Source organism: Neorhizobium sp. USDA 3394, from assembly GCF_056280385.1.
Genome location: NZ_JBWCDU010000001.1, coordinates 3,179,267 through 3,235,754, shown reverse-complemented (window position 1 = coordinate 3,235,754; position 56,488 = coordinate 3,179,267). Strand labels below are relative to the sequence as shown.

General features: G+C 60.9%; 51 protein-coding genes, 1 tRNA gene and 1 riboswitch (2 of these 53 cut by a window edge). Of the genes, 26 read left to right on the top strand and 26 right to left on the bottom strand.

Features of this window, described 5'->3' with window-relative positions:
* Positions 1-925 carry the 5' portion of an O-succinylhomoserine sulfhydrylase gene (locus tag ACZ9EJ_RS15925; protein ID WP_046639824.1) on the bottom strand. The gene continues 260 nt to the left of window position 1, outside the view, so the window shows 925 of its 1,185 coding nt (coding positions 1-925); it begins with the start codon at positions 923-925; its stop codon lies off the left edge, out of view.
* Positions 926-969: 44 nt separating this feature from the next.
* Positions 970-1,048: riboswitch (SAM riboswitch) on the bottom strand.
* A gap of 73 nt (positions 1,049-1,121) precedes the next feature.
* Here ACZ9EJ_RS15925 and ACZ9EJ_RS15920 point away from each other — a divergent pair.
* Both ACZ9EJ_RS15920 and ACZ9EJ_RS15915 read left to right on the top strand, forming a co-directional pair.
* A complete protein-coding gene (locus ACZ9EJ_RS15920) occupies positions 1,122-2,216 on the top strand; it encodes a 2'-deoxycytidine 5'-triphosphate deaminase (protein ID WP_046639825.1) in 1,095 nt (364 codons plus the stop codon).
* A gap of 53 nt (positions 2,217-2,269) precedes the next feature.
* Positions 2,270-2,343, top strand: a tRNA-Gly gene (locus ACZ9EJ_RS15915).
* A gap of 106 nt (positions 2,344-2,449) precedes the next feature.
* On the opposite strand, the gene ACZ9EJ_RS15910 is transcribed toward ACZ9EJ_RS15915, so the two are convergent.
* The 10 genes from ACZ9EJ_RS15910 to ACZ9EJ_RS15865 all read right to left on the bottom strand — a co-directional run bounded on the left by ACZ9EJ_RS15910 (position 2,450) and on the right by ACZ9EJ_RS15865 (position 12,680).
* The gene (locus tag ACZ9EJ_RS15910; RefSeq protein WP_046628113.1) at positions 2,450-2,890 is read right to left on the bottom strand and encodes a hypothetical protein; all 441 of its coding nucleotides are present in this window, start codon (positions 2,888-2,890) and stop codon (positions 2,450-2,452) included.
* 397 nt (positions 2,891-3,287) lie between these two features.
* Positions 3,288-5,018, bottom strand: a complete 1,731-nt coding sequence (locus ACZ9EJ_RS15905; RefSeq protein WP_046628115.1) for an ABC transporter substrate-binding protein — start codon at positions 5,016-5,018, stop codon at positions 3,288-3,290.
* 75 nt (positions 5,019-5,093) lie between these two features.
* Entirely contained in the window at positions 5,094-5,375 is a 282-nt protein-coding gene (locus tag ACZ9EJ_RS15900; RefSeq protein ID WP_046603202.1) for a DUF2160 domain-containing protein, read from the bottom strand.
* Between the two features lie 16 nt (positions 5,376-5,391).
* Positions 5,392-6,219: a carbohydrate ABC transporter permease gene (locus tag ACZ9EJ_RS15895; protein WP_046628117.1), complete on the bottom strand. Its 828-nt coding sequence runs from the start codon at positions 6,217-6,219 to the stop codon at positions 5,392-5,394.
* A 16-nt stretch (positions 6,220-6,235) separates the two neighbouring features.
* On the bottom strand, positions 6,236-7,102 hold the full coding sequence (locus ACZ9EJ_RS15890) for a carbohydrate ABC transporter permease (protein WP_046628119.1): 867 nt from the start codon (positions 7,100-7,102) through the stop codon (positions 6,236-6,238).
* A 3-nt stretch (positions 7,103-7,105) separates the two neighbouring features.
* The gene (locus ACZ9EJ_RS15885) at positions 7,106-8,176 is read right to left on the bottom strand and encodes an ABC transporter ATP-binding protein (RefSeq protein WP_046628121.1); all 1,071 of its coding nucleotides are present in this window, start codon (positions 8,174-8,176) and stop codon (positions 7,106-7,108) included.
* An 11-nt stretch (positions 8,177-8,187) separates the two neighbouring features.
* Complete coding sequence (locus ACZ9EJ_RS15880; protein ID WP_046628123.1) at positions 8,188-9,258, bottom strand: ABC transporter ATP-binding protein; 1,071 nt, start codon at positions 9,256-9,258, stop codon at positions 8,188-8,190.
* 40 nt (positions 9,259-9,298) lie between these two features.
* Complete coding sequence (glpD, locus tag ACZ9EJ_RS15875) at positions 9,299-10,813, bottom strand: glycerol-3-phosphate dehydrogenase (RefSeq protein ID WP_046628124.1); 1,515 nt, start codon at positions 10,811-10,813, stop codon at positions 9,299-9,301.
* A gap of 101 nt (positions 10,814-10,914) precedes the next feature.
* The gene (locus ACZ9EJ_RS15870; protein ID WP_046641971.1) at positions 10,915-11,697 is read right to left on the bottom strand and encodes a DeoR/GlpR family DNA-binding transcription regulator; all 783 of its coding nucleotides are present in this window, start codon (positions 11,695-11,697) and stop codon (positions 10,915-10,917) included.
* Between the two features lie 104 nt (positions 11,698-11,801).
* Positions 11,802-12,680, bottom strand: a complete 879-nt coding sequence (locus ACZ9EJ_RS15865; RefSeq protein ID WP_046628126.1) for an aldo/keto reductase family oxidoreductase — start codon at positions 12,678-12,680, stop codon at positions 11,802-11,804.
* A gap of 95 nt (positions 12,681-12,775) precedes the next feature.
* Between ACZ9EJ_RS15865 and ACZ9EJ_RS15860 the strand changes: the two genes are divergently transcribed.
* From ACZ9EJ_RS15860 to ACZ9EJ_RS15850, 3 genes are all read left to right on the top strand, one after another.
* Positions 12,776-13,681 (top strand): LysR family transcriptional regulator, encoded by a 906-nt coding sequence (locus ACZ9EJ_RS15860; protein ID WP_046641972.1) that lies wholly within the window; start codon positions 12,776-12,778, stop codon positions 13,679-13,681.
* A 133-nt stretch (positions 13,682-13,814) separates the two neighbouring features.
* A complete protein-coding gene (locus ACZ9EJ_RS15855) occupies positions 13,815-14,390 on the top strand; it encodes a cysteine hydrolase family protein (protein ID WP_046641974.1) in 576 nt (191 codons plus the stop codon).
* Between the two features lie 255 nt (positions 14,391-14,645).
* Positions 14,646-16,769 carry a bifunctional diguanylate cyclase/phosphodiesterase gene (locus tag ACZ9EJ_RS15850; RefSeq protein WP_046641975.1) on the top strand — a complete coding sequence of 708 codons (2,124 nt, stop codon included), beginning with the start codon at positions 14,646-14,648 and terminating at the stop codon, positions 16,767-16,769.
* 27 nt (positions 16,770-16,796) lie between these two features.
* Here ACZ9EJ_RS15850 and ACZ9EJ_RS15845 read toward each other — a convergent pair whose 3' ends face one another.
* The 6 genes from ACZ9EJ_RS15845 to ACZ9EJ_RS15820 all read right to left on the bottom strand — a co-directional run bounded on the left by ACZ9EJ_RS15845 (position 16,797) and on the right by ACZ9EJ_RS15820 (position 25,233).
* The gene (locus tag ACZ9EJ_RS15845) at positions 16,797-18,419 is read right to left on the bottom strand and encodes a sensor histidine kinase (RefSeq protein ID WP_052764689.1); all 1,623 of its coding nucleotides are present in this window, start codon (positions 18,417-18,419) and stop codon (positions 16,797-16,799) included.
* 228 nt (positions 18,420-18,647) lie between these two features.
* Entirely contained in the window at positions 18,648-19,337 is a 690-nt protein-coding gene (locus ACZ9EJ_RS15840; RefSeq protein ID WP_251089477.1) for a hypothetical protein, read from the bottom strand.
* Between the two features lie 281 nt (positions 19,338-19,618).
* Positions 19,619-20,056: a hypothetical protein gene (locus tag ACZ9EJ_RS15835; protein ID WP_046641977.1), complete on the bottom strand. Its 438-nt coding sequence runs from the start codon at positions 20,054-20,056 to the stop codon at positions 19,619-19,621.
* Positions 20,057-20,260: 204 nt separating this feature from the next.
* Positions 20,261-21,829 (bottom strand): SpoVR family protein, encoded by a 1,569-nt coding sequence (locus tag ACZ9EJ_RS15830; RefSeq protein WP_046628135.1) that lies wholly within the window; start codon positions 21,827-21,829, stop codon positions 20,261-20,263.
* Entirely contained in the window at positions 21,826-23,103 is a 1,278-nt protein-coding gene (locus tag ACZ9EJ_RS15825; protein WP_046641978.1) for a YeaH/YhbH family protein, read from the bottom strand. Before ACZ9EJ_RS15825 ends, ACZ9EJ_RS15830 begins: the two co-directional genes overlap by 4 nt.
* 186 nt (positions 23,104-23,289) lie before the next feature.
* Complete coding sequence (locus ACZ9EJ_RS15820; protein WP_046628145.1) at positions 23,290-25,233, bottom strand: PrkA family serine protein kinase; 1,944 nt, start codon at positions 25,231-25,233, stop codon at positions 23,290-23,292.
* 296 nt (positions 25,234-25,529) lie between these two features.
* On the opposite strand from ACZ9EJ_RS15820, the gene ACZ9EJ_RS15815 reads away from it, so the two are divergent.
* Entirely contained in the window at positions 25,530-26,096 is a 567-nt protein-coding gene (locus ACZ9EJ_RS15815) for a DNA-3-methyladenine glycosylase (RefSeq protein ID WP_080955835.1), read from the top strand.
* Between the two features lie 10 nt (positions 26,097-26,106).
* Here ACZ9EJ_RS15815 and ACZ9EJ_RS15810 read toward each other — a convergent pair whose 3' ends face one another.
* From ACZ9EJ_RS15810 to bcsN, 3 genes are read right to left on the bottom strand one after another with little or no spacing between them, the layout of a single operon-like run.
* A complete protein-coding gene (locus ACZ9EJ_RS15810; protein ID WP_251089476.1) occupies positions 26,107-28,584 on the bottom strand; it encodes a cellulose biosynthesis cyclic di-GMP-binding regulatory protein BcsB in 2,478 nt (825 codons plus the stop codon).
* 9 nt (positions 28,585-28,593) lie between these two features.
* Positions 28,594-30,768 carry a UDP-forming cellulose synthase catalytic subunit gene (bcsA, locus tag ACZ9EJ_RS15805; RefSeq protein ID WP_046641981.1) on the bottom strand — a complete coding sequence of 725 codons (2,175 nt, stop codon included), beginning with the start codon at positions 30,766-30,768 and terminating at the stop codon, positions 28,594-28,596.
* Positions 30,769-30,826: 58 nt separating this feature from the next.
* Positions 30,827-31,855: a cellulose biosynthesis protein BcsN gene (gene bcsN / locus ACZ9EJ_RS15800; RefSeq protein ID WP_052764691.1), complete on the bottom strand. Its 1,029-nt coding sequence runs from the start codon at positions 31,853-31,855 to the stop codon at positions 30,827-30,829.
* Between the two features lie 270 nt (positions 31,856-32,125).
* Between bcsN and ACZ9EJ_RS15795 the strand changes: the two genes are divergently transcribed.
* The 14 genes from ACZ9EJ_RS15795 (at position 32,126) to visR (ending at position 46,869) form a co-directional block, all read left to right on the top strand.
* Complete coding sequence (locus ACZ9EJ_RS15795; protein ID WP_052764692.1) at positions 32,126-34,414, top strand: hypothetical protein; 2,289 nt, start codon at positions 32,126-32,128, stop codon at positions 34,412-34,414.
* A gap of 381 nt (positions 34,415-34,795) precedes the next feature.
* The gene (locus ACZ9EJ_RS15790) at positions 34,796-36,403 is read left to right on the top strand and encodes a globin-coupled sensor protein (RefSeq protein ID WP_251089473.1); all 1,608 of its coding nucleotides are present in this window, start codon (positions 34,796-34,798) and stop codon (positions 36,401-36,403) included.
* Positions 36,403-36,696, top strand: a complete 294-nt coding sequence (locus ACZ9EJ_RS15785) for an STAS domain-containing protein (RefSeq protein WP_037087115.1) — start codon at positions 36,403-36,405, stop codon at positions 36,694-36,696. The genes ACZ9EJ_RS15790 and ACZ9EJ_RS15785 overlap by 1 nt, the downstream gene beginning before the upstream one ends.
* Before the next feature lie 2 nt (positions 36,697-36,698).
* Positions 36,699-37,064, top strand: coding sequence for a chemotaxis response regulator CheY1 (gene cheY1, locus ACZ9EJ_RS15780; RefSeq protein ID WP_037087114.1), 366 nt, complete (start codon positions 36,699-36,701; stop codon positions 37,062-37,064).
* Positions 37,065-37,080: 16 nt separating this feature from the next.
* Complete coding sequence (locus tag ACZ9EJ_RS15775) at positions 37,081-39,360, top strand: chemotaxis protein CheA (protein ID WP_046641983.1); 2,280 nt, start codon at positions 37,081-37,083, stop codon at positions 39,358-39,360.
* Positions 39,361-39,366: 6 nt separating this feature from the next.
* Positions 39,367-39,834 (top strand): chemotaxis protein CheW, encoded by a 468-nt coding sequence (locus ACZ9EJ_RS15770; RefSeq protein WP_046628157.1) that lies wholly within the window; start codon positions 39,367-39,369, stop codon positions 39,832-39,834.
* Positions 39,831-40,739, top strand: a complete 909-nt coding sequence (gene cheR, locus ACZ9EJ_RS15765; RefSeq protein ID WP_046641984.1) for a protein-glutamate O-methyltransferase CheR — start codon at positions 39,831-39,833, stop codon at positions 40,737-40,739. The genes ACZ9EJ_RS15770 and cheR overlap by 4 nt, the downstream gene beginning before the upstream one ends.
* Entirely contained in the window at positions 40,736-41,776 is a 1,041-nt protein-coding gene (cheB, locus tag ACZ9EJ_RS15760) for a protein-glutamate O-methylesterase CheB (RefSeq protein ID WP_046628160.1), read from the top strand. Before cheR ends, cheB begins: the two co-directional genes overlap by 4 nt.
* Positions 41,777-42,166 (top strand): response regulator, encoded by a 390-nt coding sequence (locus ACZ9EJ_RS15755; RefSeq protein WP_037087108.1) that lies wholly within the window; start codon positions 41,777-41,779, stop codon positions 42,164-42,166.
* A complete protein-coding gene (gene cheD / locus ACZ9EJ_RS15750; protein WP_046603224.1) occupies positions 42,163-42,720 on the top strand; it encodes a chemoreceptor glutamine deamidase CheD in 558 nt (185 codons plus the stop codon). The genes ACZ9EJ_RS15755 and cheD overlap by 4 nt, the downstream gene beginning before the upstream one ends.
* Before the next feature lie 29 nt (positions 42,721-42,749).
* Positions 42,750-43,139 (top strand): chemotaxis protein CheT, encoded by a 390-nt coding sequence (cheT, locus tag ACZ9EJ_RS15745; RefSeq protein WP_046628163.1) that lies wholly within the window; start codon positions 42,750-42,752, stop codon positions 43,137-43,139.
* A gap of 172 nt (positions 43,140-43,311) precedes the next feature.
* Positions 43,312-44,982 (top strand): flagellar basal-body MS-ring/collar protein FliF, encoded by a 1,671-nt coding sequence (gene fliF / locus ACZ9EJ_RS15740; protein ID WP_046628165.1) that lies wholly within the window; start codon positions 43,312-43,314, stop codon positions 44,980-44,982.
* Between the two features lie 410 nt (positions 44,983-45,392).
* A complete protein-coding gene (gene visN, locus ACZ9EJ_RS15735; protein WP_251089472.1) occupies positions 45,393-46,109 on the top strand; it encodes a transcriptional regulator VisN in 717 nt (238 codons plus the stop codon).
* A 13-nt stretch (positions 46,110-46,122) separates the two neighbouring features.
* Positions 46,123-46,869, top strand: coding sequence for a transcriptional regulator VisR (gene visR, locus ACZ9EJ_RS15730; RefSeq protein WP_046628169.1), 747 nt, complete (start codon positions 46,123-46,125; stop codon positions 46,867-46,869).
* 45 nt (positions 46,870-46,914) lie between these two features.
* Here visR and ACZ9EJ_RS15725 read toward each other — a convergent pair whose 3' ends face one another.
* The 6 genes from ACZ9EJ_RS15725 to motA all read right to left on the bottom strand — a co-directional run bounded on the left by ACZ9EJ_RS15725 (position 46,915) and on the right by motA (position 52,221).
* Positions 46,915-47,349, bottom strand: coding sequence for a hypothetical protein (locus tag ACZ9EJ_RS15725; protein WP_037087099.1), 435 nt, complete (start codon positions 47,347-47,349; stop codon positions 46,915-46,917).
* Between the two features lie 5 nt (positions 47,350-47,354).
* The gene (flhB, locus tag ACZ9EJ_RS15720; protein ID WP_046628171.1) at positions 47,355-48,434 is read right to left on the bottom strand and encodes a flagellar biosynthesis protein FlhB; all 1,080 of its coding nucleotides are present in this window, start codon (positions 48,432-48,434) and stop codon (positions 47,355-47,357) included.
* Positions 48,435-48,646: 212 nt separating this feature from the next.
* On the bottom strand, positions 48,647-49,699 hold the full coding sequence (fliG, locus tag ACZ9EJ_RS15715) for a flagellar motor switch protein FliG (RefSeq protein WP_046628173.1): 1,053 nt from the start codon (positions 49,697-49,699) through the stop codon (positions 48,647-48,649).
* 28 nt (positions 49,700-49,727) lie between these two features.
* Complete coding sequence (gene fliN / locus ACZ9EJ_RS15710) at positions 49,728-50,324, bottom strand: flagellar motor switch protein FliN (protein WP_046628175.1); 597 nt, start codon at positions 50,322-50,324, stop codon at positions 49,728-49,730.
* Positions 50,325-50,398: 74 nt separating this feature from the next.
* Complete coding sequence (locus ACZ9EJ_RS15705) at positions 50,399-51,352, bottom strand: FliM/FliN family flagellar motor switch protein (RefSeq protein ID WP_046641995.1); 954 nt, start codon at positions 51,350-51,352, stop codon at positions 50,399-50,401.
* Positions 51,352-52,221, bottom strand: a complete 870-nt coding sequence (motA, locus tag ACZ9EJ_RS15700) for a flagellar motor stator protein MotA (protein ID WP_046628177.1) — start codon at positions 52,219-52,221, stop codon at positions 51,352-51,354. Before motA ends, ACZ9EJ_RS15705 begins: the two co-directional genes overlap by 1 nt.
* A 200-nt stretch (positions 52,222-52,421) precedes the next feature.
* On the opposite strand from motA, the gene ACZ9EJ_RS15695 reads away from it, so the two are divergent.
* The 6 genes in view from ACZ9EJ_RS15695 to flgC are tightly spaced (at most 53 nt apart) and all read left to right on the top strand, a layout consistent with a single transcriptional unit that may run on beyond the window.
* The gene (locus tag ACZ9EJ_RS15695) at positions 52,422-53,201 is read left to right on the top strand and encodes a DUF1217 domain-containing protein (RefSeq protein WP_046628178.1); all 780 of its coding nucleotides are present in this window, start codon (positions 52,422-52,424) and stop codon (positions 53,199-53,201) included.
* A 1-nt stretch (position 53,202) separates the two neighbouring features.
* The gene (gene flgF, locus ACZ9EJ_RS15690) at positions 53,203-53,940 is read left to right on the top strand and encodes a flagellar basal-body rod protein FlgF (RefSeq protein WP_046628180.1); all 738 of its coding nucleotides are present in this window, start codon (positions 53,203-53,205) and stop codon (positions 53,938-53,940) included.
* Positions 53,941-53,962: 22 nt separating this feature from the next.
* Positions 53,963-55,360, top strand: a complete 1,398-nt coding sequence (fliI, locus tag ACZ9EJ_RS15685; protein WP_046628183.1) for a flagellar protein export ATPase FliI — start codon at positions 53,963-53,965, stop codon at positions 55,358-55,360.
* 7 nt (positions 55,361-55,367) lie between these two features.
* Positions 55,368-55,934, top strand: a complete 567-nt coding sequence (locus ACZ9EJ_RS15680) for a hypothetical protein (RefSeq protein WP_046628185.1) — start codon at positions 55,368-55,370, stop codon at positions 55,932-55,934.
* Between the two features lie 53 nt (positions 55,935-55,987).
* Entirely contained in the window at positions 55,988-56,374 is a 387-nt protein-coding gene (flgB, locus tag ACZ9EJ_RS15675; RefSeq protein WP_046628187.1) for a flagellar basal body rod protein FlgB, read from the top strand.
* Positions 56,375-56,378: 4 nt separating this feature from the next.
* Positions 56,379-56,488: the 5' end (the start) of a flagellar basal body rod protein FlgC gene (flgC, locus tag ACZ9EJ_RS15670; protein ID WP_046628189.1), read on the top strand. 310 nt of this gene lie beyond the right edge of the window; only the first 110 of its 420 coding nucleotides appear in the window; its start codon is at positions 56,379-56,381; the stop codon falls past the right edge of the window.

Sequence of the window (56,488 nt, the reverse complement as noted above, 5' to 3'; positions counted from 1 at the left end):
CCAGCGTCGAGCCTCCCGTCATCTGCCTGGCGATGATATCGGCCTGCGGATGGTCCTTGCGGCCCGGATAGATCACTTTTGCGACCTGGTTCTGGTCGGCGAGGAAGTCGGCGATCTTCGAGGCGCTCTCCGTCTGCTGCTTGACGCGCAGCGGCAGGGTCTCGATGCCCTTCAGCAGCGTCCAGGCATTGAACGGCGACATGGCCGGGCCGGTATGGCGGAAATAGTCGTGCAGGTTCTCGTCGATCCAGGCCTTGTCGGACAGCACGACGCCGCCGAGGCAGCGGCCCTGGCCGTCGATATGCTTGGTCGCCGAATAGACGACGATATGCGCGCCGAGCTCCAGCGGCTTCTGGAAAAGCGGGGTCGCAAACACGTTGTCGACCACGACCTTGGCGCCGATCTGGTTGGCGAGCCTGGCGACGCCGGCAATGTCGACCACTTCGAGCGTCGGGTTGGTCGGGCTTTCCAGGAAGAAGACCTTGGTCTTCGGCGTGATCGCCTTTTCCCAGTTTTCCAGGAAGCGTCCGTCGACCAGCGTGCATTCGATGCCGTATTTCGGGGCGAGCGTCTCGACCACCCAGCGGCAGGAGCCGAAGAGGGCGCGGGCAGCGACGATATGGTCGCCGGCCTTCAGCTGGCAGAGGATCGCGGCGGTGACGGCAGCCATGCCAGAGGCGGTGGCGCGGGCGTCTTCGGCGCCTTCCAGCATGCACATGCGCTTTTCGAACATGTCGTTGGTCGGGCTGCCGTAACGGGCGTAGATGAAGCCGTCGGTCTCGCCCTTGAAGCGGGCTTCGGCCGCTTCCGACGTGTCATAGACGAAACCCTGCGTCAGGAAGATCGCTTCCGAGGTTTCGCCATATTGCGAGCGCAACGTGCCGCCGTGTACGAGCTGGGTTGCCGGGCGCCATTTGTTAGTCATGCGTGTTCCCCATTCAGAACAAAAAAACCGGTCGCATAAGCAGACCGGTTTCGCACCCGGTCTTTTTAGCCACTTATTTAACGTGGCTGCAAGCCGACCGGCCAAATCACCACGGGATAAAAGTGGCATAGCGCCACGCCCCGCTTGCGTCAATGGCTCGCATTTGGTTTTGTCGCCTCGAAAACTTGAGAGAGACATGATGGCTCGCGAAACAGGAATTTTGGCGGACCGCGCGATCGCGGCGCTTTTCGACAGTGGACGGCTGATCTCCGAGCGCGAGCTCGACCTCGACCAGATCCAGCCGGCAAGCCTCGACCTGCGCCTGGGCGCCAAGGCGTTTCGCGTCCGCGCGAGCTTCATGCCGGGGCCGACGAGCCTGGTTTCCGACAAGCTCGATCGCCTCAAGCTGCACGTCATCGATCTCTCCGAAGCCGCGGTGCTGGAAACCGGCTGCGTCTATATCGTGCCGCTGATGGAACGGCTCGACCTGCCGGCAAACATGTCGGCCTCGGCCAACCCGAAAAGCTCCACCGGCCGGCTCGATATCTTTACCCGCGTCATCACCGACTACGCCCAGGAATTCGACAAGATCCCCGCCGGTTATTCCGGCCCGCTCTATCTCGAAATCTCGCCCCGTACTTTCCCCATCGTCGTGCGCCGCGGTTCGCGCCTGTCGCAGATCCGGTTCCGGGTCGGCAATGCGCTGCTTGGCGAGCCGGACCTTCTGCAACTCCATAACACCGAAACCCTGGTCGCGTCCGCCAAGCCGAATGTATCGGGTGGCGGCATCGCCCTTTCGATCGATCTTTCCGGCGACAGCGTCGGCCTGATCGGCTATCGCGGCAAACACCACACGGCCGTCGTCGATGTCGACAAGAAGGCGCAGCATGACATCTTCGATTTCTGGGAGCCGCTTTACAGTCGCGGCCGCAGCGAACTGATCCTCGATCCGGACGAATTCTATATCCTGGTCTCGCGCGAGGCGGTGCATGTGCCGCCGCTTTATGCGGCCGAGATGACGCCCTTCGATCCGCTGGTCGGCGAATTCCGCGTCCACTATGCCGGTTTCTTCGATCCGGGCTTCGGCCACGAGGCGGCGGGCGGGCGTGGCAGTCGTGCCGTGCTCGAAGTGCGCAGCCACGAAGTGCCGTTCATCCTCGAAGACGGCCAGATCGTCGGCCGTCTGGTCTACGAGCACATGCTGGAAAAACCCGAGGGCATGTACGGCGCCGGCCTCGGCTCCAACTATCAGGCGCAGGGACTGAAACTGTCCAAGCATTTTCGCGCCTGACGCCACCTCCGGCTTGACAGGCGATGCCGTCTGTTGGAAGTCTGCAGACCGACGCGGGTGTAGCTCAATGGTAGAGCAGCAGCTTCCCAAGCTGAATACGAGGGTTCGATTCCCTTCACCCGCTCCAGCTTTTCATCACATGCTGCAGCTACCCTTCAGCCTGAAGGAGGGTAACTATCGTGAGAGCCGCAGGTAGGTTCGGCGCGATCAAGAATGGGCGAGTTGGGGGCATCTCACCGGTTCGCGATCAGCCAATCCCAACTGAACTTCTCGAGTGTCTTCTCGCTGAACATTGGAAATCTGCTCTGCAACAATTGGACAACCATCGACGCTCTCGTAGGAATGGGAACTTGTGTACCTACTTGATGGGTAATCACTTCTGTACAGTCACCATAGGCCCTCTGTAAACGGTCTATGAGTTCGTACCCGTCTATGATTTCACCATCTGTAGCTTCCGGATTTGCGATTTTGATCCAGCAGAATAGCGAACTCTCACGGAAGACGTATGGTTGAGGGTTCGAGATACCCGCCTTCCGCTCGTGATGAGCCAAGGTGTACCTTGACCGGAAAATTTCGTAGACCGAATCACAAAGCGAAAGAGCTGAAGCGCGCCGTAGAATCGCATCTATTTCTGGAATGTCCTGCAATGCGACTAATTCGTCAATTGTAGTCATTACTGATATCCAGATTCCGAGTTCCACCAACGATGGAACGTGAAGGTGGCGGGTTACCCTGCTCGGTTGCAGAGTTATGGACGTTCAGGTCCACGGAGGCAATTGCTCCGCCCCACGGATCCGCGTTTCTGCGGGCGCGAGGATGTCGGCCCACAGCTATGGATCAATGTCGGTGAGCTTGGCAATCATGAGGTAGCGTCGCATGCGGGTTTCCGTAAGCAACTACCGGACTGACGCCAATACGGCGATGCTGTCCGCGGATACGGTGTGGGCTGCGTTCAGGAAGAAACGGCAACTGTGAACTGCGGCAGGCAGTCTATCCAAGCTGAGGCGGCGCCGGCGACAGAGACCTGGCAGTCGGTGGCCGCCGGGCGCGTTGAGCGCCCGGCGAACCGGCTTACTTCTTGGCGTCAGCCCAGCTCTTTACGAGCTCGTCGTAGTTGACGGTGACGGGCTTTTCCTTCTCGTTGGCGACCTTGAGCTGCGGAGCGAGGTTGCCCTTGGCGACCGCGTCCTTGTTCCAGTATGCAAGATCGCGTTCCTCGGCGAGGGCCGGTCCCATGTCGCCCTGGACCTTGGCACGTTCCAGGCGCTGGAGGACCTTTTCCTGCTCTGAGCAAAGCGAGTCCATCGCCGCCTGGGCGGTCTTGGCGCCCGAGGACGCATCGCCGATCGCCTGCCACCAGAGCTGCGCGAGCTTCGGATAGTCAGGAACGTTCGTGCCGGTCGGCGACCACTGGACGCGGGCCGGGGAACGATAGAACTCGATCAGGCCGCCGAGCTTCGGGGCGCGGTCCGTGAAGCTCTTGTGCCGGATGGTGCTCTCGCGGATCAAGGTGAGGCCGACATGGCTCTTCTTCACGTCCACCGTCTTCGAGGTGACGAACTGGGCATAGAGCCAGGCCGCCTTGGCGCGGTTGGTGGGCGTGGACTTCATCAGCGTCCAGGAGCCGACGTCCTGATAGCCGAGCTTCATGCCGTCCTTCCAGTAGACGCCATGCGGAGATGGCGCGAAACGCCATTTGGGCGTACCGTCCTGGTTCATGACGGGCAGGCCGGGCTTTACCATGTCGGCGGTGAAGGCCGTGTACATGAACATCTGCTGGGCGATCTCGCCCTGAGCCGGCACCGGTCCGGACTCCGAGAAGGTCATGCCCTGTGCGGCGGCCGGCGCATAGGCCTTCATCCAGTCGAGATACTTCTGGATCGAATAGACGGCGGCGGGGCCGTTGGTATCGCCGCCGCGTGCGACGCAGGAGCCGACCGGCTGCGACTTTTCGTTGACCTTGATGCCCCATTCGTCGACCGGCAGGCCGTTCGGAAGGCCCTTGTCGCCGTTGCCTGCCATGGAGAGCCAGGCATCGGTGAAGCGCCAGCCGAGCGAAGGATCCTTCTTGCCGTAGTCCATGTGACCATAGACCTTCTTGCCGCCCACGTCGCGACCGGTGAAGAACTCGGCAATATCCTCATAGGCCGACCAGTTGACCGGCACGCCGAGCTCGTAGCCATACTTGGCCTTGAAGTCGGCCTTGTTCTTGGCGTCGTTGAACCAGTCGTAGCGGAACCAGTAGAGGTTGGCGAACTGCTGGTCCGGCAGCTGGTAGAGCTTCTTGTCCGGTGCGGTCGTGAACTTCAGGCCGATGAAGTCCTGGAGGTCGAGGCCGGGGTTGGTCACGTCCTTGCCTTCGCCCGCCATCCAGTCGGTGAGCGAGCGGGCCTGCTGGTAACGCCAATGCGTGCCGATCAGGTCGGAATCGTTGACGTAAGCGTCATAGATGTTCTCGCCCGATTGCATCTGGGTCTGCAGCTTTTCAACCACGTCGCCTTCGCCGATCAGGTCATGGCTGACCTTGATGCCGGTGATAGCGGTGAAGGCCGGAGCCAGCACCTTCGATTCGTATTCATGCGTGGTGATCGTTTCGGAGACGACCTTGATATCCAGGCCGGCAAGCGGTTTTGCCGCATCGATGAACCATTGCATCTCCTTTTCCTGCTCGGCGCGGGCAAGGGTCGAGAGTTCGCCGACTTCCTTGTCGAGGAATTGCTTTGCCTCATCCATACCGGCATAGGCGGAGCCGGTCAGAGCCAGCAGCACCGCTGCCGTCGTTGTCATAAGATGCCGTCGCATTTTATCCTCCCAGAGTGTTGCGATTGCCATTTCGTACCGAGTGGCGGTTCTCCCGCCACCTTTTCAGCTTGCCTTTCAGACGAAGCGGAAGACGCCGATTGCGTAGACCACTGCCAGGGCAAGAGCCCACCACAGGTTGGGGCCGATAAGCCCCAGCCATGCGAGATGAATGAATGCCGCGCCGAGCAGCGAGATGAAGAGCCGATCTCCCCGCGTCGTCTCGAAACGCAGGATGCCGACCCTGGGCGAACCGCCCGGCGCGAAATATTCCCAGATGCTCATGCCGATGAGCAGAGCGAGGATCGTCAGAAAGAACAGGGCCGTCGGCAGTGTCCAGGCCATCCATGAAAAGCTCATGCGTGGTTCCTCCTTGTCAGACCCGGCCGAGGGCAAAGCCCTTGGCGATGTAGTTTCGAACGAAATAGATGACGAGTGCGCCGGGAACGATGGTCAGCACGCCGGCGGCTGCCAGCACACCCCAGTCCATGCCGGACGCCGAGACGGTGCGCGTCATGATGGCTGAAATAGGCTTGGCGGCCGTGGTCGTCAGCGTCCGGGCAAGCAGCAGTTCCACCCAGGAAAACATGAAGCAGAAGAAGGCCGCGACGCCGATGCCCGATGCGATCAGCGGCATGAAGATCTTCACGAAGAACCGCGGGAACGAATAGCCGTCGATATAGGCGGTCTCGTCGATTTCCTTCGGTACGCCCGACATGAAGCCTTCCAGGATCCAGACGGCAAGCGGCACGTTGAACAGGCAGTGGGCAAGGGCGACCGCGATATGCGTGTCGATGAGACCGAAGGCGGAATAGAGTTGGAAGAAGGGCAGGGCGAAGACGGCGGGCGGCGCCATGCGGTTGGTGAGCAGCCAGAAGAACAGATGTTTGTCGCCGAGGAACCGATAGCGCGAAAAGGCATAGGCAGCCGGCAATGCCGCCAGAACCGAGATCGTGGTGTTCAGGGCCACATAGATGATTGAATTGATATAGCCGTTGTACCAGGAAGGGTCCGTGAAGATCACCATGTAGTTCCTGATCGTCGGGTTCTGCGGCCAGAGCGAGAAGGCTCCGGTGATCTCGGAATTCTCCTTGAAGCTCATGTTGACGAGCCAGTAGATCGGCAGCAGCAGGAAGATGATGTAGATCGTCGAAACCAGCCAGGAGAGGTTGCCCGCAGGCTTGTATTTGATTGTTTTTGCCATGGTTCTTCTCCCTCCTTCAATTGTCTGCATCGCTGCTGGTCATCACGGTGTAGAAGATCCATGACAGCAGCAGGATGATCAGGAAGTAGACGATCGACATGGCGGCGGCCGGACCGAGATCGAACTGGCCGACCGCCGTCTTGACGAGATCGATCGACAGGAAGGTCGTGGAATTGCCCGGGCCCCCGCCCGTGACCACGAAAGGCTCCGTGTAGATCATGAAACTATCCATGAAGCGCAGCAGGACGGCGATCAGCAGCACCCGCTTCATCTTCGGCAGCTGGATGTAGCGGAAGACAGACCACCGCGAGGCGCCATCGATCTTGGCGGCCTGATAATAGGCGTCCGGAATGGAGACGAGACCGGCGTAGCACAGCAGCACGACGAGGCTCGTCCAGTGCCACACATCCATGACGACGACGGTGATCCAGGCGTCCAGGGGATCGCGGACGTAGTTGTAATCGATGCCGAGTGCCGCCAGCGTGTGGCCGAGGAGGCCGATGTCGACGCGCCCGAAGACCTGCCAGATCGTGCCGACGACGTTCCACGGGATAAGAAGCGGAAGGGCCATCAGCACCAGGCAGACCGGCACGCCGAGACCCTTCTTCGGCATGTTCAGTGCGATGAAGATGCCGAGCGGGATTTCAAGCGCAAGAATGATGAAGGAGAAAAGCAGATTGCGCTGCAGGGCTTCCCAGAAGCGGGCCGAATGCAGGATATCGTCGAACCAGTCGGTGCCGGCCCAGAAGAAGGCGTTGTTGCCGAACGTATCCTGGACCGAATAGTTCACCACGGTCATCAGCGGAATGGCCGCCGAGAAGGCGACCAGCAGCAGCACGGGAAGCACCAGAAACCAGGCTTTGTTGTTCCACGTCTTTTCCATGGTTCAGGCCTCCCTGCCAACGCGCCATGAATTGGCATAGATGTTCAGCGCAACGGGGTCGAAGGTGACGCGAGGCTCTGCCGGAACCTCCGCATCCTCGGAAACGACGATCGCGATCGGCTGCCCCCCAAGGCTTGCGCGAACGATCCTGCGCCGTCCGATGTCTTCGATGCGCGTCACCGTGACAGGAATGCCCTCCCGGCCGATGCGGATGAATTCCGGCCGGATGCCCAGTTCGATCCTGCCACCTGCAGCAAGCTTCGGCGCATAATCCAGGGCGATCGTCCCGGCTTCGAGCTTGATCGTACTTCCATGGATCTCGGCGGGTATCACGTTCATGCCCGGCGAGCCGATGAAATAACCGACGAATGTATGGCTGGGCCTCTCGAAGAGTTCGGCGGGCGTGCCGATCTGGACGATCTCGCCATCGTACATGACGACCACCTTGTCGGCGAAGGTAAGCGCCTCCGTCTGGTCGTGGGTGACATACACCATGGTGAAGCCGAATTGCTTGTGGAAGCGCTTCAGCTGGGAGCGGAGCACCCATTTCATATGCGGATCTATGACGGTCAGCGGTTCATCGAAGAGGATCGCGTTGACGTCGTTGCGGACGAGACCCCGCCCGAGCGAGATCTTCTGCTTCTGATCGGCCGTGAGCCGCTGGGCCTTGCGGTTCGACCAGTCGGAGAGATCGATGATCTCCAGCATCTCGCGGACGCGGCGATCCACATCCGGTTCCGCGATACCTCTGTTGCGCAAGGGAAATGCCAGATTGTCGTAGACCGTCATCGTGTCGTAGATGACCGGAAACTGGAAAACCTGGGCAATGTTGCGTTCCTGCGTGGAAAGATGGGTGACGTCTTTTCCATCGAAGAGGATACGCCCGTGGGACGGCTGCAGCAGGCCGGAAATGATGTTCAGCAAGGTGGTCTTGCCGCAGCCGGAGGGACCGAGCAGGGCATAGGCGCCGCCATCGGCCCATTCATGGTCCACCTCACGCAGCGCATAGGCAGCGTCGGATTTCGGGTTGGGACCGTAGGCGTGGCGGATGTGATCGAGCGTGATGCGTGCCATGTCCGCCTCCTTCAAGCCGCCGCCGCGATGGCGCGGCCGTCTGTTCCGAAAGCCATCAGATGGCGGGTATCAAGGTAGAGCTCGATTTCCGTATCCGGATCGATGTCGTGGATGCCGGGTGCCAGCATGACCCAGCGCACACCGTTGTAATGCATATGCACGAAGCTTTCGGAGCCCGTGATTTCCGAAATCTGTGTCTGGGCCTTCACCCTCGCTGCATTGCCGGTCTGTGCCGTGAGTCCCAGGTGATGGGGGTGAAAGGCGATGGTCACCGGACCATCCGGCACGCCGGAAAGATGCGGCGGCACCGCGAGACTGTCTGCTTCCTGGTATCGGAATGAACCGCCGGACTTGACCACATCGATGAAGTTGAGTGGGGGATCTGCAAATGTCTTGGCTGTCACCAGGTCAGCCGGGCGACGGTAGACCTCGATCGTCGGCCCGAACTGCGTGATCCGTCCTTCCGAGAGCGTTGCGGTATTGCCGCCGAGCAACAAGGCTTCGGACGGTTCGGTCGTCGCATAAACGAAGATGGCGCCGGATTGCGCGAAGATCTTCGGCAATTCCTCACGCAGTTCCTCGCGAAGCTTGTAGTCGAGATTGGCAAGCGGCTCGTCCATCAGCACCAGGCTCGCATTCTTGACGAGTGCGCGGGCGAGCGCCGTACGCTGCTGCTGCCCGCCGGAAAGGTTGAGCGGCGTCCGATCGAGATAGGGCGTCAACCGGAGCAATTCCGCAGCCTTGCGGACTTCCCGGTCGATGGTGGGGGCGTCCTTGCCGGCGATCCGCATCGGCGAGGCGATGTTTTCGTAGACGGTCAAAGCCGGATAGTTGATGAACTGCTGGTAGACCATTGCGACGTTGCGTTTTTGCACCGCAACGCCGGTGACGTCGGCACCGTCGAAGTATACCGAGCCGCTGGTGGGACGGTCGAGCCCGGCCATCAATCGCATGAGCGAAGTCTTGCCCGAGAGCGTCGGGCCGAGCAACACGTTCAGCGAGCCGCGATCGAAAGCAAGATTGGTCGGATGAATATGGTATTCACCCCCCACCATCTTGGCGACGTTGCGCATTTCCAGCATTCGAGTTCCCGTGCCTCCTCACACTGGGAACACATGCCGCTTATCCGGCCATTTTTGCCGGTATAGCGGCCATGTACTCCTCCAGATATTGTTTTTCCGTCTCAGTCAGCCGCAGGCCGTCTTTGGTTCTCCGCCACAGCACATCCTCCGCGCTCATGGCCCATTCACGGTCGGCAAGATATTTCACTTCAGCCTCGTAGAGGTCGCCACCGAAGTGGTGACCAAGGTCCTGCATCCTGGCCGCGCTGCCGAGAATCATCGCAGCGCGGGTTCCGTACCGGCGCACCAGGCGCCGCGCGTGCCTTTCCTCCAGAAACGGATAGCGGGCTTTCAGCTTTACCACTTCTTCCTCATAACCCTGGGCGGCAAAATCGCCGCCGGGCAGATGGCTTTTCGCGGTCCAGGAATGTCCCTTTGCTCCGATCGCCTCGCCGATCTTCTCCAGCGCATGTTCCGAAAGACGGCGATAGGTAGTCAATTTGCCGCCGAAGACGTTGAGCAGAGGTGCACCCTGAGTGACATCGACCTTTAGCACATAATCGCGGGTTGCTTCCTGCGCCTTTGAAGCGCCGTCGTCGAAAAGCGGGCGAACTGCCGAATAGGTCCAGACGATGTCGGCCGGTCGCACCGGCTCGCGAAAATATTCGCTCGCTGCATTGCAGAGATAGGTTGTCTCCTCTTCGGAGATTTTCACATCCCTCGGATTGCCGGAATAGTCCCGGTCGGTCGTGCCGATAAGGGTGAAGTCGTTCTCGTAAGGGATCGCGAAGATGATGCGATTGTCCCGGTTCTGAAAGAAATAGGCGCGGGATCCCTCGAATTTCTTCTTTACGACGATATGGCTGCCCTGGACAAGGCGCACATGGCGGGCGTCATTATTACCGAACGCCTCGCGGATCACCTGATCCACCCAGGGGCCGGCGGCATTCACAAGCATGCGGGCCTGATAGGTCTCGGTCCTGCCGGTGCTGGCGCCGACGGTCTCGATTGTCCAGAGACCGCCTTCCCGGCGGGCGGCAACCACTCGGGTCCGCGGCAGGATCAAGGCGCCGCGATCGGCGGCATCGCGCGCGTTCAGCACGACCATCCGCGCGTCGTCGACCCAGCCGTCGGAATATTCGAATGCCTTGGTAAAAAGCGGCTTCAGGGGCTTTCCTGCCGGGTCGCTGCGCATGTCGAGCACCGCGGTCGGCGGGAGCAGCTTTCGGCCGCCGAGATGATCATAGAGAAACAGGCCGAGGCGGATCAGCCATGCGGGGCGAACCCCTCCCTTGTGGTAGGGCAGGACGAAACGCATCGGCCAGATGATGTGCGGTGCCATGGCCCAGAGGGTTTCGCGCTCCATCAGCGATTCCCGCACGAGCCTGAATTCGTAATGTTCGAGATAGCGCAGGCCGCCGTGAATGAGTTTGGTGGCGCCGGAGGAAGTGCCCGAGGCAAAATCGTCCATCTCCGCTAGTGCGACCGAATAACCCCGGCCGGCCGCATCGCGTGCGATGCCGCAGCCGTTGATGCCGCCGCCGATCACGAAGATATCGTGGATTTTTTGACCCATCATTTCCCTCGCTGATCCGAAACGGCAGCAAGCCCCTAGGCATTGTGAACTTAAAACGGATTAAATCGAAAATATTCCGAATGTCAAACGAAACTGAAAGGCTAATGAACTTCAGCGTTCGTCTTCGAAGTCTCCACCAGCGCAACGCCGTTCTGCAGACAGATCTCCCGGATCGAAGGAGACGTGCAGTCGTCGGTGATAAAGGTCTGGACCTGGGAAATCTGGCCGATCCGCACGGGGGCGGTGCGCTCGAATTTTGTCGAGTCGGCGACCAGGATCACGTGCCTGGCATTGGCTATGATCGCCTGGGCAACTTTCACTTCGCGGAAGTCATAATCGAGAAGAGCCCCATCCGGGTCGATCGCCGAAACGCCGATGATCGCGTAGTCGACCTTGAACTGGCGGATGAAATCGACCGCGGCTTCACCGACAATCCCACCGTCCGATTGACGAACGACGCCACCGGCGATGACCACCTCAATTTCGTCGAGAATACGTAACCTATTGGCAACGTTTATATTATTGGTAATCACCATGAGTTCTCGGTGATTAACCAGCGCCTCGCTGACAGCTTCGGTGGTGGTGCCGATGTTGATGAGGAGCGAGGCATTGTCCGGAATGAGGTTGGCGGCGGCGACGCCGATCGCCTGTTTTTCCGCGGCGGCGATCTGCCTGCGCGCGTCATACCGGACATTCTCGTTGCTGCGGGGAAGAGTGGCGCCGCCATGGATCCGCGTGAGAATTTGCTTGTCGCACAGATCATTCAGGTCTTTGCGGATCGTTTGCGAGGTTACCGAGAACTTCGCCGCCAGGTCGTCGACGAGCACGCGCCCAGCCGACTTCGCAAGTTCGACGATCTTCGTCTGGCGGTCCGTGATGAACACTTCACCCCTCCGTTCGCTTTTTTTTCACTTTTAGCGAAAGCGCGCGTAAAGGCAAATGCCGGGCGTCGATTTTTCGACGCCCGGTGGGACCGTGCCGGGCCTATTCAGGCGGAGCGGATGCCGGCGACGCCTTCCAACTCGGTCATCACGGCGTCCGACAGCTGCAGTTCCGCTGCGGCGAGGTTTTCACGCAGGTGGGCCACGGACGAGGTTCCCGGAATGAGGAGAATGTTCGGTGCGCGACGCAGCAGCCAGGCAAGTGCAACCTGCATCGGCGTGGCATCCAGGCGCTGGGCAACCTCCGACAGCGTTGACGACTGCAGCGGACTGAAGCCGCCGAGCGGGAAGAACGGCACATAGGCGATGCCATCGCGGGCGAGATCGTCGATCATGGCATCGTCTTGCCGGTGAGCGAGATTGTACTGGTTCTGCACGCAGACGATCTTGGCGATCCGCTTACCCTCGGCAACCTGTGCCGGCGTGACGTTGCTGAGCCCGATGTGGCGGACCAGGCCCTTGCGCTGCAGCTCCGCCAGAGCCGTCAGAGGCTCTTCGATCGAGCCTTCGGCCGGGCCGTGGACATCGAACATGATACGCAGATTGACGACGTCCAGGGTGTCGAGGTCCAGGTTGCGCAGGTTGTCGTGCACAGCCTGCCCCAGTTGTTCGGCCGAAAATGCCGGGTTCCATGAACCGTCAGCGCCGCGCATGGCGCCGATCTTGGTCACGATCACCAGATCGTCGGGGTAGGGATGAAGTGCTTCGCGGATGATCTGGTTGGTCACGTGCGGACCATAAAAGTCGCTGGTGTCGATATGATTGACGCCAGCCTCGACCGCTTCGCGCAGTACCGCCACTGCCGCATCGCGGTCCTTCGGCGGGCCGAAGACGCCCTTGCCCGCAAGCTGCATGGCGCCGTAGCCGAGCCGATTCACGTTGCGGTCGCCGAGGATGAATGTACCTGCCTGGTCTGAATTCGACATGGGATCTCTCCTTTTCAAGATGACGTGGATATAGACCTTGAGCGGCCGCACGAAAATCGGCTACAATCGGTACGGGTCGTGCGGGATTTCGAACAATGAAGATCGATCTGGGTGATCTGAACGCCTTTGTGGCAGTGGCGCGTGCCGGCGGTTTCCGCGAGGGTGCGCGGACCACAGGCGGCAGCGCATCAGGATTGAGCGAGGCGGTGCGGCGTGTCGAGGCGCAACTCGGTGTCAGGCTTCTCAACCGCTCGACACGCAGCGTTGTGCCGACGGAAGCAGGCGCCGGTCTGTTGGCCCGGTTGACCCCAGCGCTCACCGAGGTCGACGCTGCACTCGACGTGGTCAACAGGTTCCGCGACAAGCCTGCGGGTGTTCTCCGTCTCAATGTACCGGTCAGCGCCGCGCGTCTGGTGCTCCCGGCGATCGTCCCGCGCTTCCTCGCAGCCTATCCCGACATACGGCTCGAAATCGTCGCCGATGACAGCTTCGTCGACGTGCTGGCAGCGGGATGCGACGCCGGAATCCGCTATGACGAGCGGCTGGAACAGGACATGATCGCGGTTCCGATCGGTCCGCGCCTGCAGCGCTTCGCGGCAGCGGCATCCCCTGCCTACCTCGATCGCCATGGCCGCCCCAATCATCCGCGCGACCTGCTTGGCCACGCCTGTATTCGGGGGCGTTTCACAAGCGGCGCGATGATGCTCTGGGAATTCGAACGGGACGGCGAGGTGGTGCGGATCGATCCCACGGGGCCGCTGATCGTACAGGTAGGTGCGGCAACCGATCTTGCCGTCGAGGCGGCGATTGCCGGCACCGGCATCATGTTGCTGTTCGAGGACTGGTTGCGGCCCTATCTCGACAATGGCTCTCTCGAACCGGTACTCGAGCCATGGTGGCAGCAATTTTCCGGCCCGTTTCTCTATTATCCCGGCCGGCGGCTGGTACCTGCGCCGCTACGGGCCTTCATCGATTTCATCAAGGCGTCGAACCAATCGTGAGAGCGTGAAGCGGCCCTCGCGTTCGATCGAGGGGCGGCCAATGTCGGACGTCCGATAGTGGCAGCCGGCCTTCCGCGGTCCCGGCCGGAACCACGTTCCGGATGGGGCGTTCAGGAGGAGCGCGGAGCATGACATGGCTGGCAACTGGATCCATCTTTGCATCGACATGCAGCGGATCTTCGCTGAAGACACTCCTTGGCATGTCTCCTGGATGCGCCAGGTATCGCCATCGATCGAGGAGCTTTCCGGCCGCCACCCGGAGAAGACGATCTTTACGAGGTTCGTCACGCCGTCCCGGCCCGAAGCAATGGAGGGGATGTGGCGGGTGTACTATGAAAAGTGGCGGATGATGACAGGCGAGCATCTCGATCCGGGCCTTATCGATCTGATCCCTTCCTTGAAAGCGCTTGTGCCTCCAGCGCGCATATTCGACAAGATGACTTATTCTCCCTGGGTCAGCGGAGGGCTGCACGGAATGCTCTTGAAGGAGGGTATCGAAACCGTCGTCCTGACCGGCGGTGAGACCGACGTTTGTGTCCTGTCCACAGCGCTTGGCGCCATTGATCTTGGATACCATGTGATCGTGCTGCGGGATGCCGTCTGCAGCGGAGCGGATGACACACATGACGCGTCGCTCGAACTTCTGGGAGACCGCTTTTCCGTTCAACTCCATCTCGCAACCACCGAAGAATTCCTGCAAGGCCTCTAGAAAGCCCGCCCGCTCGGCGGAAGTCTCGGCCTGCCCGATTTCCAGGCCAGAGAGCCCGGTTTGACGTTGCGAGAGAACGCGCTCTGCACCGTTTTGCTGCTCCGGATTTCGATGTCCCTGTCGATATATTAACGAGTCGTTGACCACATACTTTAGTGATTTTTAATATTCGCACATGCTAGTGGATGCGTGCAGCGCAATGCGGACATGACGTCTTCTGCGGCCTTGGGCAAATCAATAAAGCTGGGATCTGTCATGCTCGCACGCCGACCGAAGGAGAGCCGTGAAGGCTACTCTGTTTTCATCGCCACCTCGCTGCTCCTTCTTGTCGCCATGATCCTGGGTGGAATAGGTGCTCATGTGGTCGATCGCATGCGCAGTTCTGCCAACGCGCTCGACGACAACAGAGCCATTCTGGCCGCAGAGGCGGCCGTTTCATCGTTCAAGGAGAAGCTTGCCGCGACCGTACGGGACAACGCCGTCTGGGATGAGGCCTACGAGGCGATAACGCGAGGGGATCGCGAAGGTTGGGTTTATGAGAATTGGGGCAAGACCAGTGAGGACTACGCGCTCTATGATGGGATAGTGCTGACGGCGCCAGCAGGCGGCAACAGCATCGCGTACCTCAAAGCCGATATAATCGACCCGACCGAATATCTCGGTGCGAAATTTCCGGGGCAGACGGAAGCCGCGGCTCGGCCCGGCATCGACCCCATCGTCAATTTTTTCAAAAACGGCAATGATATCATCGCGGTGGCGTCGGAAGCGGTTCAGCCGTTTGGGTCACACGTCCAGGATCAAACCTACTACGTCCTCAGCTTCTTCAAGACTCTGACTTCTGATGTCGTGGCCCAGATGGCCAAGGAACATCAGCTGCCGGAGCTCCACATAACCGACCGTCCGGCGGGCGATCTTCTGAATTTTCCGCTCATGGATGCGGATAGAATTGAGATCGCGCGTTTGGCTTGGCCAAGCGCCGCTCCGGGAAACACGATTTTTGACGAGGCGCGCCCCTTTATCGCCGCGGCCATAACAATCCTCGGCATTTACCTGGTTGGTGTCCTGTTTGCAGGCTGGTCAGAAACGCGGCGCCTGAGGAACTTGGCGGATCGCGCCCGACATGAAGCCACGCACGACAGCCTCAGCGGCCTCTTGAACAGGCTCGGCCTGATCGAGGGACTGGCCCGGTTGATGCAGGCTGACAAGAGCCAGGTGCTGGTTTTGCACCTCATCGATCTCGACGGCTTCAAGGCAGTCAACGATGCCTGGGGGCATGCGATTGGGGATCAGCTGATCAGGCTGGTAGCAGAAGCCCTGCGCGACATCCATGGAGACATAGTCGGTGTCGCCCGATTGGGCGGTGATGAATTCGCTCTGGTTCAGCGCGGCTCCGCGAAGGTCGCCGAATTTGACAATCAAGTTCTTGAACGCCTCAAAAGGCCGTTTCTCATCGAAGGCCGCACGATCGAAATTGGCGCAAGCATCGGCGTTGCCTGCCGTGACGACGCAGGGAGTGCTCACGAACTTCTTCGCCGGGCGGATATGGCCCTTTATGAAGCGAAGGAATTGGGCAGGGGATGCACGGTCACCTATCATCCGGATCTTGACCGCCAGCGCGAGAAGATTGCGGCTTTGGAAAGCGAGCTTCGGCACGCCCTGCAGAATGACGAGATCCAGCCGGTCTTTCAGCCTCTGGCTTCGGCGGCCTCGGGCGACATCACCGGCGTGGAGGCGCTGGCTAGGTGGAGACGCGCCGAGGGAGCAATCGGCCCGGACGCGTTCATACCTCTGGCGGAAAAATGTGGATTGATCGACACCCTGGGCCTCCAGATGCTTCGGAAGTCCATCGTGGCGTCCCGGGCATGGTCTCCGCTCTCCCTGTCCGTCAATGTTTCTCCGATCCAGCTATGCAACCCCAATTTTGCCGGGGATGTGCTCGCCGTCTTGAAAGAGGACGGTTTTGATCCTTCGCGGCTGACACTGGAGATCACCGAAGCGGTGCTGATGTCGAATCCTGAACAGGCTCGACGGTCCATCACCGCCCTGAAATCGGCAGGCATCCGCTTTGCTCTTGATGATTTTGGCGCCGGTTATGCCAGTATCGGCACGCTTCGTGAATTCGGCTTCGACCGGATGAAGATCGATCGTTCCCTGGTTCAGGCGATAGATGACGGCAGCACCGGCCGGAGCGTCCTGGCGGCCACGATCGCGTTGGCCCAGGCTTTCGGGATTCCAGTCACGGCCGAAGGCATTGAATCCGTCGATCAAGCGGACGTCCTGCGAATTGCCGGTTGCGATCAGCTGCAGGGCTACCTGGTGGGCAAGCCCATGGCGCGCGACGAGCTTGCATCCTGGCTAGCTTCATCGATCGCCGCGTGAAGGTCCCCCGCTTGTGACAGCGCCGGCCTAAGCCGAATGCTGTTGTCTGACCTCGTCGAAGGGCAGCTCCACCGTGAAGGTCGTGCCCTTGCCCAGAAGGCTCTGGACCGCGATCGAGCCGCCATGCAATTCCACGATTTCCTTGACGATATTGAGACCGATCCCCGTTCCCGCGATACCGGTGGCGCTGCGGGCGCGAAAGTAGGGCTCGAACAGCTTCGGCAGGTCGTCTGCATCCATGCCGATCCCGGAATCGCTGACGCTGACCAGAACCCGCTGGCCGTCCTTCCATCCGCTGACACGGATTTTGGAACCGGTAGGCGAATATTTCACGGCGTTTGACAACAGATTGGAAAACACCCGCTCTATTGCGGCCCCGTCGATCATCTGCAGAGCCGGAAGCGCTTCGAGATCATGGCTGATCGTGTGGCTCTTGCTGATCTCGGCTCGGCTTGCGATGCAGTGGCGGAGAATCGAGCCGAGCGAACCGGCTTGCTTGTTGATCGCAATGGTCCCTGTCTCCAGCCGCCCGGCGGCGAGGATGCTTTCCATCAGCTCGACCATGCGGGCGACCGCGCCCTTGATCTGCAGAGCTTTGCCCTCCAGGAACTGGGGAGTCGCGGCTGCCTTCGTGCGCGTCAGCCGCTGGGCCGCTCCGTCGATCACCGCCAGAGGCGTCCGGAACTCGTGCGAGATCATCCCGACGAAACGGCGCTGCAGCGCATTGATGCCCCGTTCATGCTGCAGAAGGCGGTCCAGCTCGATGTTCTTTTCCTGAACTTCCGCCGTCCTGGCCAGAACCACCTTTTCGAGCTCGTCCCGGTGCTGGCGCAGTCTACGTTCACTGGACTGGAGCGCCTTGAGAGCGATCTGGCGGTCGTGCACGTCCTCGAGGAGACCATACCAGCGTACGACCATCCCGTTGGCATCGAGCCGAGGTGCCGCACGGTTCCGATACCACCGATACCGCCCTTTCGCCGTTCCGATCCTGTAGATCATGTCGAATGGAGCACCGGTCTTGACCGCGGTCTCCCATCTCGCGACTACCTCGGGCAGGTCTTTCGCGTGCAAAGTCTTTTCCCAGCCGCGCCCAAGCGCTTCGCCGATCTCCCGTCCGGAAGCGTTCTGCCAGCCTGGGCCGACTTCGATGACATTCCCTTCTGCGTCGGCCAACCACGGTATTTGCGGATGCAGTTCAACGAGGGAGCGATAGTGTTCCTCACTGGCCCGCAGGACCTGTTCGGCATGACGGAGCTTGGTAATGTCGGAAATGACGACAACGACGACCGGTTTCTTTCCACCGGGCACTGGTACGAACGACCGCCGTTTGTGCGTGAAAAGCGTCCGGGTCGAACCATCCGGCCCGGTAACCTCCTCCTCGAACCGCCGTTCCTCGCCGGTGGCCAGCACCCCCGCATCCACCTTCTGGATTCGATCGGCTTCGTCCGCAGGCAAGAAGTCGTGGTCTGTGTGGCCAAGCACGTCTTCGATGTTCACGCCGAACATCTCGCATGCCTTGCTGTTGAGGAAGAGGAAACGCGACTCTCCGTCCTTGATGATCGTAGGTCCCGGAGCGTCCTCGAACAGGTCTTGCAGAAGTTCGCGGTGAGATGTTTGCAGATCAGGTCCGATGGCGGAGCAATGGTTCATTCGCAGGCGTCCAGTTACGCGCGTAAATTGATCGATGCCTAATGTACACTCACAGCGTTACCGAATGCTGAACCGGACGGTGGTGCTTTAGGCAGCGAGGCGCGTCCGTCAGCGGGCGCCGGCGCGGGCCGCTTCTTCCAGTGAGCCTAATGGGTATTTCGTGGCCGCATCATGCTATGCGGCGCTTTTCAAGGCATGCCCGGCGACCGCTGCGGACGTGCCCGGCAACTATTCCTCGACCCAATAGGAGGTCGTATTCTCAATGACTTTCTTGATCTTGCGATTGTCTCTCCATTCTCGTCCGGTGTCACGGATGACCGGTCTCTGCTGGGGAGAGAAAATGTAGTTCCTGTGAGGCGCCGCCAACCGTTCAAGCTCCGCGTTGACGCCGGAATAAAATTGTTTTTCCGGATCCCGGGCAGGGTCCATCAGGCTTGCAGCCTGCCGGGCGAACGAGCCCCGAAGAATGGAAGGGGAGGTGGTGAATTTCGGAAAAGTCTTGAACAGCGGGACTTTTATGCCCAGGAACCGCGCATATTCGTTCCTCTCGTGAAGATGGCCGTCCTTTGCGATATTCCAGTTCTGATCGGCCGTGTGAAAGGAAACCTGCATCACGCCTGGATCTGAAAACGGGCCGAAAATCTCCTCGCCGAGGTCGGTCAGCGCGACCCAGTCATCCTCGAGGTGGAACACATAGTCGGAACGCGTATTAGCCCAGAGACGCTTGACCGCAGCGCCAAAACCCGGCTCGCTGGGTCTGAAAAAAGAGGCTGACGGCAGATAGTTGCCGACCACGCGCAGGCACTCGGCTTCATCCTCTTCCGTACCGAAGATCGGATCTATGTTCACGAAGACGTTCGAGAACGAAAAATGTGCAAAGCTGCGACTGGAGAAACTTTCCAATGTCTGCTCAAGCAAGCCCGGCCTTCTGCCGGCAACTATACACAAATCCATACTAAAATTCGCCACGCGGCATATCTCCGGAAAACCCGGAACTCCGTATAGAGATCCTTTGGTCCAGATACCATAGTGCCCGAAAGGTCGCCACCCGAGTTCCGGCGAACGACGACCAGGCCGCCTCGACCCTCAGAACACAGCCAGTTTCCCGCCGCCTCCCGCAACGGCAGGCGGCCGAACCAAGACATCGGCAACAGTCCCGGCAGAGGAGACGCCGGTTGCGTTTTACAAACCGATACAGGCTACCTTCTGAAGAAAGAAGCCAGGTATGCAAGTATGCCACTGGATCTACGGGTGGCGATCGCACGCACCTGATGGGCGACTGTACCTGCGCTCACATGCGCTCCGAAGTGGCAGAAGCAGACCAGTTTGTGGAGTTGTCGGTTGGACAATTCAAAAAACCGTCTGGCTTCCCCATAGGTGTCGTCCCGCATCCCCGCTGCGCGGAGGACCGGATCGCTGAAGGCTACGGCAATCGCCGTCCCGTCGCCGCGCATGGCGGCCCTTATTTCATCCGGCTGATATTCGGTTTCCCGAAATGTCGAAAGGGATCGATCGGGGTTGAGCTCAAGAATCTCGGCCCACCGTTCGAGACGTTCGCTGCTGGACATCTGGAAGTCAGGATAGCTGCGGTTTATCCTGGCGATAGTCCTCAGCTGATCGACTGCACGCTGCTCCATTACGGCCTCCTATTTGAACAAATAGATGCCCGTCGCCCGGCCTGTAATTTGATCCAGACCGCTTTTGATGTCCAATCACGATTGGCCATCCGGCATGAGCTCCGGCCTTTCCTTCAATCAAAATTGAAGAACGGTAGGGCGACACCATACGTGTTGGCGCGCCAGGGCCTGCTGAGTCGCCTGAGACTTGTTCATGCGCCGTCGTCAGGCGAAAAGGTCGCCCTTTTGACGGATCTCGCGGGGATGGGCGACATGTTCCTTCACGACCTTCTCGGCTCCGTCGATTTCCTGCAGCATGACGTCGTAACCCCAGAGATCCGCCAGATGCTGCAGGACCTGCCTGGTTTCGCTGTCCTCGAGAACCCAGTCGTTCGGCGCCCGGTGCTGCAGGAGAAGGCGACGGTCCCCGGCGAGGTCGACATCGACGATGTCGATCCTCGGATCGGTCCAGCCGATATCGTATTCGCGCGCCAGCTGACGGCGGACGCGCTTGTAGCCCCGCTCGTCGTGGATCGCCGAAACCAGTATCCCCTCGCTCATCTGCGGATCATCGTAGAGCTGGAAAAGGCGCCATTTGCGGATCAGGTGCGGGCTCAGGAACTGGCTGATGAAGCTCTCATCGCGGTAATCGGCCCAGATGCCGCGCAGAACCTGCATCGGGTCTCCGCGGCCGGCGATATCCGGAAACCATTCGCGGTCCTCATCGGTCGGATCCGTCACGATCCGCTCGATATCCTGCATCATCGCAAAACCGAGCGCGTAGGGGTTGAAGCCAGAGAAGCGCCGGTCGTCGAAGGTCGGCTGGAACACGACATTGGTATGGGATTTCAGGAATTCGAAATAGTTGCCGTCGCTGATCTGCCCGCGGTCGTGCAGCCTTTCCATGATCTGGTAATGGACATAGGTCGCGGTCCCCTCGTTCATCACCTTTGTCTGGCGCTGCGGGTGGAAATATTGCGCCACGTGGCGGACGATGCGCAGGATTTCCCGCTGCCACGGCTGCAGACGGGGGGAGGACTTTTCGAGGAAATAGAGCAGGTTGTCCTGCGGCAGGCCGAGCGCCGCACGCCGCCTCTCGAGATCGACATCGGCGGCGTCGCGCTTGCGGCCGCTCGGCACGGTGCGCCAGAGGTCGTTGAACATCTGCTCTTCGTGGGCGCGCCGTTCCTGCTGGCGCTTTTCTTCCTGACGCAGGTCGAGCCGCGTCTTGCCCGCATAACGGTGCACGCCATGTGACATCAGGGCATGGGCGGCATCCAGGGTCCGTTCGACCGCCGTTTCGCCGTAACGTTCTTCGCAGCGGGCGATATAGCTCTTGGCAAAATCGAGATAGTCGAGAATGCCCTCGGCATCCGTCCACAGCTTGAAGAGATAGTTGTTCTTGAAGAAATGGTTATGGCCGAAGGCCGCATGGGCGATCACCAGGGTCTGCATCGTCGCGGTGTTCTCCTCCATCAGGTAGGAGATACAGGGCGACGAGTTGATGACGATCTCATAGGCGAGATCCCGCATGCCGCGGCGGTAGAAGGCCTCGTGATGGGCGAAATGTTTGCCGAACGACCAATGGCGATAGAACAGCGGCATGCCGGTCGATGAATAGGCGTCCAGCATCTGCTCGGCGGTGATCACCTCAATCTGGTTCGGGTAGACGTCGAGCCCGAGTTCGCCTATCGCGATCTCCTCGCACGCGTCGTGGATGCGCTGAAGGGTCGAAAAATCCCAGTCGGCACCCTCGAAGAGCAGTCGATCCTTCTGCATAGCCGCTTGGGTCATGGAACCGCCTTCGTCTGTTTCGAGCGCTTCTGGAAAAGGTCGTGGAAGACCGGAAAGATCTCGTTCTTGCGGCAGACCTTGCGCATCGCGAGAGTTGCCGCGCTGGGTCGGATGCTTTCGTAAAGGCGCCAGAGGGGCGAATTGGAGGCCAGCGAATCCCCGCCCTCCTCGTCGACTTCGATATAGGCGAAATACTGGCAAAGCGGCAGGATCTCGTGCTTCAGCAGATGGCCGGTCGGCGCCTCGTCCCGGTAGGAATTGTCGCCATCGGAAGCCTGCGCAGCGTAGATGTTCCATTCGGTGGGATCGAAGCGTGCGGCGATGATGGAGCGCATCGCTGCAAGTGCGCTCGATACCAGCGTGCCGCCGGTCGCCTGGCCGTAGAAGAAGGTGTCCTCGTCGACTTCCTCGGCCTTCTCGGTGTGCCGGATGAAGACGATTTCCACCTTCTCGTAACGCTGTGAAAGAAACAGATAGAGCAGCAGGTAGAAGCGCTTGGCCAGATCCTTCATATGTTCCGACATCGATCCTGACACGTCCATCAGGCAGAACATCACCGCCTTCGCCACCGGCTTCGGTTCGTTGTCGAAGCGGCGGTAACGCACATCCAGCGGATCGACATAGGGAATGCGACGGATCCTCTCGGTCAGCGACTTGAGCTCCGCCTCCAGCAACAGGCGCGTCTCTTCGTTCTCGCATTCGTCGATCTGGCGTTGCAGCGCCTCGATCTCTGCGGGTTTGGGACGCTTGAGGGCGATGCGCCGCATCATGGCGAGCCGCGTCGTCCGGTCGATGGAGAGATTGGAAGGAGAGCCGGAAATGGAGTAGCCGGCCCGCACCGGGCTCATCTCCTCGGTTTCGCTGAGCCGCCGCTTGGCGAGTTCCGGCAGTTCGAGGTCGTCCAGAAACACCGAGAGGAATTCCTCGCGCGTCAGCACGAAGCGGAAGCCGTCTTCACCGTCGCCCTGGCCGGCTTCCTTGGGTCTGCCGGCACCCTGGCCGGGAGGGCGGGGAATGATATCGCCTTCGACGAACGCCCGGTTGCCGGGCAGAACATGGTCCGTAATCCCGCCTTCGGCCCGGCGAAAACTCGGCTCGCCCATGCCGCCGATCGGGAGGCTGACTTCGCCGCCATCCAGTACATCACGGATACTGCGGCTTTGCAGGGATCGCCTGACTGCTTGCTGCACGGCGTCCTTTGCGCGCCGCAGAAACCGCTGCCGATTTTCCAAACTTTTACCGCGCGGGTTCAGCCGCCGGTCGATGATGTGCATGTTGGCTCCTGCATGAGCATTAGGGTCTGTACTCAACTAGGTTTCGGACGCCGCACAACCCAGTATGCCACAATCCTACGTCCTGTCGTCACACACAATAAGGGAGATGGAATCCACCTTTGTGTGTTTAAGGAACTGAACGGTTTTCTTGCATGCTGCGTTCCCGATCCTAATTGAGTACAGACGCTAACCTGCCTGTTTGACCCGCATGTACCACTCCACCAGACGGCGAACCTGTCTTTCGGTATAGCCGCGCGCCGTCATGCGCGACACGAACTCGCTGTGTTTCTTCTCGGTTTCGCCGTCCTTCTTGGAACCGAAGGATATCACCGGCAGAAGGTCCTCGACCTGGGAGAACATCCGCTTCTCGATCACTTCGCGGATCTTCTCGTAGCTTCCCCAGGACGGGTTCTTGCCGCCATTGTTGGCGCGCGAGCGCAGGCAGAACTTGACGATCTCGTTGCGGAAATCCTTCGGGTTGGCGATGCCCGCCGGCTTTTCGATCTTGGTCAGTTCCTGGTTCAAAAGTTCGCGATCGAGAAGCTGCCCGGTATCTGGATCCTTGAAATCGACGTCCTCGATCCAGGCATCCGCATAATCGACGTAACGATCGAAGAGGTTCTGTCCGTAGTCCGAATAGGACTCCAGATAGGCTTTCTGGATCTCGTTGCCGATGAACTCCGCGTAACGCGGCGCAAGGTCGGCCTTGATGAACTCCATATACCGCTTTTCGGTTTCCTCCTGGAATTGCTCGCGGCGGATCGCCTGTTCCAGCACGTACATCAGGTGGACCGGATCGGCGCCGATATCCGTCGTGTCGTGGTTGAAGGTCGAGGCGAGAACCTTGAAGGCAAAACGTGTCGAGATTCCGTCCATGCCTTCGTCGACGCCGGCCGCATCCCGATATTCCAGGACGCTGCGGGCGCGCGGATCGGTTTCCTTGAGGCTTTCGCCGTTATAGGCGCGCATCTTGGAGAAGAAGGTCGAGTTCTCGTGCTTGCGCAGCCGCGACAGCACGGAGAAGCGGGCCAGCATTTCAAGCGTCGCCGGCGCGCAGGAGGCATCCGCCAGCTCCGAACCCTCGATCAGCTTCTCATAGATCTTCTGCTCCTCGTCCACCCGCAGGCAATAGGGTACCTTGATGACGCAGATACGGTCGATGAAGGCCTCGTTGTTCTTGTTGGCCTTGAAGCTCTGCCATTCCGCCTCGTTCGAATGGGCAAGGATGACGCCGGAGAAGGGAATGGCGCCGATATTCTCGGTGCCCATGTAATTGCCTTCCTGCGTCGCCGTCAAAAGCGGATGCAGCATCTTGATCGGCGCCTTGAACATTTCGACGAACTCGAGCACGCCCTGGTTGGCGCGGTTGAGGCCGCCGGAATAGCTGTAGGCATCCGAGTCGTTCTGGGAATAGTTTTCGAGCTTGCGGATATCGACCTTGCCGACCAGCGAGGAGACGTCCTGGTTGTTCTCGTCGCCCGGTTCGGTCTTGGCGACCCCGATCTGGCGCAGCCGCGAGGGCTGCAGTCGTACGACCCGGAAGCGGGTGATGTCGCCGCCGAATTCGTCGAGCCGTTTCAGGCACCAGGGGCTCATCAGCCCGCTGAGGCGCCGGGTCGGAACGCCGTATTGCTCAAGCAGCATCGGTCCCATGGTGACCGGATCGAAGAGGTTGAGCGGGCTTTCGAAGACGGGGCTGACTTCGTCGCCGGCCTTCAGCACATAGATCGGATTGGCCTCCATCAGCAGCTTCAGCCGCTCGGCGAGCGAAGACTTGCCGCCGCCGACCGGGCCGAGCAGGTAGAGGATCTGCTTTCGCTCTTCCAGCCCCTGAGCCGCATGCCGGAAGAAGGAAACGATCCGCTCGATCGTCTCTTCCATGCCGTAGAAACCGGCAAAGGCCGGATAGGTCCGGATGGTGCGGTTCATGAAGATCCGGCCGAGCCGGGCATCCCGAGATGTATCGACCATCTGCGGTTCGCCGATCGCCGCCAGCAGCCGCTCGGCCGCGTTGGCATAGGCCATCGGATCTTTCTTACAAAGCGCCAGGTACTCGGCGATGGACATATCTGTCTCGCGCCGGGCTTCGTAGTTCCTGGTGAAGGCATCGAACAAGGATTCACGCGGCATAGGCATCTCCAGTCAGGGTTGCGCTACTGCTCGACTGCCGCAAAGATTGAAATCGCTGCGACAATCCATTGAGAATCAAGATGTTTCTAAAGCTAATACGACACCCGGAGCGTTTTCATGGCAATGCACAAAAATGTGCGTCCACAATTCCGTGTTGGCTTGGCAAACCGCAAGTGGGGACCTGTTGCATCCCCACAACAACGCTTCGGCTCTGCAGGATGTCGGGTTGTCGGCGGAGAAGACAAGCCGTGCTTCGCCGTCTATGGATGCAGCCGGCGACGAGACGGGCGTTTTTTATGAACCAGCAGTTTTTCGATAGAGGCTCCGTGGCGGTGGCGCGTGACCTGATCGGCGTCGAACTCGATGTCTCCGGCGCGGGCGGCGTGATCGTCGAGACCGAAGCCTATGAGCCGGACGACCCGGCATCCCACAGTTTTCGGGGACCCACGCAGAGGAACGCGGTGATGTTCGGCCCGCCGGGGCATGCTTATGTCTATCGTTCCTACGGCATCCACTGGTGCCTGAATTTCGTCTGCCGGCCCGGCAGCGCCGTGCTGATCAGGGCGCTGCAGCCGCTCAGAGGCCTGGAGGAGATGGAGAAGACGCGCCGCCTTGCCGATCCGCTGCTCCTTTGCTCCGGTCCGGGCCGACTCTGCCAGGCGCTCGGCATCACCATCGAGCACAACGGCATGCCGCTGCTCGCGCCCCCGTTCGCGCTCACCCTGCCGAAAACACCGCCGCTGATCGTCACCGGTCGGCGGATCGGCATCTCCCAGGCCGTCGATCTGCCGTGGCGTTTCGGTCTTTCAGGCTCGCTCCATATCAGCCGGAAATTCACCGGCAAGGGCGGCATGGCGCCCTGAACCGAAGGGATTATCTGTTGCGGCCGAGCAGTGACAGCAGCCCGCCCGTCGCAAGCCCGAGCAGCACGCCGCCGGCGGCCAGCAGCAGGGCGTAGGACATGATATTGTCCGACAGCCAGTTGGCGGCGATCAGCCGCGCATTTCCCGGCGAGAAGGGCTGCGTCGGCATGAACCGGAACCAGCTCACCGGCACGTCGCGCAACTCCTTGCCTTCGCCTTCATAAACGATGATGCGGCCCTTCAGCCGGTCCCATTCCTCCCGCGCCGAAAACGCCTGCATGCCTTCCGCAAGCGACGCGGAATCGGGTGAAATGATCGCGGTCCAGGTGCCGAGTTGCGTCGGATCGCTTTCCTGGGCGATGATCAATTTTGCTGTCTGGGGAGGCTTGTAGAGTTCGTCGGTGGCCGGGGCAAAACGCAGCATCGCCATGCTGAGGTCGAAATTGTCCTTGGCCCAGTCGCCGAGTGCCCTGAACTGCTGGGAAAAGAAGTTGTTACCCGCGCGCTGCTGCCAGTCCTGCAGGGTCAGCGAGGTTCTGGTCGACGTGTTCGATGAAACGCCCGCCGGGTTCCAGCTGTTGCGGCTTTCCTGGTCGATCTTCAGCTGCGTGAGGATATTGGCCGGGAATTCCGAGATGGAGCCGATGAAGAGCGCGTTCGCTCCGGCGACGCGCGCCGCCGATATGGTGACGTCGACCGGTATCACGTGGTGCGAGGCGATCGACATCTTTCCGAGGAAGGTCGCCGCAGCAGACAGGGTTTGTTCGTCGACCCGGCCAAGGAACAGTGAAACGGGCTCGGTGCCGATCCGGTAGGGAAAACCGGTTCCGGCCGTGGCGGCGAGATTGGGCACCTGGGCGATGCGGGCAAAATCGGGCATCTGGAACTGGGAGCTCCCGAAGAGCGCAAACCTTGCCTTGCTGTCGGCGGTGCTGCCCGGAGCGCAGGCGATATCCTGGCGCGTCAGGAGCGCTGCTTCCACGGTGATCGTGTTCACGCCTGGCTTGAAATGCTGCAGCGTTAGCTTGATCGGCAGATGGCGCAGGAGAGCGCCACCTGAGGAGGTGATCGGCACAGTCGAGGCTATATCGCCGTTGACGAAGATGTCGATGTGGCTGCCGGGCTGAACGTCGGCGGTATAGGCGGCATCGAGCAGGATGCGCGCCTCGCCGTAGGCGTTGGCATAAAAGTCGGCTGGTACGCCGATCGTGAAGCGGGTGCGGAACAGCCGGCCGGCGAATTCCTGACTTTCGATCCCGAGCTGCGCGAAATCGATCGCCGCATTCGAAAACAGGAACGGCGTATCGAGGCCGTGCCAGGCTTGAGTAGACAGCGTCTCGCGCCGTTGCGTGGCCGAACCGTCGGTGGCGGCGACGAAGCTTTCGATGAGGCCTTCCAACGCCGGCCAGCTTGGACCGGACAGGACGAGGGCCGAGGCGCCGTAGGCGCCGGGATAGTCGAGAAAGCTCGCCACGGCGGCATTGGCGGCGGCGGGCGGCAGAGCCGGCAGCAGTGGCCGCAGTTCGTCGCGGGTACCGACGAAGATCGCAAGCTCCCCGGGCTTCGGCAATGCGCTGGGCGTCTTCTCGAATGCGAAGGACTGGTTGGGCATGCCGCCCATCAGCGCCAACCCTTGGGTCAGCCGCATCAGCATGTCGGTTGCGCCGAGCTGGTCGAGGGCCGGCACGATCAGCCGGAAGCGGGTGCCCCCCTTTTCATCGACGCCGACGGCGCGGATGTCGTCGAGCCGCGAAAGCCGGTTCGTTCCGCTCGTTCCGAACGTCAGGAACGTCCGTTGCGGGTCGATATCCGTCCACAGTTCGAAGGTCGATTCGATCGTGCAGTCGGTGCGGTGCCGCTGGTCGGCGCGAAAGCGTATGAGATTGACGCCGCCTTTCAGGACGCCTGCCGGAATATCGAGGACGCGGTCGGTGATCTGATCGGGCGAGGCAATTGGATTGGCGTAGACCGGCACGTTGTTAATGGTGACCGCTAGTTCGGAGACTTCCGGCGCGACAACGATGGAATTCTGGTAGCCGAGATTGAGCTTTGCCGGTGCTGCCGCCTGTTCGGGTGTCAGATAAATCGACCACGAACGCTGATCGGCCTCGCCGTTCAGCCGCAGGCTTTTCTCCGGCACCAGATAATGCCGCCCGGCAAGTTCTGCTGGAAGGGCTGCGGGCAGCCGCGCCGGCGTTGCCGCCTGTGCGGCAGGCGCGGGGGGCGCCGGAGAGGGTGCCGTTGTCCGTGCGGGGGCAGGGGGCGGCGCTGTCTGGCCCGTAGGGCGTGGCGGTGGCAGCGGAATCTGCGTCTCCACCGGGCCGGGAGCAGGCGATACCGGCCGGGGTGCGGGCGCCTGCTGGCCCGGAGGCGCTGCGGACGGCGTGTTCTGGGGGCGCTCCGGGCCCATGTTGAACGGCGCGGGCGTCTGGGCCGGCGCGATGCCTGCGGAGAAAAGAAGAACTGCGATTGCGAGAGCCTTTTTCATCATGCCCTCCTATTTCTGTCCGCCTGCGGCGTTATCGCGTCCGGTGTTGCGGACGAGATAGGAAAGCCCGCGGGCTGTCTGGTAGATCGCGAGGCCGAGAAAGCATAGTGTACCGGCAACGAGGCCGGGATTGCGCCGGCGCGAGACCTGAAACTGGCTCCATTGAGCGGAATTGGCAAAGATCAGGTCGGCGATCAACCGGTGGTCCGTCGCCCGCTCGGGCAGATAGCGGCAGCCGATCGTGGAGACGTCACCGATCGTCTCCACGTTGCGGATCTCGATCGGCAAATCGCTGATGGGCATGTCGCTATAGGGCTGGAATCGGAGAATGCATCTTTTTCCGACCGTGATATCCTTGAACCCTTCCGTATAGACCTGCACGCCGGCGCCATGCACCGAGACGTCCTCGATCGTGGCGGTGAACCAGCGGTCGCCGACGCCGAACTCGCAGCGGCGGCTGACCTTGACGCGCCGCGAAGCCTGCCGTTCGCCCCGTTCGGACACCACCCCGAGCGCGCAGCCGGCGAGGATGATGTTGAGCAGGTTCCAGCCGCCGACCACGAGGGTCACGTCGGCCTTGTAGGGCTCGGCATAGACCCGGTAGACGCTGATCGCAAATGCGACGAGCAGCACGAAGAAGATCACGAAGAATGGCCGGCTGATTTCCGAAAGTCGGCTGACGGAGACGGATTCGTCCTTGGCGGTGACCTTGAAGGTCGGCTTGCGCGGATTGAGCATTACCGAGACGACGGCAGGCAAAAGGTGAACCGTCTGCACATATTCGTAGAGTTCGGAAATCCAGGGCCAGCGGTACGCCCCGTATAGATAGTTCTGCATCATCAGGTTCACGACCATATAGGTCAGCGAATAGACCATGAACTCGCCGCCGGACGAGGTGAAAATCTCCAGATCGAAGAACAGGTAGAAGAGCGGCGCGAAGAGAAAGATCGTACGCGGGAAGGGAAACAGCCAGAACAGCGTCGATGACATGTAGCAGAACCGCTGCGGCAGGGAGAGGCCGCGCTTGAGCGGTGGAAAGCGGAAGCGCAGGATCTGCATCATGCCCTGGGCCCAGCGGCTGCGCTGGCCGATGAAGCTTGCGAACGTGGCAGGCTGCAGCCCGGCGATCAGCGGCCGGTCGAGATAGAGGCTGTGCCAGCCGCGGCTGTGCAGGTCGAGCGCGGTCTCGCAATCCTCGGTGATGCTGACGCCCGAGAAGCCGTTCGAAACTTCGAGCGCCTTGCGGTTCAGGACAGCCGCCGATCCGCAGAAGAAGGCCGCGTCCCACTTGTCGAGGCCGCGCTGGATGATGCCGTAGAACATCTCGTTCTCGCTCGGCATCTTTTCGAAGGTACGCAGGTTACGCTCGACCGGGTCCGGGTTCAGGAAGAAATGCGGCGTCTGGACGAGAAAGAGTTTCGGGTCCTCGTCGAAATAACCGACCGTCTCCAGCAGAAAATCCCGGGCCGGCGCATGGTCCGCGTCGAAGACCGCGATCAGCGATCCGGTCGAATGCTTGAGCCCGTTGTTGAGGTTGCCGGCCTTGGCATGCTCGTTGCGCTCGCGGGTGAGGTAGCGCACACCGAGATCTTCGCAGAGTTGCTGCAGCAGCTTGTGGCGGGTTTCCGCAGCCCGGGCGTCGGCGACATTGTCGGATTTGCGCTTCTGAAGCGTGCTCCCGTCGTCGAGCAGCCAGACGGTCAGCTTTTCCGGCGGATAATCCATGTTGCGGGCGGCGGCGAGCGTATTGGCAAGCAGCACCTCGTCCTCGTTGTAGCTCGGTACGAAGACATCGACGGTCGGCAGCTCCCGATCGCGTCGTCCATAGGGCGCGCGCGACGGCAGGGGCATGGAGACCACGAACAGGCTGAGCGCCAGCATCAGCACGCTGTACATTTCCGCGAGGTAGACCAGCAGTCCCGGAATGAAGTTCTCGAGCTGGTTGACCGGCGGCAGCGTGCTTGTCGTGCGCCAGTAGACGTAGCGCATCACCATGGCGGTGCCGAAGGCGAGCGCCACGAGACGCCATTTTCCCCCTGCCTTGAGCAGCCGGATGATGCCCATCACGCTGACGACGAGAATGCTGGCGATGAGCTGGGTACGCGTGTTGATCGGCAGCGTCACGAGCGCGATGATCAACGCGCTCGCGAGGGCCCAGATGACCGCAGAAAGGAATGTCCGCATCCTGGGCTATCTCCTGCAGCCGGAAGATCCGGGCATCGATCGATCGGAATTGTTCGGCTTATCGGCACGCATTGGCGGCCCCGCTGGTCACGTCCGTGCAGGAAGGTGAGGGAACGCTTACCCGCCCGGTTTGTTGCGCAAGGCCCGACGGCGAGGGCACGAGCGGTGCGCGCGAGACCGACGGTCCCGCCGTGACCGGTGATGTGCTCGTGGCGGTCTGCGTCATGACCGGCCTCGGCACCGAAACCACGGGCACCGCCGCCGAGGACACGCTTGCTGACGTAGCGGCGGCAGCCGGTGGCGTCGATCGGGCCACAGGTGCCGCCCCGGAACGGGTATGGACCGCACTGGTTCGCTGCGGCAATACCGGGACGATCGGCTCGGCTGAGGTCGGTCGCGGATAGATCGGTGCACCGACGCCACCGAGGCTCGGGGAGACCGGCTGCGGTTCCCCATAGGGGTTCCAGCCGCCGTCATCCACTGCGCCGGTGATCGTGTAATTGTACATGAAGGCCAGCAGCTTCTGTTCGGTGGCGTTCGCCTCGCAGATTCTTGCGCGGATCTGGATCGAACCGTGGTTCGCGAGCGGCGAGATCGTTCCGGACGGGCTACGGACCTGCTGCCAGCCATACATGCAGAGGTCGTTGCCGGCGCCGCGCCCGAAGGCGTAGCCGAACGGGCCGTAATTGTTCTGGACGAAGAAGGACGAACGCACCATCCGCACGCCCGGCAGCGCCCGCCGCATCTCCGAGGCAATCCCGGCTTCCGTGACCGGTGTCGAGGTGAGCTTGTTGTCGCTGAGCTTGAAAGGGCTGACGGTGCCGAAGAACTGGGCCTTCAGCAGGTTCTGCCCTGGGGTCAGGGCTGAGGTGTAGAGAAAGATGTCCTGATCGACGGCGTTGTCGTAGCGCCGTTCGATGACGCTGACGATGCCGGGACCGGCCGGGGGCGGCAGGACCATGGCCTGTTCGGCCGGCAGGTTCTTGGCAAAGGTGCCCATCTGGACGGGTTGGCCGGCGCAGCCGGCAGCCAGAAGCGGCAGTCCACAAAACAGAACCGCTGCACCCAGATGGCCGAGGCCGCTCATTTTCTGTTGTCGAACCAGATGCTTTTCCGCCATGCCGAACAATACTGATAAGTCGCGGACATTCATTGTCCGTCGGAGGTCCCCGGCGACCGTTCGTTGCAGAGCGAGCTGCAGCAGAACCGATTGCCTGGACCGACTCAGCCATTTGATGAGGTAAATCTAAATTGTTCGTTAACCATATCAGTTCATTCTTTAGAAATAGAAAGCTTAAAGAGCCAAAGCCCGCAGCATGAGGCGTAGACGGGGAGTGAGGACGATAGCGGAGTGAGTATGCGGTTTTCGCTGATCTCATTAACGGTTTTGGGCATTGGCGCCGTGGGGTTGTATGGTTTGAGCCGTCAGCCGACGGTGGATCCTGGCCTGCTGACGAGCTCCGTCAATTCGCTTCCTTCTCCGCCCAAGGGATCGCGTCCCACGGCACCGACCGCCGAAAAGACCGAGCGTGTCGTCGCCCAACTCCTCTATCCGAACCGGGATACCGCGACGCCTGCCAGGCCCGGCTCTTCGTCGCTGGTGGTCGCTCAGGCGCCGGCAACACCCCCGCCCGCCCCACCGGTCCCGCCTGCAAATCCCCAGCAGGTCATTTCAGCCGCCGCCGTGCCGCCGGGCCAGCAGCCGGCGGTCGACGAAAGCGCGTTGCGTTATTTCGCGGCGAGGGGCGATACCGCCCGCCTGCAGGCGGAGATCTCCCGTCTGAGGGCGCTCTACCCGAACTGGACCCCGCCGGCCGATCCGTTGGCGGTCCAGATCAATACCGATCGCCAGCTCGAAAACATGTGGGCCCTCTACGCCCAGTCCCGCTATGCGGATGTCCGCAAGGCGATCACCGACCGCCAGGCGACCGAACCCGGCTGGCAGCCGCCGGCGGATCTTCTCGAACGTCTGAAGCTTGCCGAGGCGCGCGCCGGTCTGGTCACGGCTTCCGACGCTGAAAACCATGACGCGGTAATCCGGATGGCGACCGACAATCCGAGCCTGCTGACCTGCAGCGAAATCGACATCCTGTGGCGGGTGGCGGAAGCCTTCGCCAGGACCGACAGGCAGGGCCGCGCCCGCGACGCCTACACTTATATCCTCGACAACTGCGACGATTCCTCGGAGCGTTTCGCCACAGCGCAGAAGGGGAGCGAGCTGTTGCCGCCCGACATGCTGGAGGACCTGCTTGCCAAGGAGCGGACGCCGGCGGGTGGCCAACCGGAATTCGAGCCGCTGCGCGACGACATCTCGCGACGGCTGGTGGCAGCCGGCAACACCGATGCGAGGCTCGTGGTGCCGGAAAAATACCTGACCCGGCTGGAGCGGCTCGCCGAGGCTGACGGCAAGGCTTCCGATGCACTGATGCTCGGCTGGTATTTCTATCGCCGCGACAATCTCGGCGGGGCCGAGCGCTGGTTCCGCCGCGCCTTCAACAAGGAGGAGACCGCTTCGGCCGCCGAAGGGCTGGCACTGACGCTGGTTGCGCAGAAATCGCCCGTGGAAGCGGAAACGGTGCTCCATCGTTGGCGCGAAGCCTCCGATGGCGCGAAGGAAGCCTATCTTGCCGCCGTCGCCAATCTGCTGGCGCTCGATCCTCCGCCGGTACTGCGGGACGACGTCCTGCGCCGCATGGCACCGGTGGTGATAACTGCCCGCAATGCGGATGCGGCCCAGCAATTCGGCTGGTACGCCCGCGCCATGCAGCAGCCGCAAACGGCAGCCGAATGGTTTCAGGCGGCGCTCGCGTGGGAGCCGGACGACGAACCGTCCGCCTACGGCCTCGCTCTGACGCGCAATGACCTCGGCGACAAGTCCGGGGTGGTTCAGCTCCAGCGGGCATGGGCGGGCCGGTCCGAACGTATCGCGCGGCTCGGCGAACCGGTGACCGAGCGGGAGGCGCCGCGCCGGCAGCCCGCGGCCGCATCGAGGTCGAACGCCGATGGCGCGAGAGCGAATGTACCGGCTGCCGAGCCGCCTGTGGAAGAGACCAGACCGGTCGCCCGGGCCGAGGTGACGCGGGCTGAGCCCCAGCCGATCCACAGGACCGCAAGGATACCCGCACAAACGGCCGTCCGCCGCGGGCAATGCTCGACGACGCTCGATCCCCGCCGGATTCCGCCTGAAGCGGCGCTGGCCCGGGGCTGGTGCCTGATGGATCTCAACCGCCCCCTGGAGGCCGCACAATCCTTCGATGCCGCCTATGCGAGCAGCTCGGCCACTGCTCGCTCCGATGCCGCCTACGGTAAGAGCCTCGCCTATCTGCGCGCCGGTTTGACCGACAAGGCATCCGTTGCTGCGGCCGACTCGGCCCAGACCAACCAGCGTGCGGTGGAGCTGCAGACTGCGATTCTCTCCGACCGCGCGGTCAACGCCTTCAAGGCCGGGCGCTATCGCGAGACGTTGCTGGCGCTCGACCAGCGGGCGCAGATCGCTCCCGAACAGTCCGATCTCATGTCGCTGCGCGGTTATGCGCACCTCAACCTCGGCCGGCTTGCCGATGCCACTCGCATCTTCCAGGCGCTCGCCGACATGGGCGACAAGGCTGGCTTGCGCGGGCTTGCCGACGTTCAGGCGATGAACTGAGAAAAGGCAGCTCCGCGTAGTGCCGAGGCAAATGCGCCCATAGCGGGTATTATGCGCCCGGTTGAAGCAAAACAGGCATCCTTGCACCTTCCATTAACCTTCAGGCAAGGAATTAACCATACATATTAGAGACCACGGCGAAATGGGATGACTCCGGTCTCCCACCAGGCATGAAGCCGCAAAGCCGTACCGGTCCAATCCGGTATCCGCTCATGAAAATCCAGCAAAGCCGTGGTGACCGCGTTGCCCATGCCCGACGGATATTGATCCGGTTTTGGCGAGCATCCCCGTTCATCCAGGCGCTGGCGACAGCAGCTCGCATGCCGCCGATCCTCTTCGGGGATTGGCTTGATTAATTTGGGGACGGCTTTGGTGCAGGAAATGCCATCGGATCAGGCGCGACGTGGCCAGGCAGGCAGCCTGGGCGAGAGACTGGCATTTGCCGGCCTCGACGGCGAACTGCGCGATCTGCTGCGCCGCTGCCGCCCGCAGCTCGACCGGCATCTGAAGACCGGTCTGCGCGACCTCTTTCACCGCTTTCAATCCTTTCCGGAAGCCGCTCGCAATTTCGAAAGCGAGCAGCAGATCGAACGGCTGCACGACCTGCAGGCTTCCCACTGGGGCGTGCTGACCGATGCCCGCTTCGATGCGCTCTACGCCGAGCGGGTGAAGGTTCTCTCCGACGCCGAGAGCCGCATGGGCCTCGACCCGCGCTGGCACATTGCCGGCCACGCCGTGATGCTCGAACACCTGATCGCCGGCGCGATCGTCGATCTCGCTCCTAAATCGCTGCTGCCAGGCGGCCGCAAGCGCGAGCAGGAATTGCTCGACCTCGTCGGCGCGATTACCCGCCTGGTGATGGTCGATGTCGAGATTGCCGTCTCGCTCCGCTTCAACGAACAGCGCCTGAAGCACCAGCGCGCACTGGCCGAGCAGCGCGAAGCCGATCATGCGCAGGCGATCGAAACCTTCACCGACGTCATTGCCGCACTTGCCGACCGTGATCTGACGGCTTCCCTGCCGGCCGATGTTCCGGATGTCTATCGCGAACTCGCCGATCTTCTCAACCAGGCGGTCGCCGGCATGCGCTCCTCGGTCGAGACAGCCGACGGACACGGCCAGAAGGCTGGTGCTCTCACTCAATCGCTCGCCGAAGGCGCCCGCTCGTTCGCCTCCGCTTCCGAAGAACAGTCTGCCCGCCTCAGGGAGGCGGCACGCGTACTGCTCGACGTTACCGCCAGGGTCAAGGGAAGCGCGGCCGAGACGGCTGCCGCCGAAAAAGCCGCCGCTGACACCCGCCGTTCGGTCGAGGCAAGCGGCGAGGTCGTCGGCCGGGCGATCAACGCCATGGCGGATATCGAATCCTCGGCCGAAAAGATCGGCGAGATCATCGGCGTCATCGACGACATCGCGTTTCAGACGAACCTGCTGGCGCTGAACGCCGGCATCGAGGCGGCCCGCGCCGGCGAGACGGGCCGCGGGTTTGCGGTCGTCGCCCAGGAAGTGCGCGCGCTTGCCCAGCGCTCCGCCGATGCGGCCCGCGAGATCAAGACGCTCGTCAACGGCACCAAGTCCCAGGTGGATGCGGGTGTCGAGATGGTTCACCGCACCCAGGAGGCGATCGGCGGCATCGTCCGCCAGGTTTCCGATATCAATGACGCGATCGCCGGCATCGCCCGCGACACCGGCGAACAGGCCGTCGGTCTCGACCGATTGACCGTCGAGATCGGTTCGGTCAGCGAACACGTCGCCTCGAATGCAGGCCTTGCGTCCCGCGCCGGCGAAGGCGCCGACGAACTCCATACCGTCATCCTGGAACTCGGACGGACGGTCCGCGAATTCCGGATCGAACGGCAGAACCGTTATGCGGATGCGCGCCGTCCGGCAGCGCCAAGACCCCAGCCGACTCTCGTCCCGATCGCGCCGATGGCCTCCGAACGTGCGGATGACGGCGAATACATCTTTCAGAAACGACAAGGAATAAGCTGATGGCAGCAAAGAAGGCTGGACCTGCAAGTTTGAAGCTGGCCGCGGTGCTGGACCTCAACGAGGCCTCCAACCTGCATGGCAAGCTGGTCTCCATGCGCGGCAGCGATCTCAGGATCGATGCGTCGGGTGTCGAGCGCGTCGGTGTCCAGTGCGCCCAGGTTCTGCTCGCCGGCGTCAAGGCTTGGGAAGAAGACAAGAAGTCCCTCCTCGTGGAGAAGGCTTCGGATGCATTTCAGAAGACGATGCAACTTATCGGCATCAATAACCAGAATTTGGTTGCTAAGGAGATCTAGCAATGAAGAAAAAAGTACTGACCGTGGATGACTCACGGACGATCCGGAACATGCTTCTGGTGACCCTTAATAACGCAGGTTTTGAAACAATTCAGGCGGAAGACGGCGTTGAAGGCCTCGAAGTCCTCGAGGGCTGCAATCCGGACGTCATCGTCACGGATATCAACATGCCGCGTCTCGACGGCTTCGGTTTCATCGAAGGCGTTCGCCGCAACGAAAAATTTCGCGCCGTCCCGATCCTCGTCCTGACGACGGAAAGCGATGCCGAGAAGAAGAACCGGGCCCGGCAGGCCGGCGCGACGGGTTGGATCGTCAAGCCTTTCGATCCTGCCAAACTGATTGATGCGATCGAGCGTGTAACCGCCTGAGCCAGGAATTCCCCCGATGGATATGAACGAAATCAAAGAGATCTTCTTTCAGGAATGCGAAGAGCAGCTCGCTGAACTGGAGTCGGGTCTTCTCAAGCTGAACGACGGGGATCGCGACCCCGAAACGGTGAACGCCGTTTTCCGTGCCGTTCATTCCATCAAGGGGGGCGCTGGTGCCTTCGGTCTGGACGATCTGGTCTCCTTCGCCCACGTCTTCGAGACGACGCTCGATTGCGTGCGCTCCAATAAGCTGGAGCCGACGCAGGACGTCCTGAAGGTCATGCTGAAATCGGCCGACGTGCTCGCCGACCTCGTCACCGCTTCGCGTGACGGCGGCGGCGTCGACGAATCGAGAAGCCGCAGCCTCGTCAAGGAACTCGAGGCGCTTGCCCATGGCGAGCTCCCGTCTTCCTCCGGCCACGACGCCCCGAAACCGGCCGCAAAGGCTGCTCCCGCCGCGGCTCCTGCGGCGAAGGTCGAGCCTCCCAAGCCGAGCGACGACAGCGGTTTCCAGCCGATCCCCTTCTCGTTCGACGGTTTCGGCGAGGAAGATGAGCCGGCAGTCGAAGGCTCGCTCTACGAGGTGATCTTCAAGCCGCGCCGCGAACTCTACTCCAAGGGCAACGAAGCGGCGCTCCTGCTGCGCGACCTGTCCCGTCTGGGAGAGATGAGCATCAATTGCGATACGGATGCTCTGCCGGCGCTGGACAAGATGGATCCGGAAGCGTCCTACTTCAGCTGGAAGATCTCGATCCGGACCACCCGGAGCGAAGACGACATCCGCGCCGTCTTCGAATTCGCGGAATGGGATTGCGACCTCGAAGTGAAGTTTGCCGAAGAGGCATCTTCCAACGATGAACTGCCGATGGTTCCGGTTCCGTTCGATCTTTCGATCCTGGATGACTCTTCGTCCGTTGAAGAGGAAACGGCCAGCGAACGGGGCGCTTCGGAAGAAACCGTAGCCGCCGCCTTGTCCGCCGCCGAGACCGCGAGCAACGTCTCCAGGGCCGCGCGCGTCGCTGAAAAGAAAGAATCGGCCGCCGCGACTGCTGCCGCCCAGAACAATGCCGCAGCCGCCGCTGCCGGCGCGGGCCAGACGATCCGCGTCGATCTCGACCGCGTCGATCGCCTCATCAACCTCGTCGGCGAACTCGTCATCAACCAGGCGATGCTCTCCCAGAGCGTCGTCGAGAACGACGCGACCGGTACCTCGGCCGTCAACATGGGCCTCGAAGAGCTGCAGCAGCTCACCCGCGAGATCCAGGACTCGGTCATGGCGATCCGCGCGCAGCCGGTGAAGCCGGTCTTCCAGCGCATGTCGCGTATCGTTCGCGAAGTGGCCGACATGGTCGGCAAGTCGATCCGCCTGGTCACCGAAGGTGAAAACACCGAAGTCGACAAGACGGTCATCGACAAGATCGCCGAACCGCTGACGCACATGATCCGCAATGCCGTCGACCACGGTATCGAAACGCCCGAAAAGCGCGAAGCTGCCGGCAAGGACCCGGAAGGCACGATCAAGCTGACCGCGAAACATCGTTCGGGCCGCATCCTGATCGAGCTCGCCGACGACGGCGCCGGCATCAACCGCGAGCGCGTCCGCCAGAAGGCGATCGACAACGACATCATTGCAGCCGACGCCAATCTGTCGGACGACGAGATCGACAACCTGATCTTCATGGCGGGCTTCTCGACCGCCGACAAGATCTCCGACATTTCTGGCCGCGGCGTCGGCATGGACGTGGTCAAGCGGTCGATCCAGGCGCTCGGCGGCCGTATCTCGATCTCGTCGCGGCCGGGCTACGGCTCGACCTTCACCATGAGCCTGCCGCTGACGCTCGCCGTCCTCGACGGCATGGTGGTTACGGTCGCCGGCCAGACGCTGGTCGTACCGCTGACCGCGATCGTCGAGACGCTGCAGCCGGAGGCTTCCGCCATCCATTCCTTCGGCGCCAATCAGCGGCTAATCTCGATCCGCAACTCGTTCTGCCCGCTGGTCGACGTGGGTCGGGTCCTCAACTACCGCGCCACCCAGGCCAATCCGGTCGAAGGCGTCGCGCTGCTGGTGGAATCGGAAGGCGGCGGACAGCGCGCACTGATGGTCGATGCCATCCAGGGCCAGCGCCAGGTCGTCATCAAGTCGCTCGAGGCGAACTACACACACGTTCCGGGCATCGCCGCAGCCACCATTCTTGGTGACGGCCGCGTTGCGCTCATCCTCGATGTCGATGCGGTCGTCGCAGCGTCGCGAGGCCAGTCCATGAAACCTGAAATGTCGTTAGCCGCCACGGGTTGAGTTGATATGTCGTATGCCGTGAAGAATCTGGTCCAGGGAAGCAAGGAGCTGATCGCTTTTCGCATCAGCGATCAGGAATTTTGCGTGAACATCATGTCCGTCCGCGAAATTCGCGGATGGACACAGGCCACACCGCTGCCGCATGCGCCCGCATACGTCATGGGTGTCATCAATCTGCGCGGCGCCGTTCTGCCGATTGTCGATCTTTCGGCCCGGCTTGGCATGAAGGATGCCGAGCCGACGGCGCGCCATGTGATCATCGTGGCGCAGATGAAGACCAAAGTTGTCGGTCTCCTTGTGGAAGCCGTTTCCGATATCCTTACGATTACCGACGAGAATATCCAGCCAGTACCGGAAGTCTCTTCCGACCTGGAGAGACAATACGCCCGGGGGATTCTCGCCATCGATAAGCGGATGATCTGCATGATTGAGTTGGACGCCCTCTTCCCCGACACGGAAAGCGAAGTTGCATGAAGCCCCTGGGCGCCATCGAAAGCCGACAGTCACCGGATGAAGTCCTCGCAAGCGGCGAATATCCGCTGACGCGTCGTGACCTCACCGACATTTCGGCGATGATCTACGCGGATGCCGGGATCTATCTCAACGATTCCAAGGCCTCGCTCGTCTATTCCCGCCTTTCCAAGCATATCCGGGCTTTGGGGCTCCGCGGGTTCAAGGACTATTGCGTTCTGGTGGCGTCGCCCGAAGGTGCCGCCGCCCGCCGAGAGATGCTTTCGCATCTGACGACCAACTTCACCCGTTTCTTCCGCGAGAACCATCACTTCGAGCACCTGCGCGACGAGGTTCTGCCGGGTCTGATCAACCGCGCCAAGAGCGGCGGTCGCGTGCGCATCTGGTCGGCCGCCTGTTCGGACGGGCAGGAGCCGTATTCGATCGCGCTGACCGTCCTGTCGCTGCTTCCCAATGCGGCCGATCTCGACTTCCGCATCCTGGCGACCGATATCGATCCGAAGATCCTGGCCGCGGCCCGCGCCGGCATCTACGACGACAACGCGCTCGAGACCATGACGCCGGCCATGCGCAAGCAGTGGTTCCGGGAGGTCGATGCCGGCGGACGCCGCAGGTTCCAGATCGATGAACGCGTCAAGAAGCTGATCACCTTCAACGAGCTGAACCTGATGGCGCAATGGCCCTTCAAGGGCAATTTCGATGTCATCTTCTGCCGCAACGTCGTCATCTATTTCGACGAGCCGACGCAGATGAAAATCTGGTCCCGCTTTGCCTCGCTCCTGCCTGAAGGCGGACATCTTTATATCGGCCATTCCGAACGCGTCTCCGGCGACGCGAAGAACCTGTTCGATAACATCGGCATCACGACCTATCGTTATACCGGCAAGAATGCGGGGAGGAAGGCATGAGCGCTCCAGCACGGGTCCTGGTCGTCGACGATTCCCCGACCATGCGCGGCCTGATCACGGCCATCCTGAATTCCGATCCTGAGGTGAATGTCGTCGGCCAGGCCGGCGACGCGCTGGAAGCGCGCGTCGCGATCAAGCAGCTCAACCCCGATGTCGTTACCCTCGATATCGAGATGCCCAATATGAACGGGCTGGAATTCCTCGAAAAGATCATGCGCCTGCGTCCGATGCCGGTAATCATGGTCTCGGCCATGACCCATCAGGGTGCCAACGCGACGCTGGCCGCCCTCGAGATCGGCGCCTTCGACTGTGTCGGCAAGCCGGCTCCCGGCGACGTTCGCCCTTTCATGGATCTTGCTGAAAAGGTGAAGGCTGCGGCCCGGTCAGGACCACGCCGGAACGGACCTGCGCCGGTCATGGCAGCTGCTCCCGCCGCGGAATACCGCGTCGGCAGAAAGGTTGTGGCCATAGGATCGTCAACCGGAGGCGTCGAAGCGCTCATCGCGGTCCTGCAAAAGTTCCCGCAAAACTGCCCACCGACCGTAATTACTCAACATATGCCTTCCACGTTTACCAAAAGTTTTGCTGAACGGCTTAATCGTATCTGCGCTCCTGTGGTGCAGGAAGCCACGGACGGCGCGCGGCTGGAGATCGGCAAGATCTACCTCGCGCCTGGTGGCGAACGGCACTTGCAGGTGGTCAATCCGTCGGCGCCATGTTGCCGGCTGATCGAAAGGGAGCCGGTAAACGGCCACAGGCCCTCGGTGGACGTCCTTTTCGACTCGGTCGCCGATCTGGCGGGTCGCAATGCGGTCGGGGTCATCCTGACGGGCATGGGCCGCGACGGAGCTGCAGGTTTGCTCAGAATGCGTGGCGCGGGCGCTCGCACGATCGGGCAGAACGAGAAGACGTGTGTGGTCTACGGCATGCCGAGGGTTGCCCATGAAATGGGGGCCGTCGAGCAGCAACTGCCGCTAGGCTCCATTGGAGAAGAAGTGTTGAAGTTAACTGCCGCCCGAAAAGAAGGTACCGAATAAATGTCTATCGCTGAAAAAATCAAAGTTCTGATCGTTGATGATCAGGTCACCAGCCGCCTGCTGCTCAGCGACGCCCTGACACAGCTCGGCTTCAAACAGATCACTGCGGCCGGCGATGGCGAGCAGGGCATGAAGATCATGGCGGAACAGCCCCACCATCTCGTCATTTCGGATTTCAACATGCCGAAGATGGACGGGATCGGCTTCCTGCAGGCCGTCCGCGCCAATCCGAACACCAAGAAGGCCGCGTTCATCATCCTGACAGCTCAGGGCGACCGCGCCTTGGTTCAGAAAGCGGCCCAGCTCGGCGCCAATAACGTTCTCGCCAAGCCGTTCACGATCGAAAAGATGAAGGCCGCTATCGAAGCGGTGTTTGGAGCACTGAAATGAATGACGCCGCTGCAGTCAGGCGTGTCCATATCATCCAGGGGGAATTTAAGGTCCTGAACGACCCGAATGCCGTCCTCTCGACGATTCTGGGCTCATGCGTGGCTGCTTGTCTTCGCGATCCTGTCGCCGGTATCGGCGGCATGAACCACTTCCTGCTTCCGGGATCCGGCGGCTCCATGACCTCGGGCGGTGATGCAACGCGTTATGGCGTGCATCTGATGGAACTGCTGATCAACGGACTTTTGAAGCAGGGTGCCCGGCGAGACCGGTTGGAAGCGAAGATTTTCGGCGGCGCCAAGACGATTGCGAGCTTTTCGAATGTCGGCGAGCAGAATGCCGCATTCGCGATGCAATTCCTAAAGGACGAAGGCATTCCGGTGGTCGGTTCCTCTACGGGCGGGGAGCACGGGCGCAAGCTGGAGTTCTGGCCCGTGAGCGGCCGGGCTCGTCAGTATCCGCTGACCGGGGCCGAAACTCAACGGACGGTGGCTATGGAGGAGCGTCCGGTACGCACGCCGCCGAAGCCGGTCGAGAGCTCAATCGAGTTCTTTTAAAGAAGTCATTTCTCGGGGCGAAAGAAGCCATGAACGACATCGTCAAGACGCCAATCGCTCCCTTTGAGGAATCTCTTCCAGAAGTCCTGATGCGGCTGGTCTCGGAGCTTCATGACGTCGCATACCTGATCGAACGGGTCGAGCCGCAGCTTCTGGAGCTCGGTGGCGAAACGATCCTGCAGTCGCCGGACAGCTTGAAAGTCTTGCAGGGCATAGACCTTGCCGTCCAGAAGACGCGCGGCCTTGCGGAATTCATCGATACGATCACCGGCGGCATTCCGAACGAATGGATGGTCGATGTCTCGACCGCCCTCAATCTCGTCAAACTCGCCGACATGCAGAAGGCGCTGGCCAACGGCATGCGCCACGGCCATTCCCAGCCTTTGAGCAAGGCAGCCGGCGATTTCGATTTTTTCTGATCGCCAGCCCTGACATGCATGCTCCGGCCATGACGGCCCGCGCACTCGCCAGTCTCACGATCCCATCCACAGTCGCCAAAACCACGCTCTCGCGAAACGCTCGCACAAGCTTCGCTTCCTAAGGTGCGATTGAGCATAGGCTCGAATACCTAGTTGGCGATGTGGGAACAGAATGAATCTGTTGGCTCAATTTTCACAAGTCTTTAAAAATCTGGCCGGTTTAGGCCAGACGCGACTTATTGCTTTAGGCGCTGTCGGCGTCGTTTCAATTGCGATCGTTATTGCGGCGGCCCTCTTCGTTAACAAGCCGGCTTACGAGACGCTCTATGTCGGTCTTGATACGGCCGACCTCAACCAGGTAAGCATCGCGCTGGCCGAGGCCAACATGTCCTTCCAGGTCGGTACGGACGGTTCGAGCCTTCAGGTTCCTGCCGGCTCGACGAGCAAGGCGCGGCTTCTGCTGGCCGAGCGGGGCCTGCCGAACAGCACCAACGCCGGTTACGAACTCTTCGACAATGTCGGTTCGCTCGGGCTAACCTCCTTCATGCAGGAAGTCACCCGCGTTCGCGCCCTTGAAGGCGAGATCGGCCGGTCGATCCAGCAGATCAACGGCGTCAACGCCGCCCGCGTTCATATCGTGATGCCGGATGTCGGCAACTTCCGCAGGGGTGAGCAGAAACCGACGGCATCGGTGATGATCCGGGCCAGTTCGACGACGGGGCGCAAGGCTGCCTCGTCCATTCGCCACCTTGTCGCCTCCGCAGTCCCCGGCCTCGACGTGGACGACGTGACCATTCTGGATTCGGCCGGTCAGCTGCTCGCATCAGGCGACGAATACGGCGGCAGCGAAATGAACAAGTCGCTGAGCATCGTCCAGAACGTTCAGCAGGAAATCGAAAACAATATCGACAAGGCGCTGGCGCCTTTCCTCGGCATGGACAATTTCCGCTCCAGCGTCACGGCGGCCCTGAATACGGACAGCCAACAGATCAACGAGACGGTGTTCGATCCGAACTCCCGCGTCGAACGTTCGGTCCGCACTACCAAGGAAGCGTCGAAATCGCAGCAGACCCAGGACGACAACGCCACGACCGTGGAGCAGAACGTGCCGCAGGCCGCTCCGCCTCCGGGTGGCGCAAACGGTCCGAAATCGTCTGATCAGTCCGACAAGAAGGAAGAGCAGACCAACTACGAGATCAACCAGAAGACCGTCGCCACGACGCGCAACAGCTATCAGATCGAGAAGGTTTCGGTCGCAGTCGTCGTCAACAAGGGACGTATCGCGAAAATGGTCGGCGAGCCGGCCGACCAGGCCAAGGTCGATGCCTATCTCGCCGAGATGCAGAAGATCGTGGCATCCGCAGCCGGCATCAATGCAAACCGCGGCGACATAGTCACGTTGACGGCTATGGACTTCCTGGAGAACCAGCTGCTCAGCGAAGCATCCAGCGGGCCGGGCGTGATGGACATGCTGAGCCGCAATGTCGCAGGCATCATCAACTCGCTCGCCTTCGTCCTGGTCGCTTTCCTGGTGGTCTGGCTCGGTCTTCGCCCGCTCATCCGCACCGTCAGCGGCAACAGTGTCGCCGGCGAAGCCGCCGACGGCGCAGGTCTCGAACTTCCGGATTTCTCTCCGACGACCGGCAGCCCGGCACTCATGGACGGTTTCGGCTCCGACTTCGGTTTCGACAGCTCGAACGACATGCTGGGCGGTGGCGACGACGAGGGCTTCAACCGCCGCGTCAAGGAAGGTCCCGAAAAGCGCCTGGCCCGGATGGTCGAAATCTCCGAAGAGCGCGCCGCCAAGATTCTCCGCAAGTGGGCACTCGAAAAGGCGGCCTGACAGGGTATCACGAAAATATGATCGTTATAGGCCGGACCTTGTCCGGCCTATTTCTTTTCAGCTCCGCCACACACTTGGCCAATTTATCTATATGGCGAATCAGCAGGAATATGGCGCAACTGGGGAAATCCGATGTCGGGGCGATGGTAATTCGTAACGCGTCTCCTACAATGGCCTTGATTCGTACAATCACTTCCAGAGGTCCCGAAGAGGTGGAACTGCTGAAACCCCGGTGTCCAGGACGAGGGAAAGCGGCTACTGCCATTATTCTTGATGTATTTGCTTGATGCGGGATCGTTTCGGCGCTGGAGGGGTTGTATGGGAATCGCAACATGCCGCGATGCGCGCATTCATGACGAATGCACCACGAGGCGGGGAGCAGGTACCGAATGGAGTTGTCGGGGGTAGAGATGATGACGGAGGGGCGCTCCTATGCGGAGTCTGCCGGCTCCAGAGGACTCTCGCGTGAGCAATTGGTTCGCCGTCTTTCGGTTTTGGCGGGCTCCAACAACATTCAGGCGGTCATGCGGCTGCTCGCAGATTACGTCGGCGCTTCTCATTTTCTGCTGGCCCGCTACGACCTCATCCAGGAACAGGGCCTCGATTTCATCGTAACCTCCAACTGGCCCTTTGATCTCGTCCGCCGCTTAGGCTCCGAGCTCGCAAGCGGTTACGCGCGTTCCACCGAACTGGAAAAGTGCCTCTCGTTGCTGACCCCGAGCTTTGCCTTGTTACCCGACGACATCGTGCCGCCGGACGACATCAGCCGGCAGTACTGCTCGCTTACCTTTTGCGTTGGCCGGACGCGGTTCTCGCTGATGCTGCTGTTCCTGGACGGCATCATCCTGTCGCAGGAACGATTGAGGGAAGTGGGCCTGTTCGCCGCCTACGGCGCCAGTTTCGGAGAGAATGCCGACGCTAGGACGGAGCGTGATTTCGAACTGACGGAACGGGAGCTGGAATGTCTCTTCTGGATTGCGGAGGGCAAGACCAGTGACGAGATCGCCGTGATCCTCGGCATATCCCGCAATACGATCAACAACTACATTACCAGCGTGATGCGTAAGACGGCAACCAAGACTCGCTCCGAGGCGATCGCCTACGCGGTTCGCAACAACTTAGTTTAGGAAAATAATTTCAATGGGTTATTCGCGCAGCGGCACGGCAGATGGACCTGGAAGCATCCAGTATCTGCGCCTCCAGCGCGCATCGAGTCGGTCGGACATCTTTCCGAAACTCGTCGCCATGCAGAAGAACCTGAAGGCGCGGAATTTTGCGGTTTTCCGGATAGCCGGCGCCGGGCTGCCCAACAAGCGCAAGCTCGTATGCGAGCTCGAAAACTGGGGAGCCGGCGCGCTGGAGAGCAGCAACCAGCTCGTCGGTGTTTATGGCGAGGCGCTGCTGGACCATATCGAGACGTCGCTTCTGCCGCTGATCTGGAACGGATCGGAGAATACCAGTTTTGCTGATGCGGGCGAGTTTTCACCGTTGACGCATCGCCTGAATTCCGGCGTCGTTCCCTTTTCGGGGATCGCCTTTCCCGTACGCCTCGGCGCCCTCGGCAACGGCTATGTTGCTTTCTTCGGTACATCGATGGATTTGGTGAGCGATGTCATCATCGACCAGCATGTCAGGAGCTGCCAGGTGGTCATGGACCTCCTGGCACTCGACGAACGTCGCAGCGTCCCGGCGGAATCGCTGAGCGAACGGGAGATAGCCTGCCTTCAGCTGGCCGGCGACGGCCGCATCAGCGAAGAGATTGCCGAAAAGCTTGGCCTCTCCGTCCACACCGTCAACGCCTATCTCGGCTCGGCCACCATCAAGCTCGATTCGGTCAACCGCATCCAGGCGATCGCCAAGGCGATCAGGCTCGGTTATATCCACTGAACCGGTCGGATAAGAACCCGTCTTCTAGACTTGGGGCAGGGCGGCTTACATCTGCGAGTTGCTGGTCTTCACGAATTTGGCTTCCTGGAGGCTTTTTGCCAGGAAGGCTGTGTTGTCGTGCGGATCCTCGAAGGGAGCCTGGAACGCAATGTGGTCGATCTCGAGGGCTGCCAGCTGGTCAGCCAGCGTCAGGCGCGCATAGACGGAAACACCGCGCGGCTTGATTTCGAGGTCGAGGACGACTTCCGGCTTGCCGTTCCATTCGAGCTTGTAGTCGCCGCCGGCGCCGAAACTGACGGTCCCCGGATGGAAATAGAGCTCGGCTGCTGAAGACACGAGATCGGCAAGGCTGCCGTGGCACTCTAGGCGTAGAAGTGAGATGAGGTCACCGGCATCGAGCAGGCGAAGTTCCGAAGCCACCGGGCTTATTGCTTGTGCAACGATTTCTTCCCGTTCGGTGGAGTAGGTGCATTTCTTCATGACGCTCAGCGTGTCCGTTTTTTTTGCGACCGGGAAGCGTAGACCCGGTGCACGAGTTCTGCCACAGCCTTGTAGAAGACTGGCGGAATGACACTATCCGCCGAGACTTGCGCAAACATGGAGCGCGCCAGAGGCGGATCCTCGAAAATGGGAATATCGTTTTGCTCGGCAATCTCGCGAATCTTGAGGGCAATCAGGTCCTGGCCCTTGGCGACGACGACCGGTGCGTCGTTCTCCTCGCGCACGTAACGCAGCGCTACGGCAAAGTGAGTCGGGTTGGCGATCACGAGCGTGGCGCGCGGCACGTTGTTGATCATCCGCCGGCGGGCACGGTCGCGCGCAACCGATTTCTGGCGCTGCTTGACGATCGGGTCGCCCTGCGCCTGCTTGTATTCGTCCTTGACCTCCTGCTTGGTCATCTTGAGTTCGTTGTACCAGTGATAGCGCGTCCACAGGACGTCGACCACGGCAAGTATCCCCGCCGAGAGGACGACGACGACCACCATTCGGCGGACGACTGCGTCCAGTTTGACGAGGATGACCTGCGGATCCGAGAACATCGCGTCCAGCGAGGAGAGATATTCGCCGCGCAATGCGAAATACATGATCACGGCCACGATCAGGATCTTGAAGATCGACTTTCCGAACTCGACGAAACCCGGAACGCTGTAAATCCGCCCGAAGCCCTTGGAGGGTGAAACGCGGGAAATCTGCGGCCGCACGCGCTCGAGGACCAGCGACGGCATGTTCTGCGCGAACGACGAGCCAAGCCCGAAAATGATGAAGAGCAGCATCACCGGAACGAGGAACGCCGCGATAGCCCAGCCGAGATGGACGCTCAGCGAAACGACGTCCGTCGAATTTTCGAGCCGCCACTGATCCGGCTGTTCGAAAAGGTCCTTCAGCGTCTCGGCCATTTTTGCGATGTTCGAGGGCAGGAAGAAGACGAGAAAGACATAGAATGCCAGGATGGAGGCAAAAAGCGGCACCTCTCGGGAGACCGGGACGTTACCCTTGTCTGCCGCTTCCGACATTCGTTTGGCGGTCGGGTTTTCTGTTTTACTGTCTTTATCGTCGTCGGACACGGCTTTGAACCAATCGGTCTTCCGGTTGCGAGGACGTGGCTCAAACGAATCGGCCGCCGCCGCCCGCGATGTTACCGCATCGCCTGCTAGCCGCTAATCGAGTCGAGAAAAAGACTGTGGGTGGCCGGAAAATATCGGCCAAAGGCTGCTCGAAACGAAAACGGAGCGGGAAATTTCCCGCTCCGCTTCTTCGTAGCGCTTCAATCGGAAGGTCAGGCGGCTTCGGCCGGCTTGTCGCCTTCCTTCTTTTCTTCCTTGAGCATGATCTGGCCCGAATTGGCGAGCCGGATCGCCTCCTGTGCGATCGCGCGACGGGCAATCGCCACTTCGCGCGGATTGAGGTTCATGTTCTGAACCGCGAGATCGCTTTCGATCATGCGGCGCTGGCGCGGGCTGATGGCCGCGAGAACACATTCCTTGATCTCGTTGGTCGCACCGCGCAGCGCCATCGTGAGAATGTCCCCTGCGACGTCGTTGAGCAGCATGACGCGGCTGCGCTGCGGCATGTAGAGCAGGTCTTCGAAGAGGAAGATCTTCGGACGCACCTTGTTGACGGAGTCTTTGCTGATCGTCTCGAGGGAGCTGAGCAGGGTGTCGACCTGGCTCTTGTCGAGCTCGTTCATCAGTTCGGCAACCTTGTTCGAGCCGCTCGAGTTGCGTTCGGCTTCGATTGCCGCGATCAGTTCCATCACCCGGTTCTCGATGATCTGCGCGGCCTTGGGGCTGACTTCCTTCATGTTGACGGCCCGGTTCATGATATCGGCGCGTCGGCTGTCGGGAAGCTGGAGAAGGACCTTGGCGCCGAACATCGATGGCATCTGCGAAAGAATGTAGGCAACCGTCTGCGGATGTTCGCGCGACAGGAATTTGCCCACGAATGCCGGATCGGCATCCTGCAGGCGGTCCCAGATATTGGCCTGGTAATCGTCGAACGCGGCGCGGCGGCCGAGCAGCCCGTCGACTTCTTCCGGTGTCAGGCCCGCTTCGAGAATGCCTTCGATCGCCGCGGCATTGTCCATGAGACCGGTGCCCTCGGTGAACAGGTCCTCAAACTCGTTGACGAGTTCGAGGAGTTCGTCCGGGGGGATGGCGCGCAGGCTCTGAGCACAGGCAATGATATTCTGCAGCTCGGCCTGCGTGAAATACTTGAGAAGCTTGCCAGCGACGCCCTTGCCCATAGCCAGGAGCACTGCCGCGGCCTTTTCGGCCTTGGACAACGGTTTCGTAGAGAGGGCGCTGCCACCGAAATCCTCAAAGTCCATCATGGTCTTCCTTCTCTGTCCCAAACAGGGATCAGGTTCTTCTCGTGCTCAGTACTTCCGTCAGTCGCACACCGAAACGCGTGTCGTCATTTTCCAGCACGGTGATTTCGCCCTTGCCGATGCGGCGTCCGTTGACCACGATTTCAACCGGCTCGCCGATCTTCTTGTCGAGTGCGATCGTCGCCCCCTCCTCGAGGGTCATCAGGCCCGACACCTGCATGCGGCTGGTGCCGAGCACGATCTCGACGTCGATCGGGATATCCATGATCAGGTCGAGATTGGCGTTGAGCGCGCTGCCCGGTTCCTGGTAGGCGGCGCTGCTGGATGTGGAGCTGCCGAAATCGTTGCCGCCGAAGCTTTTTGCACCGCCAAGACCCGAGGCGCCGCCACCGAAGCTGCTGCCGAACGTATCGGCCTGCGCTTCGAAGCCGCCGCCGAAGGACGGAGCGTCGGCCGAAAAATCGGAGGTTGCGGACGATCCGAAATCGGCATCGAAATCAGGTGCGCCGCCATCGGCATCCGTCTTCAAGACGCCGCGCAAATCGTCGATGGCCTGATCCAGATCGGCATCATTGCCGAGCGGCATCAGCGAGTCGTCGTCGGTGAGAGGTGTCTTCTTCGTAGCCATGCGGTGATTATTCCTGTTGAAACTTGCGTCAGCCTGCCTTGGCGAAAAAAACCAGTGACAGGCCGGCCGCGGGTCTAGCCTATCAGGTGTTGGAGAATCTCGTCGTCCGTGCTGATGTTATCCTTTACGCGGACTGTATACCGCTCGCCGGACCGCCCGAATTCGCACGAATACATATCCCGGCCGTTTGCACTGACCTGAACCTGGACATCGCGCTTGTCCTGGAAGGCGATTACGTCGCCGGCTGCGAGCCGCGAGATTGTACCGAGCGTCAGCTTCTGCAGGCGGATGCGGGCTTCGAGGGTGACGTGCGAGCGGCGGACCTGGTCGTTCATGCGGTCCGTCCATTCCTGCTTGGCCTTGGAAGCCTGAGCCTTCGCCTTCGGCGCGGTGACCTTGGTCTTCAGGAAAGCACGTTGGGGGATGACCAGAGCGAATTCGGAGATCACCGAACCGAGCTCGAACGCCATGCGGATGGAGACGCCGAATTCCGGGCGAGACAGATCGTCCGGCTTGGGGCGGTCTTCGGCGTTATGAGGCCGTTCAAGGCTTGCTTCGAAGCCTCCCTGGGCGTTGACACCCGATCGCAGCACATTGGCAATCCGCTCGAAGACCATCACGGCGAGGTCGAGTTCGATATCCGAAAGCGGGCGTTCGATCGGCTGCATGATCGTCTCGAGCGCGGAGCCCAGCATCAGCTCCATGAGCGCAATCACGAAACTGTTGCCGCAACCGAGCACGAAGTTCGGCGACCAGTTGCGCAGGGATCCGTCGGAAAGGGCAAACCCATCGCCGAGATCGTTAATGAGATCGGTCATCAGGCCGGACGTGCAGCTCACATAGGAGACGCCGATCCGGATGCCGGTTTCGCTGTGAAAGACGTCCGGCAGGAATTCCGCGTAGAGTTGCGCGAATTCGCTGCTGATCTTCTCGACGGTCTTCTTGTCGCCGAGGCCTCCGGTCAGTTTTGCCAGGAGCGCCAGGTCCATGCCCGACGCCGGTGATTGGTTTGCTTGGTTCGACGTCATCATGCCGCCTTTTCTCCACCAGGATTCATCATTTCCTGCTCGACCGAGTCGATCGAGGGCCGTTCTTTGTTGGAAATCGTCTTGCGTCCGTATTCGAGCGCGACCTGCGGCACGGAGCCGTTCATGTAGGCAAGCAGGGTCTGCTTGACGATGATGTAGAGGCGATGCTGCTTGGTGCGGACGATCTTGATCTGGGAGGTCAGCGGGTTGCAGACCGAATAGGACAGGAAGATGCCGAGCATGGTGCCGACGAGAGCCGCACCGATGAGGCCGCCCAAGACTTCCGGCGATTCGTTGATCTTGCCCATCGCCTTGATAACCCCGAGAACGGCGGCGACGATACCGATGGCCGGAAAGGAATCTCCCATCGCGGTGATCGCGTGATAGGGCTTCATCTTGTCGGCGAACATGGTGTTGATTTCTTCATCCATCAGGGCCTCGATCTCGTGGGAGCGGGCATTGCCGATGATGATGAGGCGCACGTAGTCGCAGATGAAGGCGGTCAGTTCCTTGTTCTTCAGGACCGTCGGAGCGGTCTGGAAGATCGGCGATTCCTCCGGATTGTCGATATGCGCTTCGATTTCGTTGCGCGACTTGGTTCTGAGGTCGCGCATCAGCGAATAAAGCACGCCGAGAATGTCGAGATAGTTGCGCTCTTTCGGGACGGCGTTCTTGAATGCCTCTCCGAGCGCCTTGCCGCTATCCTTCACGACCTTCATCGGGTTGGCCATGATGAAGCCACCGAGACCGGCGCCACCGATGATCAGAAGCTCATAGGGCTGGATGAGGACGTCGATGTGGCCACCCATGGCCATGAAGCCACCGAGAATACAGCCAACGGTGATGACAAAGCCGATAATAATATTCATCGCGTACCTGTGCCCGATCGTTTTCGTTTGTCTTGGGGATAAGGCGTCTGGCTTGCGTGAGGCTGGCTGTGGAGACGCCAATGAAAGCAGGTCCGGAACAGCTTCGCACAAGTCTTCGAGCCTAGTTCTGCCGACGATCGGACCGGATTGCCCGCTCCGCAGCGACGTCCGCCGCTTCCGCGGACTTAGGTAGAGCTACCGTGATCACGACCTATACCAGCTACGCAATGATCAGCCGCGACATGTCGAAGTCGCTGGAACGCGTCGCCGAAAAGCCGGAAGTTGCGCGCGAGAGCGAATATTACCTCTCCAAGATCGGCAGCATCAAAACCATCGACGACTTCATGGCCGATACGCGCATCTATAACTACGCGCTGAAGGCTCACGGTCTCGAAGACATGGCTTATGCCAAGGCCTTCATCCGCAAGGTCCTGACCGAGGGAACCGACAACAAGGCGGATTTTGCCAACCAGCTCTCCGACAGTCGCTATGCGCAGCTCGCCGAATCCCTGAATTTTGCCGCCTTCGGCACCACCGCCACCTCCTTCGACAAGGCCCAGAAGGGCGTCGTCGACAAGTTCCAGCGCCAGACGCTGGAAGAGGATGCGGGCGTCGAGAACATGGGCGTCCGGCTGGCGCTCTATTTCGAGCGCACCGCCCCGACGATCAAATCCGGCATGGAAGTTCTTGCCGACGACGCGCTTTCGGAAGTCATGCGCACCGCGCTTGGTATGTCGGCCGAGATGATCGGCGCCGACCTCGACCGTCAGGCCAAATACATCGAAGACACGGTCAAGATCGCGGATTTCCAGGACCCGGCCAAGGTCAACAAGTTTCTCGAACGGTTTACGGCGATGTGGGAGATCAGCAATCCCAGCGAGAGCTACGATCCGCTCGCCGTCTTCAATTCCCCATCCTCGAGCGGAATTTCCACGGATCTTCTGATCTCGATCAATAACCTGAAACTCGGAGGCAAATGATATGCAGTCCGGACTTTACGTCGGCATCTCTTCCCAGATCGCGCTCGAGCGCCGCTTGAACACGATCGCCGACAATATGGCCAACATGAACACCGTCGGCTTCCGTTCCACGGAGGTCAAGTTCGACGAGGTCTTGAGCAAGACCCAGAACGATATCGGTGCAAAGGTCGCGTTCGTCACCCAGGGCAACGACTATCTGTCGACCCGTACCGGCGAAATGCAGCGCACGGGCAACCCGCTGGACTTCGCAATCAAGGGCAATGCCTGGTTCGCGATCGATACGCCGGCCGGCCAGGTGCTGACCCGCGACGGCCGTTTCACGATGGACGAGCTCGGCCAGCTCCGTTCGATCCGCGGTTATGCGGTTCTCGATGCCGGTGGTGCCCCGATCCAGCTCAACCGCGATGGCGGCCCTCCGACCGTCGGCTCCGACGGCATCATCCGCCAGAACGAGCAGCCCGTCGCCAGCCTCGGCCTGTTCACGGCCGACGTCACGAAGGGCTTCGTCCGTCACGACAACTCCGGCGTGATCACCGTCGATACGCCGCAGCCGGTGCTCGAGGGGATCGATAACTCCGTCGTTCAGGGCTACCTCGAAGGGGCGAACGTCAACGGCATCCGCGAAATGACCCAGCTGATCCAGGTCAACCGCGCTTTCGAAAGCATCTCGTCGCTGATGCGCGATAGCGAGACCTCGCTGGACGATGCGATCAAGACACTCGGCGGCTCCAACGCCTAAACGATAGGAAAGAGGGCCCACCATGATGGAAGCGGCTATCCTCGATGCAGTCAACGGCGGCAAGCTGGCCCAGCTTGCCGGCCTTTCGGCACGTTATTCCGACCCGGCCTTCTCGGTCGCCCATGGTGGTCATGTCAGGACCATCGCTGCAGGACATTATACCGTTGCGGGCTTGTCGAAACACGTGCGGCTTGGCGAATTCGTCGCCCATCGCAGCGCGACCGGCATCCATCTCGGCGAAGTGGTCCGCGTCGAGCCGGACATTATCTACGTCTGCCCCATCGAACCCGGCGAGCCGATCGGCATCGGCGATACGGTGATCCGCAAGGGCGCCTTTCGTGTCGCGCCGGACAATAGCTGGTGTGGACGCACGATCAATTCGCTCGGAGAGCCGATCGACGGCAAGGGTCCGGTCGGGCGCGGTCTTCATCCGCGTTCGATCGCCAATACCGCTCCGCCTTCAATGACACGCAGCCGCGTCGAAAAGGGTTTCAGGACCGGGGTCCGGGCCATCGACATCTTCTCGCCGCTCTGCCTCGGCCAGCGTCTCGGCATTTTCGCCGGCTCGGGCGTCGGCAAGTCGACGCTTCTCTCGATGCTCGCCAGAGCCGATTCCTTCGACAAGGTGGTGATCGCACTGGTCGGCGAGCGCGGCCGCGAAGTGCGCGAATTCATCGAGGATACGCTCGGCGAGCATATGTCGAAATCGATCGCCGTCGTTGCGACCAGCGACGAAAGCCCGATGCTGCGCAAGATGGCGCCGCTGGTGGCCATCACCATCGCCGAACATTTCCGCGATCAGGGCGACAACGTCCTGTTCATCGCCGACAGCGTCACCCGTTTTGCCCATGCGATTCGCGAGGTCGCCGTTGCGGCAGGCGAGCCGCCGATCGCCCGCGGTTATCCGGCGTCGGTCTTCACCGAGTTGCCGCGCCTGCTTGAACGCGCCGGCCCGGGCGTCGAGGGAACGGGTACGATCACCGCGATCATCTCCATCCTTGTCGATGGCGACAACCACAACGACCCGATCGCCGACTCGACCCGCGGCATTCTCGACGGTCACATCGTTCTTGAGCGTTCGCTTGCCGAGGAAGGCCGTTATCCGCCGATCAACCCGCTCTCCTCGATCTCGCGTCTTGCCCGAAAGGCCTGGACCGAGGATCAGGAAAAGCTGGTGTCGCGCCTGAAATCGCTGGTGCACCGCTACGAGGAGACGCGCGACCTGCGCCTTATCGGCGGTTACCGCGCCGGCAGCGATCCGGATCTCGACATGGCGATCAAGCAGGTGCCGGTCATCTATGAAGTCTTGAAGCAGACGCCGGGGGAAAAACCGACGCTCGACGCTTACGCGGACCTGGCCAATGCCCTGCGGGCGGCGGCAGGGCAGGGCAATCCGCAGTCGGCCATAGCAAGAAGGTGATTATTCGATGAGCGACAAGAACAATCAGGAAGCGGCAGCTCAATCGGAAGAGGCTCGCTCGCGATTGAGCGACAAGATCCTGGTCGCGACAGGCATCACCCTGGCCGCAGCTTCCGCCTTCTTTCCATGGTACGTCTTCCTGAATGCCGACAAGTTCGGCATCCGGACCGAAGCGCTCGGCCGCACGCGCGATCTGCCTCCGGGCGCCGCTCGCTCGGTCGTGACCGTATCGCCTCTCGCCATGACCGACAGTTCCAAGGACGATTGGCCGAAGCCCGTCGAGCCGATGGATGCGCTGACCACGGCCACCACGTCGTCCCTCGGCGAAACGCGCAAGGACGGCAATCTGCAGGAAGAGCAGCCCTTTCCGGGCCGGGGCAATTTCCGGCTGCTGCACGTCGCCAATGGCCGCGCGCTCATCGAGGACGGCTCCGGCATGTATATGGTCCGGGTCGGCTCGGTTTTGCCCGACAACAGCAAGCTCGCCACGCTCGAACAACGAGAGGGCAAGTGGGTGATCATTACTTCCAGCGGAGAAGTTTATCAGGACACGGGCGGGAGTGCTCGCCCGTAAGTCCGACGCAAGGTTACTGGCATAGTTTCCGGACAGAAGATGGAGACAAGCCTATGCAACCGATTCAATTGTTCGAAATGGCATCCCGTCAGGCCGATTGGCTTTCGGTGCGCCAGGAAGTTGTTGCGGGCAACATCGCGAATGCCAACACGCCGAAGTTCAAGGCGAAGGACATCACGCCTTTTGATTCGGTGCTGGATCGCACGCATGTTCCGATGGCCCGCACCAATCCGGCCCATTTCGCCAGCAACGACCTCAGCGATGAGATCGACATCAAGGCATCGGAGCTGAACGACGAAATCGGCGTCCAGGAATCCGGAAACACCGTCTCGCTGGCCGATGAGCTGACCAAGACGGGTGAAATCAAACGCCAATACGAATTGAGCACAGGACTAGTGAAATCGTTTCACAGCATGATGCTGACGTTAGTTAAGAGGTAAGCAAATGGATCCGCTTTCAGCCTCCCTGAAGATCGCTGGATCGGGAATGGAGGCGCAGTCGACACGTCTGCGCATCGTTTCCGAAAACATCGCCAACGCCCGCTCCACCGGCGA

Excerpts from the sequence above, each read along its gene's own strand:
- ACZ9EJ_RS15920 (WP_046639825.1), top strand. The coding sequence starts at position 1,122 with ATGATGGCTCGCGAAACAGGAATTTTGGCGGACCGCGCGATCGCGGCG.
- ACZ9EJ_RS15910 (WP_046628113.1), bottom strand. The coding sequence starts at position 2,890 with ATGACTACAATTGACGAATTAGTCGCATTGCAGGACATTCCAGAAATA.
- ACZ9EJ_RS15905 (WP_046628115.1), bottom strand. The coding sequence starts at position 5,018 with ATGCGACGGCATCTTATGACAACGACGGCAGCGGTGCTGCTGGCTCTG.
- ACZ9EJ_RS15900 (WP_046603202.1), bottom strand. The coding sequence starts at position 5,375 with ATGAGCTTTTCATGGATGGCCTGGACACTGCCGACGGCCCTGTTCTTT.
- ACZ9EJ_RS15895 (WP_046628117.1), bottom strand. The coding sequence starts at position 6,219 with ATGGCAAAAACAATCAAATACAAGCCTGCGGGCAACCTCTCCTGGCTG.
- ACZ9EJ_RS15890 (WP_046628119.1), bottom strand. The coding sequence starts at position 7,102 with ATGGAAAAGACGTGGAACAACAAAGCCTGGTTTCTGGTGCTTCCCGTG.
- ACZ9EJ_RS15885 (WP_046628121.1), bottom strand. The coding sequence starts at position 8,176 with ATGGCACGCATCACGCTCGATCACATCCGCCACGCCTACGGTCCCAAC.
- ACZ9EJ_RS15880 (WP_046628123.1), bottom strand. The coding sequence starts at position 9,258 with ATGCTGGAAATGCGCAACGTCGCCAAGATGGTGGGGGGTGAATACCAT.
- glpD (WP_046628124.1), bottom strand. The coding sequence starts at position 10,813 with ATGGGTCAAAAAATCCACGATATCTTCGTGATCGGCGGCGGCATCAAC.
- ACZ9EJ_RS15865 (WP_046628126.1), bottom strand. The coding sequence starts at position 12,680 with ATGTCGAATTCAGACCAGGCAGGTACATTCATCCTCGGCGACCGCAAC.
- ACZ9EJ_RS15860 (WP_046641972.1), top strand. The coding sequence starts at position 12,776 with ATGAAGATCGATCTGGGTGATCTGAACGCCTTTGTGGCAGTGGCGCGT.
- ACZ9EJ_RS15855 (WP_046641974.1), top strand. The coding sequence starts at position 13,815 with ATGGCTGGCAACTGGATCCATCTTTGCATCGACATGCAGCGGATCTTC.
- ACZ9EJ_RS15850 (WP_046641975.1), top strand. The coding sequence starts at position 14,646 with ATGCTCGCACGCCGACCGAAGGAGAGCCGTGAAGGCTACTCTGTTTTC.
- ACZ9EJ_RS15845 (WP_052764689.1), bottom strand. The coding sequence starts at position 18,419 with ATGAACCATTGCTCCGCCATCGGACCTGATCTGCAAACATCTCACCGC.
- ACZ9EJ_RS15835 (WP_046641977.1), bottom strand. The coding sequence starts at position 20,056 with ATGGAGCAGCGTGCAGTCGATCAGCTGAGGACTATCGCCAGGATAAAC.
- ACZ9EJ_RS15830 (WP_046628135.1), bottom strand. The coding sequence starts at position 21,829 with ATGACCCAAGCGGCTATGCAGAAGGATCGACTGCTCTTCGAGGGTGCC.
- ACZ9EJ_RS15825 (WP_046641978.1), bottom strand. The coding sequence starts at position 23,103 with ATGCACATCATCGACCGGCGGCTGAACCCGCGCGGTAAAAGTTTGGAA.
- ACZ9EJ_RS15820 (WP_046628145.1), bottom strand. The coding sequence starts at position 25,233 with ATGCCGCGTGAATCCTTGTTCGATGCCTTCACCAGGAACTACGAAGCC.
- ACZ9EJ_RS15815 (WP_080955835.1), top strand. The coding sequence starts at position 25,530 with ATGAACCAGCAGTTTTTCGATAGAGGCTCCGTGGCGGTGGCGCGTGAC.
- ACZ9EJ_RS15810 (WP_251089476.1), bottom strand. The coding sequence starts at position 28,584 with ATGAAAAAGGCTCTCGCAATCGCAGTTCTTCTTTTCTCCGCAGGCATC.
- bcsA (WP_046641981.1), bottom strand. The coding sequence starts at position 30,768 with ATGCGGACATTCCTTTCTGCGGTCATCTGGGCCCTCGCGAGCGCGTTG.
- bcsN (WP_052764691.1), bottom strand. The coding sequence starts at position 31,855 with ATGAGCGGCCTCGGCCATCTGGGTGCAGCGGTTCTGTTTTGTGGACTG.
- ACZ9EJ_RS15795 (WP_052764692.1), top strand. The coding sequence starts at position 32,126 with ATGCGGTTTTCGCTGATCTCATTAACGGTTTTGGGCATTGGCGCCGTG.
- ACZ9EJ_RS15790 (WP_251089473.1), top strand. The coding sequence starts at position 34,796 with ATGCCATCGGATCAGGCGCGACGTGGCCAGGCAGGCAGCCTGGGCGAG.
- ACZ9EJ_RS15785 (WP_037087115.1), top strand. The coding sequence starts at position 36,403 with ATGGCAGCAAAGAAGGCTGGACCTGCAAGTTTGAAGCTGGCCGCGGTG.
- cheY1 (WP_037087114.1), top strand. The coding sequence starts at position 36,699 with ATGAAGAAAAAAGTACTGACCGTGGATGACTCACGGACGATCCGGAAC.
- ACZ9EJ_RS15775 (WP_046641983.1), top strand. The coding sequence starts at position 37,081 with ATGGATATGAACGAAATCAAAGAGATCTTCTTTCAGGAATGCGAAGAG.
- ACZ9EJ_RS15770 (WP_046628157.1), top strand. The coding sequence starts at position 39,367 with ATGTCGTATGCCGTGAAGAATCTGGTCCAGGGAAGCAAGGAGCTGATC.
- cheR (WP_046641984.1), top strand. The coding sequence starts at position 39,831 with ATGAAGCCCCTGGGCGCCATCGAAAGCCGACAGTCACCGGATGAAGTC.
- cheB (WP_046628160.1), top strand. The coding sequence starts at position 40,736 with ATGAGCGCTCCAGCACGGGTCCTGGTCGTCGACGATTCCCCGACCATG.
- ACZ9EJ_RS15755 (WP_037087108.1), top strand. The coding sequence starts at position 41,777 with ATGTCTATCGCTGAAAAAATCAAAGTTCTGATCGTTGATGATCAGGTC.
- cheD (WP_046603224.1), top strand. The coding sequence starts at position 42,163 with ATGAATGACGCCGCTGCAGTCAGGCGTGTCCATATCATCCAGGGGGAA.
- cheT (WP_046628163.1), top strand. The coding sequence starts at position 42,750 with ATGAACGACATCGTCAAGACGCCAATCGCTCCCTTTGAGGAATCTCTT.
- fliF (WP_046628165.1), top strand. The coding sequence starts at position 43,312 with ATGAATCTGTTGGCTCAATTTTCACAAGTCTTTAAAAATCTGGCCGGT.
- visN (WP_251089472.1), top strand. The coding sequence starts at position 45,393 with ATGATGACGGAGGGGCGCTCCTATGCGGAGTCTGCCGGCTCCAGAGGA.
- visR (WP_046628169.1), top strand. The coding sequence starts at position 46,123 with ATGGGTTATTCGCGCAGCGGCACGGCAGATGGACCTGGAAGCATCCAG.
- ACZ9EJ_RS15725 (WP_037087099.1), bottom strand. The coding sequence starts at position 47,349 with ATGAAGAAATGCACCTACTCCACCGAACGGGAAGAAATCGTTGCACAA.
- fliG (WP_046628173.1), bottom strand. The coding sequence starts at position 49,699 with ATGATGGACTTTGAGGATTTCGGTGGCAGCGCCCTCTCTACGAAACCG.
- fliN (WP_046628175.1), bottom strand. The coding sequence starts at position 50,324 with ATGGCTACGAAGAAGACACCTCTCACCGACGACGACTCGCTGATGCCG.
- ACZ9EJ_RS15705 (WP_046641995.1), bottom strand. The coding sequence starts at position 51,352 with ATGACGTCGAACCAAGCAAACCAATCACCGGCGTCGGGCATGGACCTG.
- motA (WP_046628177.1), bottom strand. The coding sequence starts at position 52,221 with ATGAATATTATTATCGGCTTTGTCATCACCGTTGGCTGTATTCTCGGT.
- flgF (WP_046628180.1), top strand. The coding sequence starts at position 53,203 with ATGCAGTCCGGACTTTACGTCGGCATCTCTTCCCAGATCGCGCTCGAG.
- fliI (WP_046628183.1), top strand. The coding sequence starts at position 53,963 with ATGATGGAAGCGGCTATCCTCGATGCAGTCAACGGCGGCAAGCTGGCC.
- ACZ9EJ_RS15680 (WP_046628185.1), top strand. The coding sequence starts at position 55,368 with ATGAGCGACAAGAACAATCAGGAAGCGGCAGCTCAATCGGAAGAGGCT.
- flgB (WP_046628187.1), top strand. The coding sequence starts at position 55,988 with ATGCAACCGATTCAATTGTTCGAAATGGCATCCCGTCAGGCCGATTGG.